The sequence below is a fragment of the Romboutsia timonensis genome (assembly GCF_900106845.1).
Lineage (GTDB): Bacteria > Bacillota > Clostridia > Peptostreptococcales > Peptostreptococcaceae > Romboutsia > Romboutsia timonensis.
In genome coordinates, this window is record NZ_LT629850.1 from 1,081,058 (window position 1) to 1,129,450 (window position 48,393).

The 48,393-nt window shown below is 26.7% G+C and carries 39 protein-coding genes and 3 pseudogenes; 32 read left to right on the top strand and 10 right to left on the bottom strand.

Going from position 1 to position 48,393, the window contains the following annotated elements; all coding sequences use genetic code 11:
- Positions 1-141: 141 nt before the first annotated feature.
- From BN7997_RS07670 to BN7997_RS07680, 3 genes are all read right to left on the bottom strand, one after another.
- A complete protein-coding gene (locus tag BN7997_RS07670; protein WP_083335040.1) occupies positions 142-609 on the bottom strand; it encodes a helix-turn-helix domain-containing protein in 468 nt (155 codons plus the stop codon).
- Positions 610-611: 2 nt separating this feature from the next.
- The gene (locus tag BN7997_RS07675; protein ID WP_071120238.1) at positions 612-1,223 is read right to left on the bottom strand and encodes an ABC transporter ATP-binding protein; all 612 of its coding nucleotides are present in this window, start codon (positions 1,221-1,223) and stop codon (positions 612-614) included.
- 443 nt (positions 1,224-1,666) lie between these two features.
- Entirely contained in the window at positions 1,667-1,930 is a 264-nt protein-coding gene (locus BN7997_RS07680) for a hypothetical protein (RefSeq protein ID WP_071120239.1), read from the bottom strand.
- Between the two features lie 503 nt (positions 1,931-2,433).
- Between BN7997_RS07680 and BN7997_RS07685 the strand changes: the two genes are divergently transcribed.
- On the top strand, positions 2,434-2,814 hold the full coding sequence (locus BN7997_RS07685) for a nucleotidyltransferase domain-containing protein (protein WP_071120240.1): 381 nt from the start codon (positions 2,434-2,436) through the stop codon (positions 2,812-2,814).
- Complete coding sequence (locus BN7997_RS07690) at positions 2,804-3,238, top strand: hypothetical protein (RefSeq protein ID WP_071120241.1); 435 nt, start codon at positions 2,804-2,806, stop codon at positions 3,236-3,238. Before BN7997_RS07685 ends, BN7997_RS07690 begins: the two co-directional genes overlap by 11 nt.
- A 142-nt stretch (positions 3,239-3,380) precedes the next feature.
- Here BN7997_RS07690 and BN7997_RS07695 read toward each other — a convergent pair.
- Positions 3,381-4,321: pseudogene (locus tag BN7997_RS07695) on the bottom strand (IS982 family transposase).
- 297 nt (positions 4,322-4,618) lie between these two features.
- Here BN7997_RS07695 and BN7997_RS07700 point away from each other — a divergent pair.
- The 4 genes from BN7997_RS07700 to BN7997_RS07715 all read left to right on the top strand — a co-directional run bounded on the left by BN7997_RS07700 (position 4,619) and on the right by BN7997_RS07715 (position 12,563).
- Complete coding sequence (locus BN7997_RS07700) at positions 4,619-6,289, top strand: M28 family peptidase (protein WP_071120242.1); 1,671 nt, start codon at positions 4,619-4,621, stop codon at positions 6,287-6,289.
- A gap of 209 nt (positions 6,290-6,498) precedes the next feature.
- Entirely contained in the window at positions 6,499-7,095 is a 597-nt protein-coding gene (locus BN7997_RS07705) for a hypothetical protein (protein WP_071120243.1), read from the top strand.
- Positions 7,096-7,534: 439 nt separating this feature from the next.
- Positions 7,535-11,665, top strand: coding sequence for a bifunctional 2',3'-cyclic-nucleotide 2'-phosphodiesterase/3'-nucleotidase (locus tag BN7997_RS07710; protein ID WP_071120244.1), 4,131 nt, complete (start codon positions 7,535-7,537; stop codon positions 11,663-11,665).
- A 304-nt stretch (positions 11,666-11,969) separates the two neighbouring features.
- Positions 11,970-12,563, top strand: a complete 594-nt coding sequence (locus tag BN7997_RS07715; RefSeq protein ID WP_071120245.1) for a class I SAM-dependent methyltransferase — start codon at positions 11,970-11,972, stop codon at positions 12,561-12,563.
- Positions 12,564-12,709: 146 nt separating this feature from the next.
- Here BN7997_RS07715 and BN7997_RS07720 read toward each other — a convergent pair whose 3' ends face one another.
- The gene (locus BN7997_RS07720) at positions 12,710-13,249 is read right to left on the bottom strand and encodes a DUF6143 family protein (protein WP_071120246.1); all 540 of its coding nucleotides are present in this window, start codon (positions 13,247-13,249) and stop codon (positions 12,710-12,712) included.
- A 27-nt stretch (positions 13,250-13,276) separates the two neighbouring features.
- Here BN7997_RS07720 and BN7997_RS07725 point away from each other — a divergent pair, with 27 nt between their 5' ends.
- The 13 genes from BN7997_RS07725 (at position 13,277) to BN7997_RS07785 (ending at position 24,427) form a co-directional block, all read left to right on the top strand.
- Positions 13,277-14,059, top strand: a complete 783-nt coding sequence (locus BN7997_RS07725) for an MATE family efflux transporter (RefSeq protein ID WP_083335041.1) — start codon at positions 13,277-13,279, stop codon at positions 14,057-14,059.
- Between the two features lie 312 nt (positions 14,060-14,371).
- Positions 14,372-14,827, top strand: a complete 456-nt coding sequence (locus BN7997_RS07730; RefSeq protein WP_071120247.1) for a GntR family transcriptional regulator — start codon at positions 14,372-14,374, stop codon at positions 14,825-14,827.
- Between the two features lie 87 nt (positions 14,828-14,914).
- Positions 14,915-15,823: an Rpn family recombination-promoting nuclease/putative transposase gene (locus BN7997_RS07735; protein WP_071120248.1), complete on the top strand. Its 909-nt coding sequence runs from the start codon at positions 14,915-14,917 to the stop codon at positions 15,821-15,823.
- Positions 15,824-16,009: 186 nt separating this feature from the next.
- Positions 16,010-16,525, top strand: coding sequence for a sigma-70 family RNA polymerase sigma factor (locus BN7997_RS07740; protein ID WP_071120249.1), 516 nt, complete (start codon positions 16,010-16,012; stop codon positions 16,523-16,525).
- A 1-nt stretch (position 16,526) separates the two neighbouring features.
- Positions 16,527-17,888, top strand: coding sequence for a hypothetical protein (locus tag BN7997_RS07745; RefSeq protein WP_071120250.1), 1,362 nt, complete (start codon positions 16,527-16,529; stop codon positions 17,886-17,888).
- A 236-nt stretch (positions 17,889-18,124) separates the two neighbouring features.
- Positions 18,125-18,691, top strand: a complete 567-nt coding sequence (locus BN7997_RS07750) for an ATP-binding cassette domain-containing protein (RefSeq protein WP_071120251.1) — start codon at positions 18,125-18,127, stop codon at positions 18,689-18,691.
- Entirely contained in the window at positions 18,676-18,948 is a 273-nt protein-coding gene (locus BN7997_RS07755; protein WP_071120252.1) for a UTRA domain-containing protein, read from the top strand. The genes BN7997_RS07750 and BN7997_RS07755 overlap by 16 nt, the downstream gene beginning before the upstream one ends.
- A gap of 9 nt (positions 18,949-18,957) precedes the next feature.
- On the top strand, positions 18,958-20,094 hold the full coding sequence (nagA, locus tag BN7997_RS07760) for an N-acetylglucosamine-6-phosphate deacetylase (RefSeq protein ID WP_071120253.1): 1,137 nt from the start codon (positions 18,958-18,960) through the stop codon (positions 20,092-20,094).
- A gap of 15 nt (positions 20,095-20,109) precedes the next feature.
- Entirely contained in the window at positions 20,110-20,859 is a 750-nt protein-coding gene (gene nagB, locus BN7997_RS07765) for a glucosamine-6-phosphate deaminase (protein ID WP_071120254.1), read from the top strand.
- A 178-nt stretch (positions 20,860-21,037) separates the two neighbouring features.
- Entirely contained in the window at positions 21,038-21,379 is a 342-nt protein-coding gene (locus tag BN7997_RS07770; protein ID WP_071120255.1) for an Rpn family recombination-promoting nuclease/putative transposase, read from the top strand.
- A 35-nt stretch (positions 21,380-21,414) separates the two neighbouring features.
- Entirely contained in the window at positions 21,415-21,852 is a 438-nt protein-coding gene (locus BN7997_RS07775) for a glucosamine-6-phosphate deaminase (protein ID WP_083335043.1), read from the top strand.
- Between the two features lie 178 nt (positions 21,853-22,030).
- On the top strand, positions 22,031-22,561 hold the full coding sequence (locus BN7997_RS07780; RefSeq protein WP_071120256.1) for an Rpn family recombination-promoting nuclease/putative transposase: 531 nt from the start codon (positions 22,031-22,033) through the stop codon (positions 22,559-22,561).
- Between the two features lie 123 nt (positions 22,562-22,684).
- A complete protein-coding gene (locus BN7997_RS07785) occupies positions 22,685-24,427 on the top strand; it encodes an ABC-F family ATP-binding cassette domain-containing protein (RefSeq protein ID WP_071120257.1) in 1,743 nt (580 codons plus the stop codon).
- A gap of 59 nt (positions 24,428-24,486) precedes the next feature.
- On the opposite strand, the gene BN7997_RS07790 is transcribed toward BN7997_RS07785, so the two are convergent.
- Positions 24,487-25,617, bottom strand: coding sequence for a zinc-dependent alcohol dehydrogenase (locus BN7997_RS07790; protein WP_071120258.1), 1,131 nt, complete (start codon positions 25,615-25,617; stop codon positions 24,487-24,489).
- Positions 25,618-26,006: 389 nt separating this feature from the next.
- Here BN7997_RS07790 and BN7997_RS07795 point away from each other — a divergent pair, with 389 nt between their 5' ends.
- From BN7997_RS07795 to BN7997_RS16000, 3 genes are all read left to right on the top strand, one after another.
- Complete coding sequence (locus BN7997_RS07795) at positions 26,007-27,431, top strand: APC family permease (protein ID WP_071120259.1); 1,425 nt, start codon at positions 26,007-26,009, stop codon at positions 27,429-27,431.
- A 180-nt stretch (positions 27,432-27,611) separates the two neighbouring features.
- The gene (locus BN7997_RS07800; RefSeq protein WP_242873398.1) at positions 27,612-28,364 is read left to right on the top strand and encodes an EFR1 family ferrodoxin; all 753 of its coding nucleotides are present in this window, start codon (positions 27,612-27,614) and stop codon (positions 28,362-28,364) included.
- A gap of 87 nt (positions 28,365-28,451) precedes the next feature.
- Positions 28,452-28,901, top strand: a complete 450-nt coding sequence (locus tag BN7997_RS16000; RefSeq protein ID WP_242873399.1) for a DUF4829 domain-containing protein — start codon at positions 28,452-28,454, stop codon at positions 28,899-28,901.
- A gap of 98 nt (positions 28,902-28,999) precedes the next feature.
- Here BN7997_RS16000 and BN7997_RS07810 read toward each other — a convergent pair whose 3' ends face one another.
- Together BN7997_RS07810 and BN7997_RS07815 are read right to left on the bottom strand one after the other, a co-directional pair.
- Entirely contained in the window at positions 29,000-30,499 is a 1,500-nt protein-coding gene (locus BN7997_RS07810) for a carboxypeptidase M32 (RefSeq protein WP_071120261.1), read from the bottom strand.
- Between the two features lie 145 nt (positions 30,500-30,644).
- Positions 30,645-31,043: a hypothetical protein gene (locus BN7997_RS07815; protein WP_071120262.1), complete on the bottom strand. Its 399-nt coding sequence runs from the start codon at positions 31,041-31,043 to the stop codon at positions 30,645-30,647.
- A 516-nt stretch (positions 31,044-31,559) separates the two neighbouring features.
- Between BN7997_RS07815 and BN7997_RS15230 the strand changes: the two are divergent.
- The 4 genes and pseudogenes from BN7997_RS15230 (at position 31,560) to BN7997_RS07840 (ending at position 37,282) form a co-directional block, all read left to right on the top strand.
- Positions 31,560-32,156, top strand: a pseudogene (locus BN7997_RS15230) (IS607 family transposase).
- Complete coding sequence (locus BN7997_RS07830) at positions 32,134-33,249, top strand: RNA-guided endonuclease InsQ/TnpB family protein (RefSeq protein ID WP_071120265.1); 1,116 nt, start codon at positions 32,134-32,136, stop codon at positions 33,247-33,249. The pseudogene BN7997_RS15230 and the gene BN7997_RS07830 overlap by 23 nt, the downstream one beginning before the upstream one ends.
- A 184-nt stretch (positions 33,250-33,433) precedes the next feature.
- Entirely contained in the window at positions 33,434-34,135 is a 702-nt protein-coding gene (locus BN7997_RS07835; protein WP_071120266.1) for an ABC transporter ATP-binding protein, read from the top strand.
- Positions 34,136-34,147: 12 nt separating this feature from the next.
- The gene (locus BN7997_RS07840; RefSeq protein WP_071120267.1) at positions 34,148-37,282 is read left to right on the top strand and encodes an ABC transporter permease; all 3,135 of its coding nucleotides are present in this window, start codon (positions 34,148-34,150) and stop codon (positions 37,280-37,282) included.
- A gap of 86 nt (positions 37,283-37,368) precedes the next feature.
- Here BN7997_RS07840 and BN7997_RS07845 read toward each other — a convergent pair whose 3' ends face one another.
- Positions 37,369-37,941, bottom strand: coding sequence for a cupin domain-containing protein (locus BN7997_RS07845; protein WP_071120268.1), 573 nt, complete (start codon positions 37,939-37,941; stop codon positions 37,369-37,371).
- Between the two features lie 249 nt (positions 37,942-38,190).
- Between BN7997_RS07845 and BN7997_RS07850 the strand changes: the two genes are divergently transcribed.
- Entirely contained in the window at positions 38,191-39,543 is a 1,353-nt protein-coding gene (locus tag BN7997_RS07850) for an MATE family efflux transporter (protein ID WP_071120269.1), read from the top strand.
- Between the two features lie 7 nt (positions 39,544-39,550).
- Here the strand turns inward: BN7997_RS07850 and BN7997_RS15235 are convergent.
- Positions 39,551-40,502, bottom strand: a pseudogene (locus BN7997_RS15235) (transposase).
- Between the two features lie 255 nt (positions 40,503-40,757).
- Here BN7997_RS15235 and BN7997_RS07865 point away from each other — a divergent pair.
- From BN7997_RS07865 to BN7997_RS07890, 5 genes are all read left to right on the top strand, one after another.
- Positions 40,758-42,851: an efflux RND transporter permease subunit gene (locus BN7997_RS07865; RefSeq protein WP_071120272.1), complete on the top strand. Its 2,094-nt coding sequence runs from the start codon at positions 40,758-40,760 to the stop codon at positions 42,849-42,851.
- Between the two features lie 207 nt (positions 42,852-43,058).
- Positions 43,059-44,144, top strand: coding sequence for an MMPL family transporter (locus BN7997_RS07875; protein ID WP_071120274.1), 1,086 nt, complete (start codon positions 43,059-43,061; stop codon positions 44,142-44,144).
- Positions 44,122-46,074: a hypothetical protein gene (locus BN7997_RS07880; RefSeq protein ID WP_071120275.1), complete on the top strand. Its 1,953-nt coding sequence runs from the start codon at positions 44,122-44,124 to the stop codon at positions 46,072-46,074. Before BN7997_RS07875 ends, BN7997_RS07880 begins: the two co-directional genes overlap by 23 nt.
- 123 nt (positions 46,075-46,197) lie before the next feature.
- Positions 46,198-46,887: a response regulator transcription factor gene (locus tag BN7997_RS07885; protein ID WP_071120276.1), complete on the top strand. Its 690-nt coding sequence runs from the start codon at positions 46,198-46,200 to the stop codon at positions 46,885-46,887.
- Positions 46,884-48,176 carry a sensor histidine kinase gene (locus tag BN7997_RS07890; RefSeq protein ID WP_071120277.1) on the top strand — a complete coding sequence of 431 codons (1,293 nt, stop codon included), beginning with the start codon at positions 46,884-46,886 and terminating at the stop codon, positions 48,174-48,176. The genes BN7997_RS07885 and BN7997_RS07890 overlap by 4 nt, the downstream gene beginning before the upstream one ends.
- The last annotated feature ends 217 nt before the right edge of the window (positions 48,177-48,393 follow it).

Here is a 48,393-nt window from a genome sequence, read left to right on the forward strand (position 1 = left end):
TTACTACCAAATGTTAATTTAGAACAGGTGAGGGTGGAGTTGGGGAAAATATATTCTACTATAATAAGTAAAAATAAATGCCACATGATAATACAAAATTACTCATGTGGCATATTTATATATTGAGTTAATATAAATAGGTTATATTAAGTTATATTTATATATATTAAATTTAATTTTATTATATGTACTAATACTAATAACACCACCGTTAAACCAAAATCTAAAAAGTCCACGAGATATATCAAGCTTACTTGCAGCATCTTCTTTAGTAAGATTATTTTCTTTAACCCATAAACTAAGCTTATCCAAAAACTCATCAAAATTATATACAAGTTTTGTATAACCTTCCATACAAAGATAGTCCATATCAAACTTAGACGATAGTAGATTAAGTACTTCTTTAGTAGGATTAAATCTGTTACATTCATATCCACTAATAATAGATTTAGTTACATTACACATGTCGGCAACCTCTGGAATAGACAACCCTAATTCTAATCTAGATTTTCTTAATCTTTCTCCAAAAGTGTTATCTGTAAGATTTTCTTCGATAAATTCACTACAATCAACCCTAACTGATTTAGCATTAAATTTAGTATTATCAATACTTACATCGTTTTTATCAAAGGTTGCACTTTGTAAGACATTGCTTCTGAAATATCATGGGTTACCATAATTGCAGATTTACCTTCATTTTTTATTATTCTATAAACATCATCACTAACCAAAAGTCTTGTTTGATAATCAAGTGCAGAGAATGGTTCATCAAGGAGTAATATATCAGGAGCTACTGCAAGTGTTCTAATAAGAGCAACTCTTTGTCTCATACCTCCAGATAGCTCTTTTGGATACATATTTCTAAACTCCCATAAGTCATAAGTTTTTAACAGTCTTTCAACTCTTTTCATTGCTTCATCAGTTTTTTTCTTTTGAATTTCAAGGCCAATAGTTATATTGTCCATAATATTTCTCCATTCTAGTAGGTTATCCTTTTGAAACATATATCCGATTTTCCCATTTATAATTACTTCTCCACTAGTAGGTTTTAAAAGTTTAGTTAGTATATTTAGTATAGTTGATTTTCCAGAACCACTAGGTCCAAGAATGGTTAGAATTTGACCCTCCATTAGATTAAAGTTTATGTTTTTTAAGACTTCAAGTTCTCCATCTTTGGTATAAAAGGTTTGATTAAGGTTTGATATTTTGACCATATCTTTCATATAGTCACCTCCAAGAAGTTTTTTAGTATATATTATTGTATTAATTTGTGGAAGGATTTGTACCAGTTTTTAAGAAAAGATAAATTTTAATGTCTTAAAACAAGGGGTCTTGATTCGCTACCCATGGGTAGTGAGGATATATATATTAACTTTGGTATTTACTAAAATAGAAATTTACTGAAAATATATGGAGGAATTATTATAAAATTAAATTTTTACGTCTAGGATATAATAATTATTAAGCTCCAACATATAGTAGCCTTTCTTTAGATTAATGGTTATAATCTTAGGTTACTATATTTGTTGGAGTTTTATTATTGTAAATTTTAACTAGCACAACGAGTTAAATATATAATAGTTTATAATTTACTTAACGTACTAGTATGTCTAGCTTCATCTCTAGAATCATTATTATGAATTTATATAACTTATCAAGAATTAATCTACTTTAATTTAATTAACTCTACTGAATCAACGGTATTTTCGGGGTACTCAAAAATATATCCTTTTAATTCTATATCATAGTTACATAAAGGATTTTTACAAATTACATAAGATAGAAATTCATATTGTGTTTTTTCATTTTGTACGCTTTTATTTGAATTCACTTCTTTTATATCATCTAAGTTTAAATTGTATACAAACTTATGATTACATTTTGGGCATTTTATATCTAAATTTTGATTTAAAGGAGTTTTTAAACTCATAAAACATACCTCCAAATTATAATTTTGTAAATATTTTGCTCTAATATATCTATATAATACATAAATTTAAAGAAGATAAATAAATAGAAAAATATAGTAAAAGAATTCTAAAATTAGCCAGTTGTTCTAGTTAATCTATTGTACATATTAAATTTTTTATAGCTAGTTTTTTATTAAGAAAATACTATATTTCTTAAAAGATACAGTATAATGCTTGTAACAGTACTATTACAATAATGTCGTAGTTTTAATAAAAGTAAAAGGAGACAAATCACGCAAAGAATATTAGAAAATAACTTTAACTCATTAATGTAAAAAGTCCTTTAGAGGTGAACTGTTTTAACTATATATAAAATGTGGTATAATAACTTAGGAAATAAGCCAATGCTTGAAGTTGCACTAGGGATTGTAGAAGAATAAATATTAATAGCTCTGGAAACTTTATAAGACCAGAGCCTTTTTAGTACTATAAATTTTATAAATATATAAGAGGTGATTTAGAGATGAGAAATATATCACAGGAAACTAAAGACTCAATAGTAAATATATTTCCAAAAGAAAATACTCTAGCAATCATAATATTTGGTAGTTTTGGTACAGATAAAGCAACCTATAATAGTGATATAGACATAGCATGGATACCCGCTAAAAAAGTACCAATTACAGAACTTGCAATTAAGACTGAATCTCTAAGAAATGTATTAGATATTGATGTAGATTTAAAAATTGTTACAGATAATTATACAGTAGAGCTTAGAAAAAATATATTTGAAGGTGATATCATATATGAATCTAAAGATTTTAAAGATTATCTAAATAATTTTTATATTGAAAATAGCGATGTTATAGATATATTAAATTGGAGGGATATGTATGGTAGTTAAAAATAAATTAGCGTGGAGTTCTATAGAAGCTGTAAATAGAGATTTTGGGTCGTGTTTATATGATTTACAAAATTTTAAAATGTTATACACAAAAGAGGATATGCCAGCTTTATGGGAGAGGTATATTAAGGAAGGTTTTAAAAATTATATGGTTTCCTTTTTGGAATTAACAAAAGCTATGCTATATTATAAGACTATTGATTTAAATATAAAATCTAAGAATTTTTATGATTATCTTTTGGCTTGTGAGTATCATAATTTATTGCCTAAAAATTCTGCAATAGTTATAGAAACACTTCGTAAATTAAGAAATGATGATTCACATGGCTATGATATACCTGAGTTTGAAGAAATGTATGAGTTATTTACAGAAAATGAAGATGTATTTGTTAATATAAGAAATAGTTGTAATAGTAATTTATAATAGATTAGAAAAAGATTTAATAAATAGTATGTATGTTAATTAAATTAATCTAATCTGTTGTGCTAGTTAAAATTATTTTCAAAATAAAGTAAATAATTTTTTTTAAAAAACACTATCCAATAAAGATTAGTATTTGTAAATATTAACCAAATACTAATCTTTTTATCTTAGCTATAGAATCATCATTTCTCATCAATTTATTTATTAGAAATGAAATATTATGAGCCAAAACTTTTATTGAGGTTCTAGTCATAAATCCTAGCATTGATTTACTTTTAACTTTGTTTAAATTTAATTGTTCTGTTAATTGAGAAAACTAGTTTCTATCCTTCTTCTAACTTTAAATATTAGTTGTCTTACTTCTTTTGGATAGTTATCTCTACTATTTTCTATTTTTAAGAATAGTAAATCTATATATCTTTCATTTTTTAACTCAGGAGTTAGCCTTTTGTTAATATATCCTTTATCTCCGATTATAGAGATAGAGCTATATTTATCGCATAAATCCCATACCGCATTTCTATCATCTATGTTTGCTGGAGTTATAATATAATCAGTTAAAAATCAATATACAGTAGTAAGTGCATGAAATTTAAATCCGAAATAAGTTTATTTTTTAGAAGCACATCTTCTATAGGAGGCTTGGCCTTTAAAGCACTTATTAAAATGAGCTCTTCCAAACTCACATACAGGAATAGGCATACTATCTATAACTCTTATATTATTAGAGTAAAGTTGCATAAATTCAGATATATATCCTCTTATTTTAGATATTACTAAATGCAAATTTCTTTTAGTTCTATTAAATCTAGTTCTATCTCCTAATCTTGGGAATAGCTATTTATATTCTCTTTTTAATAAACTAAAAAATGATTTCTCTGAGTCAATAGTTAAAAGTTCTCCAACTATACTAATAGTAATTATCTCATTATCTGAAAGTTTGCTATCCTTAATATTACGTTTATTTCTTATACCAATAGGTATAATTTCATTGTATATATCATCTATAATTACAAAAATATTTGTAAACAAATCTGTTAAATTTTCTAACTCCTGGATATAATAATTATTAAGCTCCAACATCATATAGTAAACCCTCTTTAAATTAGTATTGATAATCTTAGGTTGCTATATTTGTTGGAGTTTTATTATTGAAAAAATTAACTAGCGCAACGAGTTAAATCAATAAAAATAATATGATAATTTATCCACTAAAAATAGTTTTATTAAAAAAATTGAATTGCATAAAAGCTAGTTATATACTTTATTCTATGTACTTTGATATCGGAATATATAGATTATAAAATATTTTGATTTACAAAATAAATTTCTTTTGATATTCTAAATATATAGAAAAATTATAAAACATAGGAGAGAGAGATGAGTTTAAAAAAGAAAATATCAGCATTAATTTTGACAGTCACAGTAGGTGTTTCAGGATTAATAGGGTATAACGCTATGAATCCTTCTAAACCTAACTATACTGATGACAGTAAAACTAATGTCAATCGTCAAATGGAGCATATATTAAATATATCAAAAGAACCACACACTATATTTGATTCTGACAAAGAAGCACAAGATGAGGTTAGAGATTATTTAATATCTGAACTTAATAAGTTGGAGGTAAGTACTAAAACATATAAATATGACGATGTTCACTTAAAAAATCATGAAGCATATGGAGAAAATGCTACTGAAAAAGTGGATTTAGAGAATATATACGGAGAGTTAAAGGGTAAATCAGATTCTTATATTCTCCTTTGTACACATTATGATAGTGCAGGTGCAAAAGAAGGACGTTATTCTCAATCAGAAGGTTCACTAGGTTCAGCAGATGCAGGATATGCTTTATCAACAATACTTGAAACACTTAGAGTAATAAAAGAGTCTAATGTTGAGCTTGAAAATGGAATAAAGATATTATTTACTGATGGTGAAGAATGTGGTCTTTTAGGAGCTAAAGAATCAGTAAAAGAAAAAGAAATATTTGATGGAGTTAATTATGTTATAAATATTGAAGCTAGAGGTACATCAGGACCTGCTATAATGTTTGAAACAAGTCAAAATAATAAGGCTGTACTTGATTTATACGAAGCAACTGATAAGCCATATTCATATTCTATAACACCAGAAATATATAGATTGTTACCAAATGGTACAGACTTTACGGTATTTTTAGAAAATAATTTAACTGGAATTAATATAAGTGTGTTAGATGGACTTGAAAATTATCATACACCTAATGATAACCCTGATAATTTAAGTGATAAATCTATGCAACACTATGGTGATCAGGTTTTACCTATTGTAAAAGAATTTGTTTCTAACGAAAAATATTCAAATCCAGATGTTTTTGAAAGTAAAGAAGACTCTATATTCTTTACTTTAGGAAATCAATTTATAAGATATTCAAAAAATACTAATATGGTATTATTAGCATTAATAGCTTTAAGTATATTATTTGCAATTAAAAAGCTTAATATAACAAATATCAAAAAGATACTTAAGTACATAGGTATAAACTCATTATATACACTTGTTACTGTTGGGTTAGGATATGGATTAAGTAGATTATTGGCTTTAATAAATGGAAGAAAGTTTGAACTTACATATTTACCTTTAATTAAGTTTGAAAAAGCTATATTTATAATAGTAATGATAGCTTTATTTGTAGGATATTTCTTAATAGTAAAGAAATTTACAAACAACTTTAAAGAAAAGAATGAATTTACTGTAAGTTCATTAATAGGGTTATTTATATTATCATTAGTTTTAACTTTTGCATTACCTGGTGCAAGTTATTTAACAGTATTTCCAACTATAATGTTATCAATAGCATTATTTATAAAAATATACTTAGTTGATGTTAGAAATATAGGATATATAATGTTACTTCCGATAGCTTTAATAGTAATGTTATATGTTCCTACTATATATTTATTTAATTGTGCATTAACTATGGGAGCACTTTGTGTTAATGTGTTTTTTGCAATGATTGCATATACTGCTATTATGATAGGTTTAATAAATATGAAAGAATTATTTTAATATATTAAAAGGCTATAAATATTTATAGTCTTTTTTTATTATAGTAAATTATATTTTTTAAGATTATGTTGAATATACTTTAAAAATTAATTTTATGTAGAATAAATAAGATAAATATTTATAATAAAATATTGTTTTGTAGCATTCATATTATATTAAAGATATTAATATTTACAATAAACAACTATATTAGAAAGGAAAAATTAAGTATGAAAAAAGAATTAACATATTTTAATATAGAAGGCGAATATGGTGGAAATCAAAATTGGTTTTATGATCCAATGATGAGATTAGGAGGATGTGCGGCAATTGCAACTTGTGATTTGTGCATTTATTTAAATCTATATAGAGAAAATAAGCATTTATATCCATTTAATATAGATTCTTTACAAAAAAAGGATTATATTAAGTTTTCAAAAATTATGAAAAAATATCTTCATCCAAGAATGAAAGGTATAAATACTTTACAATTATATATAGATGGTTTTAGCTCATATTTATATGATATTAATGATGAAGAAATAAAGATGGAACCATTTAGTGGGGAAAATTCAGTATATGATGGTGAAAAAATAGTAGTAGGTCAAATAGAAAAAGAAATTCCAATACCGTTTCTTTTATTAAAGCATAAAAATAAAAAGTTAAATGAATTAGTGTGGCATTGGTTCTTAATTGTTGGATATGAAGAAACGGAAGATGATTTACTTGTAAAAATAGCAACTTATGGAAAATATAGATGGGTTTCATTTAAGAATCTATGGGATACAGGATATGAGGAAAAGGGAGGTATGATAATTATTTCCTAATAATCAAATGAAGAGGATTGTTAATTAAGTAGGAATGTATTAGGGGATACAACTAATGTTTTAATAAAATCAATTATTTATCTAATTTATTCAGATAACTCCTTATGATATTAATTCATTGAAATAGTTAAATATGATTATTGAAAAATAGGGAATTTAATTAAAATGTTCGTATTGATATGTATTATTATAAAAAATATAATTAGCGTATATTAAATATAAAATAAAATTATATTTTAAAATAAATAAAAAATAAAAAACCAAAAGAATATCATAAATATACATAAAACAACTTATAAATATAAAAAAATCAAAAAAATGATAAAATAGTATGTTATATTTAAAAAAATATGTTATAATATAAAAAACATAAATACGAACTATTTAAAAAATTATTCAAAAAATATTTGAAAATAATTATTACGTGGGGAGAGTTATAATGATAAAGAGAAATGGACAACGTATAGCAGCAATAACTATGGCAGTAGCATTAATGGGTCAAAATGTGACACCTATTTTCTCATTAGAAAACCTAACAGAAACTGCAAAAGTTGAAGATGAAGCAAAAAATGAAGAAACTATAACATTAGATCAAGCTGAAGAAGAAACTGAATCTTTAACTGAAGAAGAGTATGAAGAAACTACAGAAGTAGAATCAGAAAACGAACATGTAAAAGAAACTACAGAAGTAGAATTAGAAAATGATCAAGTAGAAGAAACTGAATCAGTTGTATTTGAAGAATCTATAGAAAAAGCAAATTCAGCTAAAGCAACAATAGATTTTAAAGTATTAGCAACAAGTGATTTACATGCAAACTTAATGAACTATGATTACTACACTGGTTCAGAAACAAATAACTCAGGTTTAGTTAAGGCTGCAACTGTTATAAAAGAACAAAAAAAGCAAGCTAATAAATCAGTAAAATCATCAGTAGATAATGTATTATTAGTAGATAATGGAGATACAATACAAGGAACTCCACTAGCTAACTTATATGCTATAAAACAACCAGTAAAACCTGGTCAAAAATATCCAGTATATGAAGCTTTAGAATCTTTAGGATATGATATGACAACTATAGGTAACCATGAAGTTAACTATGGTATGGATTTTATAAAGCAAATAACAGCTGCAAACACTAGTATGGGAATGGTTTGTGCAAATCTTAAAGATGCTAAATCTGGAAAGTTAGTGTTTGATCCATATAAAATATTAACAGAAACAGTTGTAGACTCTAATGGACAAGAAAGAAAGTTAAAAATAGGTATAACTGGAGTTGTTCCAACACAAATTTTAAACTGGGATAAAGTTATATTAAATGGTGAAGTTACAGTTGATGAAATGGATGAAGCTGTAAAAAAATATACTAAAGAAATGAAAGATAATGGTGCTGATATAGTTGTTGTACTTGCTCATACAGGATATGGTGATAAAACAACAAATGTAACAGGTGCAGAAAATGCAGGATATGCATTATCTATGATAGAAGATGTAGACGTAGTTGTTGGTGGACACGTACACAAAAGTGCAAAATACAATGTTCAAAAAACTAATGGAGATATAACTCAATATGTTCAACCACTTAATAATGGTAAAGAGGTTGGGGTAGTTGACCTTAAAATAGATGTAACAGAAGAAAATGGTAAAGTTACATATAAAATAAATGACTCAGAAAGTAAAATAAATAACGTAAGTACAAAAGATAAAAAAAATGATGAAGCAACAGAAGCTGTTGTTAAAGAATATCATAAAGCTACAGATGCATATGTAAATGAAAAATCAGGAGAGGTTACAAAAGACTTAAATAGTTTCTTTACATTAGTAGCAGATGATCCATCAGTACAAATAGTATCTGATGCACAAAAAGCTTATGTTGAAAAATTAATAAAAGATAATGATCCAAGTTTAGCTAAGTATGCTGACCTTCCAATATTATCAGCAGCAGCTCCATTTAAAGCAGGAAGCAGTGCGGATAACTATGTTGATATAAAAGCAGGAGGTCTTGCTATAAGAGATTTATCTAACTTATATAAATATGATAATACAGTATCAGTTATAAAATTAACTGGTTCAGATGTAAAAGAATGGTTAGAGTTCTGTGCTAATATGTTTAATACAATAGACCCTAACTTAACTAAAGAACAAGATTTAATAAACAGAGATTTCCCTACATTCAACTTTGACGTATTAGATGGAGTTGAATATGAAATAGATGTAACTAAAGCTCCTAAGTATGATAAAAATGGACAAGTAATAAATCCTGATTCTTCAAGAATATACAACTTAACTTATAATGGACAACCTATAGACTTAGACCAAGAATTCTTAATAGCTACTAATAACTATAGAGCTGGTGGAAATAGCTTCCCATGGCAAGGTAGACAAGAAATAGTTTATAATAGTACAGATGAAAGTAGAGATGTATTAAAGCAATATATAGAAGATACTGGAAGATTAGAGCCAAGCGTAGATAACAACTGGAAATTTAAAGCTGTAAATACAAATGCTAAAGTATACTTTACTTCTCATGAAAATGGAGCAAATTACTTAGCAAATTATCCTGCAATATCAACAGAAAAAGAAGTAGCAGGAGATAGATTATACAAATATTACTATGATTTATCAAATACTCAAGAAAAAGAAGAGTCAAATAAAATAACAATATTACATACAAACGATACTCATGGTAGATTAAAAGCTGATAGCAAAGTAATAGGTATAGATACTGTTGCAGCAATAAAAAATAATACTAAAAACTCAATATTAATTGATGCAGGGGATACTATACATGGTTTACCATTTGTAACATTAAGTAAAGGTCAAGATGCAGTTGATTTATTAAATGCAGCTGGATATGAATATATGGTTCCTGGTAACCATGACTTTAACTATGGATACTCAAGATTAATGGAATTATTTAAAAATAGCGTAACATTAAAAAGCGGTGAAAATAAACTTAGATTATTAGCTTCTAATATAAATAAAGATGGAAAATCTGTGTTTGAAGCTAATCACATAAAAGAAATGGAAGTTAACGGAAAAACTGTAAAAGTTGGATTCTTTGGTATAGCTACACAAGAAACAGCTTACAAAACTAATCCAAACAATGTTAAAGGAATAGAATTTACTAGTCCAGTAGATGCAGCTAAAGAACAAGTTGAAGATTTAGAAAAACAAGGTGCAGATGTAATAGTAGCTTTATCACATGTTGGTACTGATGAAAGTAGTGATCCTACAGCATATGATGTTATAAAAGCTGTTGACGGTATAGATGTATATGTTGATGGACACAGTCATACAACATTTAAAAATGGTGAAAAAGTAAATGATACTTTATTAGTAAGTACAGGAGAATACTTATCAAACCTTGGTAAAGTTGAAATAGAATTAGATGAAAATAATGAAGTAGTAAATGCTACTGCAAGCCTTATAACTAAAGAAGAAGCTTCAAAAGTAACTCCAGATGCAAAAGTTGCTGCTAAAATAGCTGAAATAGATAAAGCACAAGGTGAAGTATTATCTGAAGTAATAGGAAAAAATACTATAGAATTAGATGGAGAGAGAAACAGCGTAAGGTTTGGAGAAACAAACTTAGGTAACTTAATAACTGATGCTATGATGGATGAAACTGGTGCAGACTTAGCTATAACAAATGGTGGTGGAATCCGTGCTAGTATAAAAGCAGGAGATATCACAAAAGGTGATATAGTAAGTGTTTTACCATTTGGTAACTTTGTAGTTACAAAACAACTTACAGGAGCTCAAATAAAAGAAGTTCTTGAATTTGGTGTAAGAAGCTATGGAGAATCTTTAGGTGGATTCCCACATGTAGCAGGTATAAAATTTGTAGTAGATCCAAGCAAGCCAGTTGGAGATAGAATAATATCTTTAACTATAAATGGTGAAGCTTTAGATATGAACAAAACTTATACAGTAGCAACAAATGACTTTACTGCAGCAGGTGGAGATGATTACCCATGCTTTGCTGATGTTCCAACAATAAACGAATACTCTTCATTAGAAGAAATATTAGCAAACTTTATAAAAACTTTAGGAACTGTTAGCTATACTAAACAAGGTAGAATACTTGCTGGTACTATGGTTGATGGAGTTATAAAAGTAGAAGTTGAAAAAGAATACTTAAAAGATATCTTATCACAAGCTATGAAAGCTGGGCACACAGTAAAAGTAAGTGAAGAAGAAGGAAAAACAATAGTAAAAATATACAATGCTAAAACTAAAACTGAAGAATTAGTATCTATATTAGAAGTAAAAGATGCTACAGTTGAAGACATAAATACATTAGTTAATGAAATAAATAAAGAAATCGAAGATGAAACTTCTAATCCAGGAAATGGAGACAATGGAAGTAATGATGAAAATCAAGGTGGAAACAACTCAAATGGTGGAAATACTTCAAATAACAATGGAAGCCAAGGTGAAAATAACTCAAATACTACTAAACCATCTAATCCACAAACTGGTGATGCTAGTATATTAGGGTTTGTAGGTGTAGGCATAGCTTCTATAGCTGGTATATTTGCAAACAATAGAAGAAGAAAAAAATAATATAAAACTATAAAATAAACTTTTAATTAAATAGTATAATCCCCTTATATTAGTCACATAAAATAAAGTATCTTATAATGGTGCTAAGTGTAGCTATGATAAGGGGATTTTCCTATGTATAAAAATATAACAAATATAGTAAAGAATTAAAATTAAAAGTTATAGGTATGTATATAAATGCACTTAGTATTAAACAAGATTTAAATATAAAGAACAAAACACAAGTATAAAAATAGTGGAATTAATTTAATATTTCTGAATACTTCATAAACATATATTATATATCTATAACTAGGAGAAGATAATGAACGAACTACTAACAATTATATTTAACTTATTTATATTGCCTTTTGAAAAAGTATTGCTTCATAAAAGAAGACAAGAACTTATAACAAATGTGAAAGGCAAAGTACTTGAAATAGGCTCTGGAGGTGGAGTTAATTTTAATTACTACAACTCTAAAAATATTGAATTATTAAATGTTTTAGACTTAAAGTTTAACAAATTTATAATGAATCATAAATTAAACAAAGAAATGAATATTAATTATATAACTGCAAATGCTGAAAAACTACCATTTGATGATAAATCATTTGATACAGTAGTTGCAACACTTGTATTATGTTCTATTGATAATCCTAACAAGGCCTTAGAAGAAATACATAGAGTTTTAAAGGATGATGGAAAATTAATCTTCATAGAGCATGTCATTCCTCATGAGAAGTTTTACAGGGATTTAGCCCATTATTTAAATGGAACTTGGAAAAAGATTGGTAAGTGCAATATAAACTGTGATACTTATAAAAATATTGAAAATGCTAATTTTAAAATTTCAAACTATGAGACATTTGGGAATAAAGTTTTTGTGTTTATTAAAGGGATAGCTTATAAAATTTAATTTAATTATGAATTAGTATCAGATAGAATCAATGCTAAATGAGATATAAAAAAAGTAAAAAATAAAGACTTAATGGATGATATATATAGTAAATTTAAGACATCTTTAATAATAATAGGCCTACAATAAATATTGTAGGCCTATTATTAGCAACATTTAGAATTACAGCACTCTCTACGTTCTTCCCACCAACCAAAAGCTAATCTTGTAGATAGATATGTTAGTGGATGATTTGAATCTGATATATAAATATAGAATGATTTACCTGGAGCTAGTATTATTTGCCCACCATCTACTATTTCAGTACCTGGGTTAGTTATATATCTTGTAAAAATAGAAGTCGCATGATTTGGAATAATTGCAGGTTCCCAGTATTTAATTAAACCTTTAGGGATAGTGTCAAAATTAGTATTAGTACAACTAAATAAAGTACTAGAAGTTCCTCCGTATAAATTAGAACCTAAATAAAACTCAACTAATCCAATAGCTTGTAGAGCTGTGATTGTTGCAACATTTAAAAAAATATTTACTTTTGAATCTTTAGGATTTACTAATGCTACTAGTAGGCTATTACTATTTGTAGGTAAAAATGGAGTTTGACCTATAAAATATTTTCCTATCATAGATTCATATAGTGGATAAGGAATGGATGTTTCTTTACATACTTCCTTAATTGTATCAATCATTGTAATCACCTAATATATGTTTTTCCAATGCAAATGGGGATGAAAGGTGCTGCAATGGCAACTGTTATAGGTAGCCTTATAACATCTTTAGTGTTACTTACTCATTTTATAAAAAAGAAAAATAGAATAAAGATATGTATTAAGGGAATATCTTTTGACATGGTAAAGAAAATAATATCATGTGGTAGTTCAAGTTTTTTAATGGAAGTGGCAAGTGGATTTGTAATATTTATATTTAATATACAGATTTTAAAGTATATAGGAGATAATGGAATTGTAATATATGGAATAATTTCAAACTGTATAATTGTTGGAATATCATTATTTAATGGTATTGCTCAAGCAAGTCAGCCAATTATAGCAACTAATCATGGTGCTGATGAAGTTAAGAGGGTAAGAAATGTATTAAAGTATGCAATGTACACTACTATAGCTATAGGTATTATTTTATTTGCTATAGTATTTGTTTTCACAAAGGAAGTAATATTAGTTTTTGTAAAAGCAGACGAATCTATTATAAATATGGGTATAACACCTATAAGAATGTATTTAAGTGCATTTTGGATTATGAATATTAATATATTAATGTGTAACTATTTCCAATCAATTGGAAGAGAAAAGGTATCTGTTAGTATATCAATAATAAGAGGGTTTTTATTAAATATTATTCTTGTGCTTATAATGCCTGTTGTTTTAGGTGGAAATAGTTTATGGATTGTAGTTCCTATTACGGAAATTATTACTTTTTTAGGAATATGTATATACTCAAATAGAAAAGCTAAAGTAAATTATAAAGCATGTAATCCATAAAATTAAATTATGATAGGTCAGAGAGAAAATAATAGATTTTATATATATAAATAAATGTAAAAGCCTGAGATATATTTTGTAATATTTCTCAGGCTTTTATTTTTATATACTAAGAAATTATAAATTACTTGCTTTGAGGATAAATTATAATTCTAACTGATAATGATTTAAGCATCTGATGTGTATTTATATATAAATTATTATAATTAAAATGATAATAAATAATAATTTTGCAAAATAAGTTGACTTAGGAAATTGTTTGCACTACTATATTGGTATAGACCAATATAAAAATAATGAAAATGGTGAAAAATGAAAATAGTAGATAAAAATTTAGACATAGCACTTCATATTCAACTTTATCAAATAATTAAAGATATGATAGAAAGTAAAGAACTTGAAGAAGGTGCAAGCCTAATGCCAGAAAGAGAACTTTGCAAACTTCAAAATATTAGTAGAATGACAGTAAACAAGGCAATTATAAATTTAGTAAATGAAGGCTTATTAGAAAGAAGACAAGGTAAGGGAACTTTTGTATCATATAAAAAACAACAGTATAGATTTCAAAAGTTAAAAGGTTTTACAGAAGTTATGAGTGAACGAGGTTTTAATATAAATAATAAGATATTAGAATTTGAAATAGGTGTTCAGAATAAAATTATAAGAGAGAATTTAAGTATAAAAAATGAACATGAGCTTATTTATAAAATAAAAAGGCTTAGAATAATAGATAATGAGCCTTTTGCTTTAGAANTAGATCTATTATAATTATTTCTTATAGTAGCATCATCAAGTATAAATTTAATAAGTATGATATAATAAAAATATAATCACAAGATAAAAGGAGATGAATGTATGAATAGAGGACTACTTGATCCTAAAATAGATTTTGTATTTAAAAAAATATTTGGCTCAGAAAAACATCCTAGAGTATTAATATCTTTTTTAAATGCTATACTAAAACCTATAAATCCGATAAGTAATGTAGAAATTAGAAATTCAGACTTAGAAAAAGAATTTTTAGATGATAAATTTTCAAGACTTGATATAAAGGCTAGAACTAATAAAAATGAAATTATTAATATTGAAATACAGTTAAAAATTCCCTTCGGTCATCTCGTCAACGATATTCCTTCACTACCGTTTCAGGAACATCCGTTACTCAAGAATGAATACAATATGATAAAAAGAAGTTTATATTATTGGAGTAAGATGTATGAAGAACAATTAAATGAAGGCGATGATTATTCTAAACTAGAAAGAACTATTTGTATTAATATATTAAACTTTAAATATTTAGATAATAATAGATTCCACAATGGATATAGATTAAAAGAAATTGAAACTAATGAAGAATTAACTAATATACAAGAAATTCATTTTATAGAAATACCTAAGTTATCAGAGGATAGTGATGAAAAAGACATGCTTGTTGCGTGGATGGAGTTTTTAAAAAATCCTGAAAGTGAAAAAGTTAGAAGTCTTGAATTAACTATTTCAGAAATAAGGGAAGCAAAGGATGAACTTATCAGAATTAGTAATGATAAAGAGCAACGATTACTTTATGAAATGAGATCTAAAACTTTAAAAGATAAAAATAGTGCATTAAATGAAGCTGAGAGAAAAGGGATAGAAAAAGGAATAGAAAAAGGAATAGAAAAAGTAGCTAAAAACCTTTTAGATATGGGGATACCTATAAATGAAATTATACTTGCTACTGGTCTTTCTGAAAATGAGATATTAAACATAAAAAACAATATATAAAAAATAAGGCAAGATATTTATTAAATAATCGTCTTGCCTTATTTTTATTTACAGAATGAATAAGTTAAAGTTAAAAGACATGATTTATAGTGAATACTTTATTAAAAAATAAAAATTACGTGAACCAATATGGTTTAAATTATATCTAATATAAGAATAATGAATACACAGCAGGGGATGAATAAGATGGATGAAATAAAACTTGTAAGAAAAAGCAAAAAAGGAAATAATTTAGCTTTTTCAACATTAATTAAAGCTTATGAAAAAGATTTATATAAAGTAGCTATAGCTATGACTAAAAATGAAGAAGATGCTCTAGATTGTATACAAGAGGCTATACTTCAATCTTACATAAGTATAAAAGATTTAAGACAAGAAGAGTATTTTAAAACCTGGTTAATAAAAATACTTATAAATAAATGTAATGCCCTATTAAAAAAGAATAAAAAAATAATGAATTTAGATATGGAAATTACAGAAGACTTAAAAATAGAAGAATCATATAAATTAGATTTAAAAGAAAGTATAAATAATTTAGATAGTGATTTAAAAATAATAGTGATTCTTTACTACTATGAAGATATGAGCATAAAAGATATATCAGAAAGTTTAAATATACCACAAGGAACAATAAAGTCAAGATTATCAAGGGCAAGAAAAAAGCTAAAAGAAATACTTAGTATAAATGAGGAGGTGCTGTAATATGGATAAAAAACTAGATGCAAAGATAAAACAAATATTACAAGAAAATGATGATATTGTAGTTCCAAGAAATATATCTAAAGGGATAGATGAAACTTTAAAAAGTTTGAGTAATAAAAAAACAATTAACAAGAAAAAAGTTATTGCAGCTGCATCTGTGATAATATTTCTAAGCATAACACCTCTAGGAATAAAGGCTTTAAAAGATATGTTTTATACCTATATACCAAGTACAGGAAATATAATAAGTACTGATAGTACCATATATCTATTAGAAAAAACTATAAATAAAAAAATAGGAAGTAGAAAAGTAACATTAAAGGAACTTAGTTATGACCCAAAAAATAAAATGATAACAGTAAGTGTAGAAGGAAACGGTCAATTACCTAGTAATGATGCTACAATTAAAATTAACAAATATAAACTAAAAAGTAGTACATGTAATATTACAAAACTATATGATACAAGATCCTATGCCTCTTGGAGTGGGAATTATTTTTTTGAATATGATAAAAAGTATAATGAAAAAAATGTAGAACTAGAATTTACTTTAGATAATGGAAATAAGGCAATATTTAACTGTAAGCTAAGTAAAGCTAAGCAGGTAAATAATATTAGTGAATTAGGATATAGTGCATTTAATAAAAATATAGAAATAACGGCGATAGTTGATGAAGAAAATAATAAATTATATGTAACATTATTAGATAATTTACCTAAAGAAAATATGATAGTAAATTATGGAGCATCTCCGTATCCTACTAATTACGATTTAGATAGAACAATAGAAGGTATTATAACTTTAAAAGATAGAGATGGAAATATATCAAAAGGAAAATTAGCAGAAGGTACAGATTTATTGACTGATAATAGATACTGTATAGATATAACAAATCTTAAGAAACCTTTTACCCTGGAGATACCATCTATAAGTATAGTAATACCTGAAGGGCTAAATAGCAGTGATATAGTAGAATTACCGATACCTACTAATGAAGATAAGATAAATATTAATAAAAATATAATGATAAATAATAAAGATGAAATGTTTATTAAAGCAAACTCACACGTAAATATAGTGAGTATCCAAAGAGACGGTGAATACTATACTATTGAACTAAATTATCCAGATAATGAAGATAGGGAAGTAAAAATGTTAGAGTGTGTAGTAGTACCAGCTGGAAATAGTATTACAACAGAAGGAGAAAATTGGTTTGAGGATGGTCTTTCAGGAAATATTTCAAAAGATGGAAATAGAACTATAACCTTTAAATTACCAAAGCAAAATGATGATAAGTTATTTATAAAAGTATTGGGAAGTGAATATGAAATTAAAGGTCCTTGGAAAATAAGTATAGATTAATTTTTACTTCAATTAATTTAAAAATTACTAATTTAACACATAAGCTTGTTATTGCTTGAAATCGATTGTGTTTTGCATTAAATACGGTAGATAAAGGGAAATTATATGTCTAACATCAAAAATTATTGAAATTAGTCGAAAAAAGTGTTATGCTAACAAAAGTAAATTAAAAAATAATGTAACTAAAAAGAGCTTATTTTATAAGCTCTTTTTAAATGACCAAGAGAGGTAATAATATGATAAAAGTTGACAACTTATCTTACTCATTTCCACAAAAAGACCTATATAACAATATTTCATTTACAATAGAAGACGGTCAACACTGTGCCTTTATAGGAGCAAGTGGTAGTGGAAAAAGTACATTAATAGATATAATAATGGATCCAGAAAGATACCTTTTTGATGGTACACTAGAAATGGACCAAAATTGTAAAATTGGATATGTAAGCCAGTTTTCACAATGTGATAAAAGTAAAGAAACAACTGTTTTTGAATATATAGCACAAGAATTTATAAGACTAGAAGAAGAAATAGCACACATCTGTTCACAAATGGAAAATTCTTCAGATATTGAAGCATTATTAGAAAAGTACCAAGAAGCATCAGATAAATTTGATGCAATAGATGGTCATGATTACGAAAGTAACATAAATAAAAAACTTAATCTTGCAAATTTAAGTAAACATAAAGATAAAAAGATATCTGAACTTAGTGGGGGAGAATTTAAACTTATTCAAGTTATTAAGGAAATGCTTAATAATCCAGNACTGTATATATTCCAGAAAAAATGTGTGCTGGATTAAAAGAAGTTCTAAAAGAAGAGGATTCTTTATATAGGGTATTTAGAGAAGAATATAATCATAAAATAGAAAAAGCAATACAAATAATAGAACCAATAACATTAAATAAAGATAGCTCAAAACTTTTAAACAGAGATATAAATTCACTTGCTTTAAAATTTGCTAGAAACGTATATACTAAAGACCAAAGCATATTAGAGTATACTATATCAATTTTTACAAGTGATAAACATCAATACCAAATTATGATGACTGAATAGGGGGATAATATGAAAGCAGTTGTAAATGGTAAAATTGTTTTAAAAAATGGTGTTTTAGAAAATAAAGTAATAGTATTTGATAAAAAGATAATAGATATATGTGATAAAGTACCAACTAATTGTGAGGTTATAGATGCAAAAGGAAACTATGTATGTCCAGGGCTTATAGATATACATATACATGGATGTAAGGGATTTGACGCCATGGATGAAGATGAAAATGCAGTAGAGATTATAAGTAAAGGAGTAGTAGAAACTGGAGTTACATCTTTCCTACCAACTACAATGACTATGTCACCTGAAAGAATTTATAAAGCATTTGATAATATAATAAAAGCTAAAAATAAAAGTATTAAAGGTGCAAAAGTGTTGGGTGCACATATGGAAGGACCTTTTATCAATGAAAAATATAAAGGCGCACAAAATCCTAAATATATATATAAACCAAGCTTTGACTTTATAAAAGATTACACAGACATTATAAAAGTAATATCATATTCCCCAGAAGAGGATAAAGATTTTGAATTCACAAAACAAGTAAAAAAAGAAACAGATATAGTTTTATCAATATGTCATAGCGATGCTAGTTATAGTACAGGAAAAGAAGCTAAAAATTTAGGAGTAACTAATATAACACATTTATTTAATGGTATGACTCCTCTAAATCATAGAAATCCAGGAGTTGTTGGATTAGGTTTAATGTCGGATATGTACTGTGAATTAATAGCAGATAAAATACATATAAACAAAGAATTATTCCAATTTGTAATTGATAGTAAAGGAAAAGATAAATTAGTATTAATTACAGACTCTATGAGAGCTGGGTGTATGCCTGACGGTGAGTATGATTTAGGTGGTCAAACTGTATATGTTAAAGATAACTATGCAAGGATAGCAAGTGGAAGTTTAGCAGGAAGTGTACTAACTTTAAATAAAGCAGTATATAATTTTAAAGAAAATACAAACTTAAATATATACGAAGCAATAAACTTAGCATCTTTAAACCCTGCAAAATCAATAAAGGTAGATGATAAAAAGGGAAGTTTAGAAATAGGTAAAGATGCAGATATAGCTATATTTAATGAGAATATGGATTGCTTAGCTACTATAGTAGAAGGCGATACAATATACAATAAGATAAATTAAATTGAGGTGGATTATATGAGAATAATAGTTTGTGAAAATTATGAAGAAGTAAGTAAAAAAGCTGCACAAATGATATTAAGTCAAGTAACTTTAAAGCCAAATTCAGTTTTAGGTCTTGCAACAGGCTCTACACCTATAGGAATGTATGAAAATTTAGTAAGTCTTAATAAAAAAGGGGATATTGATTTTTCAGAAGTAAGAACATTTAATTTAGATGAATATTATAAATTACCTAAAGAAAATGACCAAAGTTATCATTATTTTATGTATAAAAATTTATTTGACCATATAAATATAAATCCAGAAAATATACACATACCAAATGGTATGACAGATGATGTTGATGCTGAATGTGAAAGATATGATGAGTTAATTAAAGAAGCTGGTGGAGTAGATATACAAGTATTAGGAATAGGAAATAATGCACATATAGGGTTTAATGAGCCAACAATAAACTTTGAAAAGGGAACTCATTTAGTACAATTAGAAGACTCTACAATAGAAGCAAACTCAAGATTCTTTGATAATATAGAAGATGTTCCTAAAAAAGCAATAACAATGGGAGTAGGATCAATATTTAAAAGTAGAAAAATAATGTTAATTGCAACAGGAGAAAATAAGGCGGAAGCTATTTACAATACTGTATATGGAAAAGTAGTGCCCGAAGTACCAGCATCTATATTACAGTTTCATAGTGATATAGTTTTAATATTAGATAAAGAAGCTGCTAAGCTTTTAAAGGAAGAAGACTATAAAATAGCATAATTAGTTGAATGAAAATACCCCCCGTCGGATTTTACGACGTGGGGATTTTTGTGTTTAAATTATAAATTTGTAATAAATAGATCTATTATAATTATTTCTTATAGTAGCATCATCAAGTATAAATTTAATAAGTATGATATAATAAAAATATAATCACAAGATAAAAGGAGATGAATGTATGAATAGAGGACTACTTGATCCTAAAATAGATTTTGTATTTAAAAAAATATTTGGCTCAGAAAAACATCCTAGAGTATTAATATCTTTTTTAAATGCTATACTAAAACCTATAAATCCGATAAGTAATGTAGAAATTAGAAATTCAGACTTAGAAAAAGAATTTTTAGATGATAAATTTTCAAGACTTGATATAAAGGCTAGAACTAATAAAAATGAAATTATTAATATTGAAATACAGTTAAAAATTCCCTTCGGTCATCTCGTCAACGATATTCCTTCACTACCGTTTCAGGAACATCCGTTACTCAAGAATGAATACAATATGATAAAAAGAANATAAATATAAATCCAGAAAATATACACATACCAAATGGTATGACAGATGATGTTGATGCTGAATGTGAAAGATATGATGAGTTAATTAAAGAAGCTGGTGGAGTAGATATACAAGTATTAGGAATAGGAAATAATGCACATATAGGGTTTAATGAGCCAACAATAAACTTTGAAAAGGGAACTCATTTAGTACAATTAGAAGACTCTACAATAGAAGCAAACTCAAGATTCTTTGATAATATAGAAGATGTTCCTAAAAAAGCAATAACAATGGGAGTAGGATCAATATTTAAAAGTAGAAAAATAATGTTAATTGCAACAGGAGAAAATAAGGCGGAAGCTATTTACAATACTGTATATGGAAAAGTAGTGCCCGAAGTACCAGCATCTATATTACAGTTTCATAGTGATATAGTTTTAATATTAGATAAAGAAGCTGCTAAGCTTTTAAAGGAAGAAGACTATAAAATAGCATAATTAGTTGAATGAAAATACCCCCCGTCGGATTTTACGACGTGGGGATTTTTGTGTTTAAATTATAAATTTGTAATAAATAGATCTATTATAATTATTTCTTATAGTAGCATCATCAAGTATAAATTTAATAAGTATGATATAATAAAAATATAATCACAAGATAAAAGGAGATGAATGTATGAATAGAGGACTACTTGATCCTAAAATAGATTTTGTATTTAAAAAAATATTTGGCTCAGAAAAACATCCTAGAGTATTAATATCTTTTTTAAATGCTATACTAAAACCTATAAATCCGATAAGTAATGTAGAAATTAGAAATTCAGACTTAGAAAAAGAATTTTTAGATGATAAATTTTCAAGACTTGATATAAAGGCTAGAACTAATAAAAATGAAATTATTAATATTGAAATACAGTTAAAAATTCCCTTCGGTCATCTCGTCAACGATATTCCTTCACTACCGTTTCAGGAACATCCGTTACTCAAGAATGAATACAATATGATAAAAAGAAGTTTATATTATTGGAGTAAGATGTATGAAGAACAATTAAATGAAGGCGATGATTATTCTAAACTAGAAAGAACTATTTGTATTAATATATTAAACTTTAAATATTTAGATAATAATAGATTCCACAATGGATATAGATTAAAAGAAATTGAAACTAATGAAGANACGGTAGATAAAGGGAAATTATATGTCTAACATCAAAAATTATTGAAATTAGTCGAAAAAAGTGTTATGCTAACAAAAGTAAATTAAAAAATAATGTAACTAAAAAGAGCTTATTTTATAAGCTCTTTTTAAATGACCAAGAGAGGTAATAATATGATAAAAGTTGACAACTTATCTTACTCATTTCCACAAAAAGACCTATATAACAATATTTCATTTACAATAGAAGACGGTCAACACTGTGCCTTTATAGGAGCAAGTGGTAGTGGAAAAAGTACATTAATAGATATAATAATGGATCCAGAAAGATACCTTTTTGATGGTACACTAGAAATGGACCAAAATTGTAAAATTGGATATGTAAGCCAGTTTTCACAATGTGATAAAAGTAAAGAAACAACTGTTTTTGAATATATAGCACAAGAATTTATAAGACTAGAAGAAGAAATAGCACACATCTGTTCACAAATGGAAAATTCTTCAGATATTGAAGCATTATTAGAAAAGTACCAAGAAGCATCAGATAAATTTGATGCAATAGATGGTCATGATTACGAAAGTAACATAAATAAAAAACTTAATCTTGCAAATTTAAGTAAACATAAAGATAAAAAGATATCTGAACTTAGTGGGGGAGAATTTAAACTTATTCAAGTTATTAAGGAAATGCTTAATAATCCAGACTTAATGATTATGGATGAGCCAGATGTATTTTTAGATTTTGAAAATCTTAATGCTCTTAAAAACTTAATTAATTCTCATAAGAAAACAATATTAGTTATTACACATAATAGATATCTACTTAACCATTGCTTTAATAAGATTATTCATCTTGAAAACACTGAACTTCAAGAGTTTGATGGAAGATTTGTTGATTACAACTTCTCATTACTTCAAACTAAAATTGAAACACAGGAAATATTCATTGCTGAAGAAGAAGAAATTGCAAGAAATGAAGAGTTAATTAATATATTAAGAGAAAAAGCAACTTATAATTCAGAAGCCTCTAGGGGAAGGGCTTTAAAAGCTAGAGTTAAAATACAAGAAAGATTACAAGAGCGTAGAATAAAAGCTCCATTTGTATATATCAAAGAGCCCTATATAAATTTAACTACTGATAATGAAATTGAAGAAGAAATTACAGCTTTAAAAGTTAATAATTTTGGAGTAACTTTTGATGAAGTGCTTTTAGAAGATGTTAATTTTGAAATTAAGTCTAATGATAAAGTGGCTATAATCGGTACAAATGGTGTTGGTAAAACTACTTTAATGAAAGAAATATTTAAAAACAACAACGAGTGTATTGAAATAAATGATAATATTGAACTATGTTATTTATCTCAAATGCAAGGAAATGGATTAAATGAGTCTAGTACAATTCTTGAAGAGTTTTATGAGGCAGGATTTAAAAACTATGGTGAGGTTAGAAGATATGTTTCACGCTATGGTTTTAATGAAGATGTTTTAAAACAAAAGATAAGCTCTTTATCTGGAGGGGAAAGAAATATTCTTCAATTAGCTAAGGTTTCATCAAGTTGTGCTAATATGTTACTTCTTGATGAACCTACAAGCCATTTAGATACTTATTCTCAAATGGCACTTGAGAAGGCTATACAAAACTATAATGGTGCTATATTAATGATTTCTCATGATTATCAATTTATAGTTAATAGTATGGACTATGTTTTAATGATTGAAGATAAGACTATTAGAAAAGTTAGCATGAAAAAGTTTAAAAGGATGATTTATGCTAATTACTTTGATAAGGATTATTTAGAAATTGAACAAAAGAAAAAATTAGTTGAAACGAAGATAGAAAGAGCTTTAATGGATACTAATTTTGAACTTGCAAAAACTTTATCTAAAGAATTAGAAGAATTAATTAAGTTACTTTAATATATAATAACCCTATATTTACTAATATAGGGCTATTATATATTAAACGAATATAATTTCTATGGTTTTAATATAACTTTTATACAATCTTCAAGTTTTTTATCAAATATTTCGTAAGCATGTTTTCCTTCATCAAGTTTTAATTTATGAGTAATTATATCAGTTGCATCAAATTCTCCTTGTTTAATAAGTTTAAGTATAGGGTCTACATATCTTTGAGCTGGGCATTGACCCATTTTTAAGGTAATATTTCTTGCGAAAAAATCTCCTAAAGGGAACATATTATATCTTGCACCATAAACTCCTACCAATACAACTGTTCCACATTTTCTTACGGCTTGTGTAGCTATTTCAATTGCAGATTTTGAACCACCTTGAAGTTTTAATAGTGTTTCTACTTTTTCAATCTTAGTCATCTTTCCATCCATTCCTACACAGTCTAAAACAACATCTGCACCACCATTAGTTATTTCTTTTAAATATTCACCTGTATTATCGTAATCTTCAAAGTTTACTGTTTCAACACCTTTATATGATGCTGCATGTTTTAATCTATACCCAACATTATCTACAGCTATAATTCTATTTGCACCTCTAAGTATACACCATTTAATTGCTGTGAGACCTATTGGTCCACATCCAAGAACAACTACAGTATCACCTCGTTTTACACCTCCTATATCTACACCCCAATAAGAAGTAGGTAAAACATCTGTTAAAAACAATACTTGTTCATCTTGTAATTCTTCTGGAACTATAGTAGGTCCTACATTTGCATAAGGAACTCTTAAATATTCGGCTTGTCCTCCAGCATAGCCACCAAATGTATTACTATATCCAAATATACCTCCAGCCTCACCATTTGGATTTGAATTATCACATTGGCTAAATTGACCATGTTCACAATAACAACAATGACCACATGCAACTGGAAAAGGAATTATTACTCTGTCATTTTTCTTGACTTTAACAACATCTTTCCCAACTTCTTCTACTATTCCCATTGTTTCATGACCTAATCTAAATCCTTTTGGCATATTTGGTATCATTCCATGTATTAAATGTAAATCAGATCCACATATAGCAGTAGATGTTACTTTTATAATTATATCATCACTTTTTTCAATTTTCGGATCTTCAACATTTTCTACATCTACATTTTTCTTTCCATTATAAACTATAGCTTTCATATTTTCCTCCATATGATTATTTGTATTATTATTCTTAGAATTATCTATATATATTCAATATATAAATAAATTTAATGCTTATCATAAATCAATATTAAAATGGGAAAATGTATAACAAATTTTTATATAGATAGTTTAAATAAACTTAAAAAATTATGTAATATTTATTTATATATACTTATATATAATATTAATCGATTGCTGTTTGATAGATAGAATTGTATGCTTAGATATCATCATTATGATGTAGATTCAAAAAATAATAAGATATAACAACTTTATATTTGTATAAATTCAAGTTTAAGAGGGTCAATACATTATAAATAACATTAGATAATATAATTGGTTATTTATAATATTGAAATATAATATATAGTTAGGAGGAGAAAATGGATAATAAAGAAACTAAGAGAATAACTTGGTTGACATTAGCATTTATGGCATTTTCCATTGTATGGGGATTTGGTAATGTAATAAATGGATTCTCTGAATTTGGTGGATTACAAGCAATAGTATCATGGATAATTATATTTATAATATATTTTATTCCATATGCATTAATGGTTGGGGAACTGGGCTCTTCATTTAAGGAATTAGGTGGTGGAGTAAGTTCATGGATTTTGGAAACTATAGGCCCTAAAATGGCATATTATGCAGGGTGGACATATTGGGTAGTTCATCTTCCATACATATCACAAAAGCCACAGGGTGCTATAATAGCAGGAAGTTGGGCTATTTTTCAGTCTAATGCTATTAGTAATATTAATCCAGTTGCACTTCAAATATCTTGTCTAGTTGTATTCTTAATAGGTTTACTAATCGCTACTAAGGGTATGAATCCTTTAAAGAAAATTGCTACAATAGCAGGAACATCAATGTTTGTAATGTCTATACTATTCATAATACTTATGATTTCAGCACCAGCAATAACAGGAGGTAACTTTATAGATATAGATTGGTCTTTAAAAACATTCATGCCTACATTTGATCTTAAGTATTTTACAAGTATATCAATTCTTGTATTTGCAGTAGGTGGATGTGAAAAGATATCTCCTTATGTAAATAAAATGGATGAACCTTCAAAAGGGTTCCCAAAAGGTATGATTACATTGGCAATAATGGTAGCAGTTTGTGCTATACTTGGAACAATATCTTTAGGAATGATGTTTGATTCAAATAATATACCTCAAGATTTGTTAACTAATGGTGCATATTATGCATTCCAAAGACTTGGTGAATATTATAATGTGGGTAATTTATTTGTTATATTATATGCTATAACTAACTTTATTGGTCAAGTATCAACATTAATTATCTCAATAGATGCACCGCTTCGTATGTTACTTGAAAGTTGTGACAAAGAATATATGCCTAGAAGTATGTTTAAACAAAATAAGTATGGAGCGTATACAAATGGAAATAAGCTTATAGGAGTTATAGTATCTATATTAATTATAATACCAGCATTTGGTATAGGAAGTGTGGATGCTTTAGTTAAATGGTTGGTTAAATTAAATGCAGTCTGTATGCCTCTACGTTACTTATGGGTATTTGTGGCATATATTGCTCTTAAGAAAGCTGGAGATAAATTTAATGCAGAATATAAATTTACAAAGAATAAGACTATTGGTATATTGATAGGATTGTGGTGTTTTGTATTTACAGCATTTGCTTGTATTGGAGGAATATACTCAGAAGATCCATTCCAACTTACTCTTAATATAGTTACACCATTTGTATTGGTAGGATTAGGACTTATAATGCCTAAACTAGCACAAAGAGAAAGAAATAAAACATCAAAATATAGCAATTAATTGCTTCTTTAAAACTAATTGTAACTAATAAAAATAAACCCATAATACATGTGGGTTTATTTTTATATAATAGAACTATTAATATCATAGTACAACAAAATTTTAAGTATATATAATAATAAACTTTTACTTATAAGATTATTTAAAATGTAATATTTTATTATAATGGAGGTTGATTTTATGCTTATGCTGTATTTTTCAGGAACTGGAAATTCAAAATATATTGCAAATTTATTTAGTAAGAAAGTAAATGCTAAGTGTTATTCTATTGAAGAAAATATAGACTTTAAAAAAGAAATAAAAAGGCATAATACAATTGCGTTTTGTTATCCTATTTATGCATCTAATGTTCCTCGTATAATGAGGGAATTTGTTAGTAAATATGTAGAAGAACTTAAAGATAAGAAACTAATAATATTTTGTACTCAATTATTTTTTTCGGGTGATGGAGCTAGAGTTTTTACAGATCTTTTGCCAAAAGGATATGGAGAAGTTATTTATGCAGAACATTTTAATATGCCTAATAATATATGTAATATAAAAATATTTCCAATAAAAAATGGTGAAGAAACGAAGAAATATATAAAAGCAGCACAACGAAAGATGAACCGTATATGTAAGGATTTAGAAAAAGGAAAAGTAAAAAAGCGTGGATTTAACAAAGTTTCTAATTTAATTGGGAAAAGTCAAAGTAAATACTGGCCAAATATCGAAGAAGAAAAAAAGTCTTCCATTAAAGTTGATAGTGACTGCATTAAGTGTGGATTATGTGTAAAGCTATGTCCTATGAACAATCTTAATTTAGCTAATAATGGTATTGTACATAATAACAATTGTATTTTTTGTTATAGATGTGTTAATGCTTGTCCTAAAAAAGCAATTACAGTTTTGATTAATAAAAAACCAAAGGTACAATATAAGGGGATTGAATAGATTTGAGATATAATTAGAAGTTTATAATTGTTATATTATACCAAATAATGTTAAAATATTTTTGGTAAATAAAAGGGGGGATATATTATGAAAAAAATAGTTATATATTTAAGCATGATTTTAATGATATTTTCATTAGTTGGTTGTAATCAAAATAATAAATCTACTAATATTAAGCTTGATATTGGAGAATCCACTAAATTTAGTAAAGAAGAGATAGATAATGCTGTAGATTGCTTAAAAAGAAGTTTTGATTTTGAAGCATGTACCTTAACTAAAATATATTATAATGAGGAAATATCTAATACTGCTGTTGAGGATTATCTACAATTTGGAAATGGATCTGTAAATAAAGTCAAAGCTGAAAATGTTATAGTTTTATTATCTGATTTTGATGTAGACAATTCAGGTAATAATCCTGTTTTAAATCCAGGGGAAACTTATACTAATTATAATTGGATTTTAATTAAAGATGATAAAAATAGTGTTGGAAAGTTGACGACTGGGGATTTTAATAAATTAGATTTGCAACAATAAGATATAATCATAACCATTATTTATAATTAATTAAGAAAAGCTGTTATTTAGATTTAATATACCTAAATAACAGCCTTTTGTTTTGAACAAACTAGATTTTATAAGTTATAAATCTTACTATATTTATCAGTATAATACTTAATAATTGGCTTAGTATCAATACCACTATTACAACTATCCTTTATTATCTCAGTAGGAGACTTCATAAGACCATACTGATGAATATTTACTTTTAACCAATTATTAATATCTACCAATCTATTATCTTCAATTAAACAATCTATAGGTCCAAGCTCTTTCTCTATTTGACTTAAAAACTGACCACTATAAATATTTCCTAAACTATAAGAAGGGAAATATCCAAATAAACCACTGTACCAATGACAGTCTTGAAGTACACCTGTAGTATCATCTTTAGGAATTATACCTAGATACTCTTTCATTTTATCATTCCAAGCAATAGATAAATCTTTAGCCTCTAAATTACCAGAGAATAAAGCCTTTTCTAGCTCAAAACGAATTATAACATGTAAATTATATGTTAGTTCATCTGAATCAATTCTAATTAGTGATGGTGTTACACTATTAATACCCTTATAAAATTTATCAAGAGAAATATTAGAGTAAGAAGGTAAAATATCACAAATTTTATCATAATGTTTTTTCCAGAATGATAAATTTCTACCTATAATATTTTCATAAAATCTAGACTGACTTTCATGAATACCCATAGAAGTTCCAGTATTAAGTCTAGTTCCTACTAATTTAGGATTTATATTTTGTTCATATAATGCATGACCACCTTCATGAAGAACACTAAATAGAGAACTTCTAATATCATTAATATCATAATTAGTTGTAATACGTACATCATAAGGACTATTTATACCAGTAGTAAAAGGATGTTCACTTTCTGCTAAGCATCCAGATTTAAAGTCAAAATTAATAACATTTAAGAAATAATTAGAAAGTCTTTCTTGTAAGTGTATAGGATAGTGTCCGTTAAATATATGTTGATTTACTTTATCTTTTTTAGATATAGCTTCTATTAATGGTATAGTACCTTCCTTTAATTCTTTAAAAATAGTATCTAATTGATTTTCAGTTATACCTTTTTCATAATCATCTAATAATGCATTATATGTATCTACATTTGGTTTAGAATAACTATACATTTCTTTTGTAAGTTCAATTATTTCTTTTAAGTAAGGAACCATAGTTTTAAAATCATTATCTGATTTAGCTTTTTGCCATGTTTGTTCAGATTGAGATACAACCTGTATATACTTAGAGTATAAATTAGATGGTATATTTTTATTATCGTCATATTGTTTTTTACACTCACTTATCATCTTTTTAGAAATAGAATCTAGATTATTAAATGTTTCAGGATTAGTTAAATTATCTAATAAATCTTTCATTTTATCACTAACGCTAAGCTCAAATGATTTACTAGATAACATAGTTAAAACATCTGTATTACTATCACCACCATTATAGGGCATACATGTTTGCATATCCCATTGTAGTATATTTGAAGCTTGTTCATATTGATTTATTTTATTAAGATATTCTTTGAATTCTTTCAATTTGTCCATAATTTAATCACTCTCCTTTTTATTAATATAGAATATGATAAATATAATATTAATATGAATTGGTAAAACTTGTCTAACTTTTTAATATAATGTTGATTTATAAACTATTTAGAAAATTAAAAAAGTAGGGGAATCATATATCCTCCTACTTGCAAGTTATCGATTCTAATTTACAAATAATCCAGTAAATAAGTGTACAAAATACAGGAATTATCCCTAAATACATTATTATATTTATTTGTGTAAAGTTTATTGTATTTGAATATTCACCATACTCTATTATATAACGTAAAATCATGCCTACAGTTGTACATAATAATGATATTGAATATACATGTATACTTTTGTTACTACTTAACAAACTTGTAAACAAAGTGGCTAATATGCCATAGGATAGAATAATCATATATGCTTTTTCAAAATCAAATGACCATCTTTCATTTGATAGTGGAAACACAAAACATCCACAAAAAATTAAATAACCAATCAATACTAGCCATGATACTTTTTTATGTTTTTGAACAAATATTCTTATATTTTCCATATTAATTACCCCCTTGCAATATAATTAAATCTACGCATCCATTTCTTTAAATTACCATTTAAATTACTGATGTGTTAAATGTGATAAATACATTTTTACCTCTTTTACGATATTTTCTTGTTATATTAGTAATTCTTATACTTGATTTAATGGTAATGTCTGTATATCTGTTAATATAAACTTTATATCTGGCATATTATAACCTTTGAAATATGGATATATATATACATTATAACCTATATACATATTTGAAAATATCCATTTTCAACAATAATTTAAAATATAGCTAAAAATAAAAAAGTAATAATAAGAAATTTATTATATAAAAATTAATCTATTGTTTATTATTTTCTAATTCTTTATACTATTAAATATACAATGTATCTATTTAATAAGAGATGTATTAAAAGACGCATATAAGGAGGGGTATAACAGTTAGTGAAAATCTATAAATATCTATAAAAACAGAGTACATTTTTATAGATTGTCTTATAATACTATTGAGGTGATAAATAAATGAAATATTACTCAATAGGAGAGTTTGCAAATAAAATAGGTAAAACGGTTCAAACACTTAGAAATTGGGATAATAAAGGAACTTTGAAACCACATCATACAACAGAGGGTGGTACAAGATATTACTCCCAAGAACAACTTAATCATTTTTTAGGTTTAAAACCGAAAGATAAACTAAATAAAAAACTATTGGATATTGTAGAATTAGATCTCATAAACAAAAAGATGATCTTGAAAGACAGATTGAAAATGTAAAAACATATATGTTCAGATATTGGAAGCGGAATAAACTACAATAAAAAAGGATTAAATCAATTGATAAATATGATTACTAATTCAGAAGTTGATAAAATAGTAGTCCTTTATAAAGATAGATTAATTAGATTTAGATATGAATTAATAGAAAATCTTTGTAATAAGTATGGAACTACTATTGAGATTATAGATAATACTGAGAAAATAGAAGACCAAGAATTAGTAGAAGATTTAATCCAAATAGTTACTGTATTTAGTTGTAGGCTTCAAGGAAAAAGAGCAAAGAAGGTTAAGACAATGATTAAGGAGTTGATAGAGGATGATACTTGCGAAGAAAGTTAGGTTGTATCCGAGTGAATTACAAGAACAAAAGTTGTGGCAATCGGTAGGCAGTGCAAGATTTATCTATAATTGGACACTTGCAAAGCAAGAAGAAAATTATAAAAATGGTGGTAAATTTATATCTGATGGTGTTCTTAGAAAAGAAATAACTCAACTAAAAAAGAATGAATTAAGTTGGTTAAATGAAGTATCTAATAATATTGCGAAACAAGCTGTAAAAGATGCCTGTGATGCATACAAAAGATTTTTTAAAGGATTATCAGATAAACCAAGATTTAAGACTAAGAAAAGAAGTAAAAAGTCTTTTTATAACGATAATGTAAAACTTAAAGTTAAAGATAACAAATTAGTAAATATCGAAAAAGTAGGTTGGATTAAAACTAATGAGCAACTACCTATTGGAGTCAAATATAGTAATCCAAGGATAAGCTATGATAATAAGTATTGGTATATTTCAGTAGGTATAGAGCAAGAGGAAAATCAAGAAGAATTAACAGATATATCATTAGGAATCGACTTAGGAGTAAAAGACTTAGCAATATGTTCTGATGGTACAGTTTATAAGAATATAAATAAAACTTATGTAGTCAGAAAAATCGAAAAGAGATTAAAAAGGCTACAAAAACAAGCAAGTAGAAAATATGAACAAAATAAACAAGGAAAGGAGTATGTCAAAACTAAAAATATTATAAAACTTGAAAAACAGATACAACAAATGCATAGAAGGTTAGCTAATATAAGAAATAATCACCTTCATCAAACTACAACAAGTATAGTGAAAGTCAAACCATACAGAGTAGTAATAGAAGATTTAGCAGTTTCTAATATGATGAAAAACAAACATTTATCTGATGCTATAAGGAAACAAGGATTCTATGAATTTAGAAGGCAACTTGAATATAAGTGTAATTTTAGAGGAATTGAATTAGTGGTAGCAGATAGATTTTATCCATCATCAAAGTCTTGTAGTCAATGTGGGGTTATAAAAAAGGACTTGAAACTTAAAGATAGACTTTACAAGTGTAGTTGTGGTCTTAATATTGACAGAGATTTAAATGCTAGTATTAATCTTTCTAAGTATAAATTGGCATAGTATCACCAACAAGATAATGCTGATATGTAGGATGCGTTGTATCCGAATTTACGCCCTCGGAGAGTTATATCAAACGAAAGTAGATTACCTTTTATAGTTTTCAAAATCGGATTCGAAGAACAGGGAATCAAACAAGATTTATAGAAATTTATAGATATTTATAGATTTTTGGCAACGGTTGAGTATGGCATATATAGAAGTTATAGATACATATAAAAGATACAAAGTGGGAGAAAATACTGTCGTAGCAAATAACGGAATCAACTTTTCTATTGAAAAAGGTGAATTTGTTGTAATTTTAGGACCAAGTGGTGCAGGAAAATCAACTGTACTAAACATTCTTGGTGGTATGGATACTTGTGATGAAGGTAAGATAATAATTGATAAAACCGATATATCAAAGTTTAATAATAAGCAACTTACCAAATATAGAAGACACGATGTAGGTTTTGTATTCCAATTTTATAATCTAGTACAAAATCTAACAGCAAAAGAAAATGTAGAGTTAGCTACACAAATTTCAAAAAATTCCTTAGATGTAGATAAGACACTAGAGTTAGTTGGTCTTGAAGATAGAAAGGACAACTTTCCTTCTCAATTATCAGGAGGGGAGCAACAAAGGGTATCTATAGCAAGAGCTATTGCAAAAAATCCTAAGTTATTACTTTGTGATGAACCAACAGGTGCACTTGATTATAATACAGGTAAACAAGTTTTAAAAACATTACAGGATACTTGTAGAAATACAGGAACAACAGTTATAGTTATTACTCATAACTCTGCAATTGCTCAAATGGCAGATAGAGTTATAAAAATTAATGATGCAAAAGTTAGAAGTATTGAAGTAAATAAAAATCCACTTTCAATAGAACATATTGAGTGGTAGAGGTGTAGTATTATGAGATATAGAGCATATAAAAAATCTATTACAAGAGAAATATTATCCTCAAAGGCGAGATTTGCTTCAATATTAGTTATTATTCTTTTAGGAGTAGCTTTTTTCTCTGGAATAAAATCATCAGGACCTGATATGAATAAAGCTATAAATGAGCTTTATAAAAATCAAAATCTTATGGATAGTAAAATAGTATCAACTTTAGGTTTAACTGATAAAGATTTAGAATTACTTAAAAATAATGATAAGATATTAGATTTTTATTCATCACACACTATAGATGCAAACCTTGAAAATATAAATAGTGTAGTAAGATTTATGGAATATGATAAAAACAATAATATAAATAAGTTCATTGTAGTTGATGGTAGATTACCACAAAATAGTGGAGAGATAGCACTAGATGAACAAGCATTAAAGGTAAACAAGAATTTAAAAATTGGAGATACCTACACAATACAATCTGATGAAGATACAATGAAATCTTTTAATAAGAAAACATTTAAAATTGTTGGTATTGTAAAAAGTCCAATGTATATGGAAAAAGAATCAAGAGGAACTACTACAGTAGGTAAAGGTAGCATTGATTATTTTGCAGTAGTAAATAAAGACGACATATCTATGGATGCTTATACAGAAATATATGTTAGATTTAAAAATGTTCAAAATCTTGACGCTTATAGTGATGAATATAAAGACATAATGGAAGAAAATAATAAGTATCTTGAAAACTTATATTCAGATAGAAAAATAGATAGAGTAGAGGAAATAAAAGCTACTGCACAAGAAGAGTTAGATAAAGCTTATGCTGAAATAGAAGAAAATGAAAATAAGCTTTTATCTGCACAAAAAGAAATAGAATCTGGAAAAGAAAAGTTACAAGAAGGAAAAAAACAATATGAACAAGGGTTAAAGTCCTATGAAGATGAAATTAAAGCTGGAGAATTAAGTATTTCAAATGGAAAAAAAGAGCTAGTAAAAGCACAAGAAGAACTTGATAAACAAAAGAAAACTTTAAATGCTGGGAAAGAAAAGTTAAATGAGTCAAAAATTTTACTTGATAATACTAAACAATCACTTCTAGCTCAAGGTATAGATCCAGATCAAAGTATAGAAAATATTGAAGATAGTACTTCAACTATAATACATTTAGTAACTCAATATCAACAAGGTAAAAAACAGTATGAAGAACAATTAGCAGTTCTTAATTACGGAGAAGCTAAGTTACAAGAAGGTCAAAAACAATTAGAAAATGCGAAGGCAGAACTTGAAAAAGGCGAAAAAGACCTTGAAAATGGTAAAATAAAAGGAAAGTCAGATTTAGCTAAAGCTAAAGAACAACTAGAAGTTTCACAACAAACATTAACTAATGGTGAAGCAGAAATTAAAGAAAATACTCAAAAGTTATTAGATGCTAAAGAAGAAATAAAAAAAGAACAAGATAAGATTGATAGTATAGAAGGCAAGTATTACTTTTTTGATAGAACTGATAATATAGGATATTCTGGTTTAAAAGATTCTATTAACAGTCTAGATAGTATAGCTTCAGTATTTCCTGTATTTTTCTTTTTAATAGCAGTATTAATTTGTTTAACAACTATGACTAGAATGGTAGAAGAAAATAGAGGGGAAATAGGAACTCTTAAAGCATTAGGATATAATGATTTAGAAATATCTAGAAAGTTTGTTGTATATGCATCTTTAGCAAGTATTATAGGTAGCGTTATAGGAATACTTATTGGATGTAATATACTACCACAAATAATAAATACATCTTATGGTAGCCTATATAATTTACCAAGTTTAGATATATACTATTATCCATCATATGTAATTCAGTCTATATTAATTTCAATACTATGTACAGTTGGAGCAGCATTATATGTACTAAGAGTTGAACTAAAAAGTACTCCATCCAATTTAATGAGAGCAAAAGCTCCTAAGATAGGGAAGAAAATATTACTAGAAAGAATTACTCCTTTATGGAAAAGATTAAACTTTAATCAAAAAGTTACTTTTAGAAATATCTTTAGATACAAGCAACGTATGATAATGACTGTATTTGGTATTGCAGGATGTATGGCAATGCTTGTTACAGGATATGGACTTCAAGATTCTAATAATGGTATGTTAGAAAAGCAATTTAATAAATTGTGGAAATATGATGCTATGGTAATATTTAATGATAGTTTTAATGATGAAGAAATAAAAGAGTACAATAATACTTTAAATAATCTAAAAGGTTATGAAAGTAAATTAGGTATACATCAAGAAACAGTAACTTTTAGCAAAGAAGATATGAACAAACAAAGTGTTACTATGTATGTACCAAAAGATATAGATAAAATTAATGATTTTATATTATTAAATGATAGAAAGTCAGAAAAAGAATATAAAATATCAGATAATGGTGTTATAATAACTGAAAAACTAGCAAAACTTTTAGATGCATCAGTTGGCGATACAATAACACTAAATGATGAAGAAAATAATCCGTATAAAGTTAAAGTTGATAATATATGTGAAAATTATTTTGCACATTATATTTACATGTCACCAGCATATTATGAAAAGACTTTTGGTAAAAGTGTAAATTATAATATGGAGCTTTTAAATTTTGATTCTAAAAAAATGAACAAGGATGAAATATCTAATAAAATTATGAATTGTTACAATGTAATAAATGTTACATTAATGTCTGATATTAAAAAATCAACTGAAGAATCTAGTGCAAATCTAGATATGATTATGTTAGTAATAATAATAGCATCTGGTTGTCTTGCTTTTGTAGTTTTATATAACTTAAACAATGTAAATGTATCAGAAAGAATAAGAGAGTTATCTACTATAAAAGTACTTGGTTTTTATGATAATGAAGTTACAATGTATATATTAAGAGAAAATATAATACTTACTTTCCTAGGTGTATTATGTGGAGCTTTATTAGGTAAATTATTGCATACATTTATACTTTATACATCGGAAACTGATAATATAATGATGTATCCAGAGATATCTATAAAAGGCTATTTATTTTCATCACTTATAACTATATTCTTCTCAATGATAGTTATGGTTATGATGCATATTAAATTAAAAAAGGTTGATATGATTGATGCATTAAAGTCAAATGAATAATTAAAATAAATTAAAACTCTAAATATAAGTAAAATATACACTTATACTTAGAGTTTTTTTCTGTATATTATAAGTAAAAAAATTGATTAATATATGCGATTAAACTCAGCAGCTTCTGCATCTTTTTTAGTATTGTGAACTGTACCTTGTGGATGTTGTGGTGGGGCATATATAACATACAATTTAAGAGGTTTATTACCAAGGTTAACTATATCGTGCCATTTGCCAGCAGGTATCATAATAGCATAACCATCAGAAACTCTTTTTTGAAAATCTAAATTATCTTGACTATCACCCATTTTAACAAGTGCATCACCTTCTTCAATACGTATGAATTGATCACCACTTGTATGAACTTCTAATCCAATATCATCTCCAACGCCAATTGACATTAATGTAACTTGTAAATTATTTCCTGTCCATAAAGCAGTACGGAAATTATTATTTACCTCAGAGGCATCCTCAATATCAATTACAAATGGATTAGGACCATAATCCTTTAATGTAGGAATTGGTCTATTAGATTTTTGGTTATATGCTGGCATATTAGGAAACATAGGAGGATACATCATTTGTGGAGCATACCAAAACATATATGGTAACATATTATACATTTGTGGATTAAACATAAATGGATATTGTCTAGGCATATTATACATATTTTTATATCTCCTTTTATAGACTTTAATAACATAATATTATAATTAAAAATACAAAGTGCTTATCTACCTTATATTTTTAGAATAAATAAGTATTTAAAAAGTAATTAAATCAGCTATATACATGTTTATAGATATTTAAAAATTAAAAGAAATTATTTATGATTAATAGATTTAATTGACACTAATATAGCCTTAAATATATAATCTATATTTAGGTATAAAAATTAAATAGACTAGAGGTGAACTATGACAAACGATATGACAAAGGGAAGTCCCTTAAAAATTTTCATATTATTTTCTATACCACTACTTATAGGAAATATATTTCAACAATTATATAGTATGGTAGATACTATAATAGTAGGTAGATTCGTAGGAGTTGATGCTCTAGCAGCAGTAGGTTCTACAGGATCAATGTTCTTTTTAGTAAATGGAATGATACTAGGATTAACAAGTGGATTCTCTGTATTAGTTTCTCAAAAATTTGGAGCAAAAGATGAAGATGGAATAAAAAAAGCAGTAGCTAGTAATATAAAGTTAACAGTAATTTCAACAATAATAATTACAGCAGTTGCATTATTAGTAAAAAATCCATTGCTTTCTATGATGAATACTCCAGATAATATTTTAAACGATGCAAACACATATATAACTATAATATTTGCAGGTATATTTACTCAAACAGCTTATAATATGGCAGCTGGGATATTAAGAGCCTTAGGAGATAGTAAAACGCCATTATATTTTTTAATAATATCATCAATACTTAACATAGTTTTAGATTTAGTATTTATTGTTAACTTTAAAATGGGAGTTGCAGGAGCAGCTTACGCCACAAATATAGCTCAAGGTTTTTCTGCATTATTATGTTTAGCATATAGTTATAAGAAATTTAAGGTTTTAAGACTTAAGAAAAAAGATTTTAACGTAGAAAAAGATTACTATAAAACACATTTAAAAATTGCTATACCAATGGGATTACAATTTTCAGTAACAGCAGTTGGTATAATTATAGTTCAAAGTGCTGTAAATGTATTTGGATCAGATGTTATAGCATCTTATACAGCATCATCTAAGGTTTTACAATTAGTTATGCAACCATTAGTTTCATTTGGAGTTACAATAGCAACTTATGCAGGGCAAAACTTAGGAGCGAAAAACTATGACCGTATTAAATATGGAATGAAAATAATGAATATTATTTCTATAGTAACTAGTATAATTGCAGGAGCTGTTTTAGTGTTATTTGGAAAGTATTTTGTAATGATGTTTATAGAAAATCCAAGTGATGAAATAATTAGATATACTCAAGAGGTATTAAACTACTCTGCATTATTTATGATATTCTTAGGTTTTATATTTGTATATAGAAACGTGCTACAAGGTATGGGAGAGTCTTTTGTACCTATGATGGCAGGTATTTATGAGTTAGTAGCTAGAAGTTTAGTTGTTTTTATACTACCAAAGTATATTGGATTTGCTGGTATATGTTTATCAGATCCAATTGCATGGATAGCAGCAGCTCTTCCTCTAATGTTTACTTATTATAATAAAATCAAAAAAATAATTCCTGAAAATAAAGAAGGTATTGCTACTTAGCAATGCCTCAGATTGTAGACAAAATAGCCATTTTTAACTTATATAAAATGGCTATTTTCTTTTTTATAAAGATTTTTAGTGATAATATACTAAAAATAGGCGTGAGCCTTAGATTATTGGATGTATCTTTCCACATCCAATTAGCTAATTTTTTTAGATTCATGCATGAGAAAATAAGACTCACCTCCATCTCAATTTTCGACAAGCCTCTTAATTTTGTATATCTCATACCATGTTTCTCTTTTGCATCTGCAAAAACTCGTTCAATTGTTTCTTTACGTTTACTGTAAACTTTTTTTACATATGGCTTATGTCTAAGATGATCAGCTTCTTCTAAATAATTTTGCCATATATGCCTTGTAACTAACTTTTGTTTATTTTTACTATTAGTGCAAATATTTAAGTGTTCACAAGATTTGCAATCACTTGGATTAGATTTATACTCTCTATACCCATCTCTATTGGTAGTTGAATATTTTAAAATTTTATTATTAGGACAAATATAACAGTCATAATACTCATCATATACATATTCATATTTCTTAAAAAATCCTTTTTTAGTCATAGGTCTTTTATATGGAATAGCAGGAATTATACCATCATCTAAAATAGTTTTACAAATATAAGGAGTTATATATCCAGCATCTATAGCTATCGCTGTTGTATGTTGTTTACTATTATTTTTTATCTTTTGATATAAATCGGAAAAAGCTACGCTATCATGTATGNCTCATTGAAGGTATGCCAAATAAATATTGAATTAAAACTATTTTTATTAAAACAACAGGATCTATACTTGGAGCTCCTAACGGAGAGTATAAATCTTTTACTTTATCATAAATAAAACTAAAATCTATTGCATTTTCTATTTTTCTTACTAAATGGTTTTCAGGAACCAATCCATCTAATATAACATTTATTTCATCATCTCTAAAATTTTCTTTTCTTATAGTTAACATATTTATCACCTCATAAAGAGTATTGACAAAAATAAAAGAGCGTAGACTTTGTCTACGCTCTGAGGTATTGCTACTTAGCAATGCCTTTTTTATATATGAAGATATTATAAAATATATATCTTGTGGATAGCTTGTAATCTAATACTTCTTTAGATCAAAGTGAATTTTCTTAATAATTCTTAATAAAATTATATGTATTTTAATAATTTTTACTTTATATAATTAAGAAAACAAAACAAATAGGGGGAATAGGAAGTGAACTGGCTTGCAGAAAAAACAATAAAGCACAAGGGTGTAATAATTATAGCCTTTACGTTAATGGTAGTATTTAGTATATTTGCAGCACCTAACGTAAGCATAAACTACCAAATGGCAGATTATTTACCAGAGGACTCAAAATCAACAGTATCATTAAACTTAATGAACAAAGAATTTGATAAAAGTCCTCCAAATGTAAGGATAATGCTAGAGGATGTAAGTATAGCTGAGGCTTTAAACTATAAAGAAAAAATATCAAAAGTTAATGGAGTAAAGGAAATAAACTGGCTAGATGATAGTGTTAATATACAACAGCCATTAGATGTGATAGATACAGATACTCTAAATTCTTGGTATAAAGACAACAATGCTTTATTTACAGCATTAGTAGATAAAGGTGATACTTTAAAACAAACTATTGAAGATATAAAAGAAATAGTAGGGGATAAAGGTATAGTTGCTGGAGATGCAGTAACAGAAAACTATGCAAAAACATCAACAAGTGAAGAAATTCAAAAGATTATGTTATTTATTATACCAGTAATAGTATTAATTCTTATGATAAGTACTAGTTCTTGGTTTGAACCATTTTTATTTTTATTTACTGTAGGTATATCAATACTAATAAATACAGGAACAAACATATTCTTAGGTGAGATTTCATTTATAACAAATGCAACAGCTGCAATTTTACAACTAGCAGTATCTATGGACTATGCAATATTTTTACTTCATAGATTTGCAGAATTTAGAGATGAAGGCCTAGATGTAAAAGAAGCTATGGTTAATGCTATGAAAAAGTCTTATACATCTATATTATCAAGCGGACTTACAACTATACTTGGATTCTTAGCTCTTACACTTATGAGATTTAAGATAGGTCCAGATTTAGGTACAGTACTTGCAAAGGGGATAGTGTTTAGTCTTTTATCTGTAATGTTTTTACTTCCAGTTTTAACAATATATACTTACAAAATAATAGATAAAACACATCATAGAAGTTTTATGCCTAGTTTTGATAAGTTTAGTAAAGTTGCATTAAAATTAGGTCCAATAGTTGTAATAATAGTAGCTATTTTAGTTTATCCAGCTTATTTAGCTCAAGGTAAAAATAATTTTACATATGGTGCATCCTCTATGGCAAGTAGTGAAAAAACACAAATAGGTAGAGATACTAAAAAAATAGATGATACCTTTGGTAAAAGTAATCCGGTTGTATTTATAGTACCATCAGATGATCCAGTAGATGAAAAAGAAGTTGGAGAAGAAATTAATAATATTGAAGGGGTAACTAGTATTATATCTTACTCAATGAATGTTGGAAATGAAATACCTAAAGATTATGTACCTAAAGATCAAATATCAGATTTAGTTAGTGGTGATTATAGTAGGATGATAGTAACACTTTCTGCAGATGAGGAAAGTGATATTGCTTTTAATGCAGTAAAAGAAATGAGTGAATTAGGTAAAAAATACTTTGGTGATGATTATTATATAGCTGGAGGTAGTCCAAGTGCTTATGATATTAAGGAAACTGTAACTAGCGACAATGTAATTACAACTTTAGGAGCAATTATAGCAATAGGAGTTGTAATAATGCTTACTTATCGTTCTTTATCAATACCAATAATATTATTAATAGCTATTGAAGCTTCAATATGGATAAATCTTTCTTATTCATATTTTAATGGTATAAGTATAGCTTACATTGGATTTATGGTAATAAGTGCTGTTCAGCTAGGAGCAACAGTTGACTATGCAATATTATTTGCAAATGGATACTTAGAAAATAGAAAAGAATACAATAAGCACGATTCAGCAATTAATACATTAAAAACCTCTACAGGTGCAATACTTACTTCTGGTACTATTTTGGCTTTAGCTGGATTTACTTTAGGTAAAATATCTACAAATGAAGTAATAGCACAACTTGGAATACTAATAGGTAGAGGAGCAATACTTTCAATGATATCAGTATTATTCTTCTTGCCAACAGTTTTAATTATATGTGATAAATTAATTGAAAAAACAACTATGAAAACACATTTTTATAAGGAGGGAGAAAAAAATGAACAATTATGTAAAAACTAAAAAAGTAAAAAAAGCAAGTACTTTTGTACTTACTACATCTATATTAATGAGTAATGTATATCCTGCATTTGCAGATACAAATACATCTAAAGATGAGGTTGTATACGTTAAGTTAAATAATAATGGAAATGTAGACAATGTATATGTTGTAAATAGTTTTGATGTAAAAAATGGTGAAAAAATAGTAGATTACGGNATAGAAGTTTTATGCCTAGTTTTGATAAGTTTAGTAAAGTTGCATTAAAATTAGGTCCAATAGTTGTAATAATAGTAGCTATTTTAGTTTATCCAGCTTATTTAGCTCAAGGTAAAAATAATTTTACATATGGTGCATCCTCTATGGCAAGTAGTGAAAAAACACAAATAGGTAGAGATACTAAAAAAATAGATGATACCTTTGGTAAAAGTAATCCGGTTGTATTTATAGTACCATCAGATGATCCAGTAGATGAAAAAGAAGTTGGAGAAGAAATTAATAATATTGAAGGGGTAACTAGTATTATATCTTACTCAATGAATGTTGGAAATGAAATACCTAAAGATTATGTACCTAAAGATCAAATATCAGATTTAGTTAGTGGTGATTATAGTAGGATGATAGTAACACTTTCTGCAGATGAGGAAAGTGATATTGCTTTTAATGCAGTAAAAGAAATGAGTGAATTAGGTAAAAAATACTTTGGTGATGATTATTATATAGCTGGAGGTAGTCCAAGTGCTTATGATATTAAGGAAACTGTAACTAGCGACAATGTAATTACAACTTTAGGAGCAATTATAGCAATAGGAGTTGTAATAATGCTTACTTATCGTTCTTTATCAATACCAATAATATTATTAATAGCTATTGAAGCTTCAATATGGATAAATCTTTCTTATTCATATTTTAATGGTATAAGTATAGCTTACATTGGATTTATGGTAATAAGTGCTGTTCAGCTAGGAGCAACAGTTGACTATGCAATATTATTTGCAAATGGATACTTAGAAAATAGAAAAGAATACAATAAGCACGATTCAGCAATTAATACATTAAAAACCTCTACAGGTGCAATACTTACTTCTGGTACTATTTTGGCTTTAGCTGGATTTACTTTAGGTAAAATATCTACAAATGAAGTAATAGCACAACTTGGAATACTAATAGGTAGAGGAGCAATACTTTCAATGATATCAGTATTATTCTTCTTGCCAACAGTTTTAATTATATGTGATAAATTAATTGAAAAAACAACTATGAAAACACATTTTTATAAGGAGGGAGAAAAAAATGAACAATTATGTAAAAACTAAAAAAGTAAAAAAAGCAAGTACTTTTGTACTTACTACATCTATATTAATGAGTAATGTATATCCTGCATTTGCAGATACAAATACATCTAAAGATGAGGTTGTATACGTTAAGTTAAATAATAATGGAAATGTAGACAATGTATATGTTGTAAATAGTTTTGATGTAAAAAATGGTGAAAAAATAGTAGATTACGGAAGATATTCTAATGTATTAAATCTTTCTACAAGTGATAAATTAAACTATTCAAGTGGTGTAGTTGATGTTAATGTAAGTGATACAAATAAAAAGTTTTATTATCAAGGTGATATGAAAAATTGTGAAATACCTTGGGATATAAATATAAGATATACTCTTGATGGTAAAAGTATATCTTCAGAGGAATTAGCAGGTAAAAGTGGAAATTTAGAAATAAGTTTTGATATAAAGAAAAATGATACTGTAGATGAAGTTTTCTTTAATAACTATGCATTACAAATATCTTTAACTTTAGATGGAGATAAATGTAGTGATATTATAGCTGATGGAGGAACTATTGCTAGTGTAGGAAATAATAAGACTATTACCTATATAAAGTTAGCAGGGGAAGAAGCAAGCTACACTATAAACTCAAATGTTGAGAACTTTGAAATGGACTCAATATCTTTTAATGGATTAAATATGGATATGAATGTAGATGTAAATGTTGATGATATGACTAGTTCATTTGATACTTTAGTTGATGCAATAGATAAATTAAATGATGGAGCTTCAGAGCTAAAAAGTGGTGTAGATACTTATAAAAATGGAGTAAGTACACTTTATACTGGTAGTTCAAAATTGCTAGAAGGAGTTAGTAGCTATAAGAGTGGAGTAAATACACTTTATACTGGTAGTTCAAAATTACAAGAAGGAGTTAGTAGCTATAAGAGTGGAGTAAATAGTTTAGATAAAGGAATAAATAGTCTACAAAGTGGATTAAATGGATATAAAGATGGAGTTAATTCTCTTTATAGTAATAGCCAAAAACTATTAGAAGGGGCTAAAAGTTTAAATAGTGGTGTGAAAGCTTTAGAATATGGAGTTAGTTCTTTAAATCAAGGAGTTAATAATTTAGAATCAGGTTTAAATACCTTAGCTTATGGATCATCTAGTTACAAACAAAATGTAAATAGCTATGCACAATCAGTGAATCAAGTTGTATCAGCTTTAAAATCAAGTTTAACACCAGAGCAAATAGAAGCTTTAAATTTAGATGCTCTTGTATCAGGTGCACAAGGTTTAGCATCAGCATATGAAAATATAGATTTAGGTATAAATAACTCTAAAGTTGGTGCTAGTTCAATAAGTGATGGTGCAGGAAGTTTAGCAAACAATATAGGAACTTTATCTCAAGGATCAAATAATCTTTACAGTGGTATTGAAGCACTTAGTAGTGGAAGTAATGCCCTGTTAAGTGGAATAAATGAAATAGAAGGTGGAGCATCAAGTTTAAAAAGTGGAAGTAGTGCATTAGTAAGTGGAATAAATGAAATAGAAGGTGGAGCATCAAGCTTAAAAAGTGGAAGCAGTGCATTAGTAAGTGGAATAAATGAAATAGAGGGTGGAGCATCAAGTTTAAAAAATGGAAGTAGCACATTAGTAAGTGGAATTGATAGTATAGGAGAAGGTGTATCAGCTTTAAGTAAAGGAACTAATGAGCTTAATAGTAAAACATCAAATTTACCAGATGAGATAGATGATAAAATAGATGAAATGGTATCAAAATACTCTAATAGTGATTTTAATCCAGTATCTTTTGCAAGTGAAGAAAATACTAATGTAGAATCGGTACAATTTGCTATAAGAGCTGATGCAATAAAAGTAAAAGATGAAGAAAAGGTTGAAGAAGAAAAAGTAGAAGAAAAAAATATGTGGCAACTATTTACAGATTTATTTAAAAAAGGTAAATAGTGGAAATTAACTTTGCTAATAATTTACAAAACATGATAAAATATATAAGTAAAATGAAATAAAAGGGCATATCTTAAGTTATTACTTAAGGTAAGCCCTTAAGTAATATAGGGGAGAATTGATATGTCTAAAATATTAATTGTTGATGATGATAGAGAAATAGCATCACTTATAGGTGATAGTTTATATGATGAAGGTTATGAAACTTTATTAGCCTATGATGGAGAGGTTGCACTAGAAAAAGTATCTAACAATTTAGATTTAGAAATGATTATACTTGATATTATGATGCCTAAAGTAGACGGATTAGAAGTATGTAGAAAAATAAGAGAAAAAGTAAGTTGTCCAATAATATTTGTAAGTGCAAAAAGTAGGACATTAGATACTGTATTAGGATTAGAAATAGGAGCAGATGATTATATAACTAAACCTTTTATAGTAGATGAATTAGTTGCAAGGGTAAAGGCTCATCTAAGAAGAGAAAAAAGAAGAAATAGTATAGGAAATAATATAATCAAAATTGGTGAAATAGAAATACATAAAGATAGCTATGAAGTATACCTTAATAAAGAATTAATAGATTTATCAACTAGAGAATTTCAATTATTTTTATACTTATGTGAAAATGCAGGACAAGTATTATCTAGAGAACAAATATTTAATTCTGTATGGGGAAGTGATTTTGGTGATATAGGTACTGTAGCAGTAAATATAAAAAGTTTAAGAGATAAAATTGATAAGGAAAATAAATACATAAAAACTATATGGGGTGTAGGGTACAAACTTATAAAGCCTATAGGAGAGGTTATATGAACTTAAAAAAGAAGCTTAGTATTATTGTTTTATTATGCTTTACTTTAAATATGCTACTTTTATTTGGTTATTATGAGTTAGTTTTATACGATAAAATAGAAGAAAGTCTTAATACTATGCAGATAGAATTAAGAAATGATGTAAATTATATATCATCACAAATAAAAAGATTACAAGGCACGGATAATATTAAAGATTGGATAAATAACATTGATAATATTGATAGCATTAATATAAGCATAGAAAGAGGCGATAATACTTTATTATATGAGCATAAAACATATGAAAAATCATTACTAAATGTAACATTTACAGATTTAATTAATATTAAAGATAATGTATATATGATAAAGGTTGAGAGACCTCTTCAAATAAGTAAGATTAGAAATATTCCATTTATTAAAGATATAGTAGTAGCAGAAGTTGTTATAGGAGTATTTATTTTAATTTTTATACTAATTATTATTTATTATAAAATAGTAAATCCAATAATGTATTTACAAAAGGATATAGAAAACTATAAGTTTGGCATAAAGCCAATAAAAACTAATAGATGTGATGAAATAGGATGGTTAAAAAATAATTTTGTAGAGCTTACGGAAAAACTAGATGAAGAAAAGAAAAATCAAAATAGAATAATAGCTTCTATTTCACATGATATAAAAACACCACTTACATCTATTATGGGATATTCAGAGATGATAAAAAATAAAAATATACTTCAAGAAAGAAAAAATAGATATATGGAAATAATCTACTCTAAATCTCAAAATATTAAAGAGTTAATAGATGAATTTGATATTTATTTAGGATCTAATTTAGAAAGTAGTATAAAAAAGAAACCTATATCAGTAAAAGAATTATCAAAAATTATTGACGAAGAGTATAGGGATGAATTAACACAATTATGCATAGAATTTGATATAAAATCTAATTGTGATGAATCTATATTAAATATAGATATGTCAAAAATGAGAAGAGTCTTTGGAAACATTATTGGAAACAGTATAAAAAATATGAAAAAAGATTACAAGAAAATTGAAATTAACTTTAATAATGATAAAGAAAATATTTTGATTTCTATAGCAGATAATGGATGTGGAGTGGATGATGATAAGATAGATAAAATTTTTGAAGCACTTTATACATCTGATAAAAGTAGAAATGTAGCAGGATTAGGGTTGTCAATTTGTAAGAGTATAGTAGAATGTCATGGTGGAAAGATATATGCAAAAAATAATTCTTATGGTGGTCTTACTATAATGATAGTTTTAAAGCGTAATAATTAATTTAATTATTTTAATACTAAAATACCATTGGGTAGTGAATCACTACCTAAGGGTATTTTTTATGTACAAGGAAACTATATTAATTTTAATAGGGACTGTAGGTAGTTTTGTGTAAATACAAACTTACCTACAGTCTTTTTTGAATGTAAAATTGGTAAGTTTGGAATAATATTCATATTAAACTTTTGGAGGTAAAGAAATGAAAGATCAAAGAGAA

What these genes read in the sequence shown, in the direction of transcription:
- BN7997_RS07710 (WP_071120244.1), top strand. Translation starts at nt 7,535, where the DNA reads ATGATAAAGAGAAATGGACAACGTATAGCAGCAATAACTATGGCAGTA.
- BN7997_RS07715 (WP_071120245.1), top strand. Translation starts at nt 11,970, where the DNA reads ATGAACGAACTACTAACAATTATATTTAACTTATTTATATTGCCTTTT.
- BN7997_RS07885 (WP_071120276.1), top strand. Translation starts at nt 46,198, where the DNA reads ATGTCTAAAATATTAATTGTTGATGATGATAGAGAAATAGCATCACTT.
- BN7997_RS07790 (WP_071120258.1), bottom strand. Translation starts at nt 25,617, where the DNA reads ATGAAAGCTATAGTTTATAATGGAAAGAAAAATGTAGATGTAGAAAAT.
- BN7997_RS07745 (WP_071120250.1), top strand. Translation starts at nt 16,527, where the DNA reads ATGGATAAAAAACTAGATGCAAAGATAAAACAAATATTACAAGAAAAT.
- BN7997_RS07685 (WP_071120240.1), top strand. Translation starts at nt 2,434, where the DNA reads ATGAGAAATATATCACAGGAAACTAAAGACTCAATAGTAAATATATTT.
- BN7997_RS07830 (WP_071120265.1), top strand. Translation starts at nt 32,134, where the DNA reads ATGATACTTGCGAAGAAAGTTAGGTTGTATCCGAGTGAATTACAAGAA.
- BN7997_RS07845 (WP_071120268.1), bottom strand. Translation starts at nt 37,941, where the DNA reads ATGTATAATATGCCTAGACAATATCCATTTATGTTTAATCCACAAATG.
- BN7997_RS07720 (WP_071120246.1), bottom strand. Translation starts at nt 13,249, where the DNA reads ATGATTGATACAATTAAGGAAGTATGTAAAGAAACATCCATTCCTTAT.
- BN7997_RS07775 (WP_083335043.1), top strand. Translation starts at nt 21,415, where the DNA reads ATGACAGATGATGTTGATGCTGAATGTGAAAGATATGATGAGTTAATT.
- BN7997_RS07840 (WP_071120267.1), top strand. Translation starts at nt 34,148, where the DNA reads ATGAGATATAGAGCATATAAAAAATCTATTACAAGAGAAATATTATCC.
- BN7997_RS16000 (WP_242873399.1), top strand. Translation starts at nt 28,452, where the DNA reads ATGAAAAAAATAGTTATATATTTAAGCATGATTTTAATGATATTTTCA.
- BN7997_RS07755 (WP_071120252.1), top strand. Translation starts at nt 18,676, where the DNA reads ATGTGTGCTGGATTAAAAGAAGTTCTAAAAGAAGAGGATTCTTTATAT.
- BN7997_RS07725 (WP_083335041.1), top strand. Translation starts at nt 13,277, where the DNA reads ATGCAAATGGGGATGAAAGGTGCTGCAATGGCAACTGTTATAGGTAGC.
- nagA (WP_071120253.1), top strand. Translation starts at nt 18,958, where the DNA reads ATGAAAGCAGTTGTAAATGGTAAAATTGTTTTAAAAAATGGTGTTTTA.
- BN7997_RS07890 (WP_071120277.1), top strand. Translation starts at nt 46,884, where the DNA reads ATGAACTTAAAAAAGAAGCTTAGTATTATTGTTTTATTATGCTTTACT.
- BN7997_RS07795 (WP_071120259.1), top strand. Translation starts at nt 26,007, where the DNA reads ATGGATAATAAAGAAACTAAGAGAATAACTTGGTTGACATTAGCATTT.
- BN7997_RS07680 (WP_071120239.1), bottom strand. Translation starts at nt 1,930, where the DNA reads ATGAGTTTAAAAACTCCTTTAAATCAAAATTTAGATATAAAATGCCCA.
- BN7997_RS07875 (WP_071120274.1), top strand. Translation starts at nt 43,059, where the DNA reads ATGCCTAGTTTTGATAAGTTTAGTAAAGTTGCATTAAAATTAGGTCCA.
- nagB (WP_071120254.1), top strand. Translation starts at nt 20,110, where the DNA reads ATGAGAATAATAGTTTGTGAAAATTATGAAGAAGTAAGTAAAAAAGCT.
- BN7997_RS07740 (WP_071120249.1), top strand. Translation starts at nt 16,010, where the DNA reads ATGGATGAAATAAAACTTGTAAGAAAAAGCAAAAAAGGAAATAATTTA.
- BN7997_RS07800 (WP_242873398.1), top strand. Translation starts at nt 27,612, where the DNA reads ATGCTTATGCTGTATTTTTCAGGAACTGGAAATTCAAAATATATTGCA.
- BN7997_RS07815 (WP_071120262.1), bottom strand. Translation starts at nt 31,043, where the DNA reads ATGGAAAATATAAGAATATTTGTTCAAAAACATAAAAAAGTATCATGG.
- BN7997_RS07700 (WP_071120242.1), top strand. Translation starts at nt 4,619, where the DNA reads ATGAGTTTAAAAAAGAAAATATCAGCATTAATTTTGACAGTCACAGTA.
- BN7997_RS07705 (WP_071120243.1), top strand. Translation starts at nt 6,499, where the DNA reads ATGAAAAAAGAATTAACATATTTTAATATAGAAGGCGAATATGGTGGA.
- BN7997_RS07735 (WP_071120248.1), top strand. Translation starts at nt 14,915, where the DNA reads ATGAATAGAGGACTACTTGATCCTAAAATAGATTTTGTATTTAAAAAA.
- BN7997_RS07690 (WP_071120241.1), top strand. Translation starts at nt 2,804, where the DNA reads ATGGTAGTTAAAAATAAATTAGCGTGGAGTTCTATAGAAGCTGTAAAT.
- BN7997_RS07850 (WP_071120269.1), top strand. Translation starts at nt 38,191, where the DNA reads ATGACAAACGATATGACAAAGGGAAGTCCCTTAAAAATTTTCATATTA.
- BN7997_RS07785 (WP_071120257.1), top strand. Translation starts at nt 22,685, where the DNA reads ATGATAAAAGTTGACAACTTATCTTACTCATTTCCACAAAAAGACCTA.
- BN7997_RS07835 (WP_071120266.1), top strand. Translation starts at nt 33,434, where the DNA reads ATGGCATATATAGAAGTTATAGATACATATAAAAGATACAAAGTGGGA.
- BN7997_RS07880 (WP_071120275.1), top strand. Translation starts at nt 44,122, where the DNA reads ATGAACAATTATGTAAAAACTAAAAAAGTAAAAAAAGCAAGTACTTTT.
- BN7997_RS07810 (WP_071120261.1), bottom strand. Translation starts at nt 30,499, where the DNA reads ATGGACAAATTGAAAGAATTCAAAGAATATCTTAATAAAATAAATCAA.
- BN7997_RS07675 (WP_071120238.1), bottom strand. Translation starts at nt 1,223, where the DNA reads ATGAAAGATATGGTCAAAATATCAAACCTTAATCAAACCTTTTATACC.